Origin of the sequence: Microcoleus sp. K4-B3 (genome assembly GCF_036704615.1) — a bacterium.
GTDB lineage: Bacteria > Cyanobacteriota > Cyanobacteriia > Cyanobacteriales > Microcoleaceae > Microcoleus.
This window is the reverse complement of sequence record NZ_JAUBSF010000042.1, coordinates 1-50900: the sequence shown is the minus strand read 5'-3', so window position 1 is coordinate 50900 and position 50900 is coordinate 1. Positions and strand designations below refer to the sequence as shown.

At 44.5% G+C, this 50900-nt stretch carries 45 protein-coding genes and 2 pseudogenes; 32 read left to right on the top strand and 15 right to left on the bottom strand.

Annotated elements, in window-relative coordinates; translation table 11 throughout:
- Positions 1-205: transposase family protein (locus tag QUA78_RS18320; protein ID WP_333398953.1), on the bottom strand; the 205-nt coding region annotated here is incomplete at its 3' end.
- A gap of 1015 nt (positions 206-1220) precedes the next feature.
- On the opposite strand from QUA78_RS18320, the gene QUA78_RS18315 reads away from it, so the two are divergent.
- From QUA78_RS18315 to QUA78_RS18305, 3 genes are all read left to right on the top strand, one after another.
- Complete coding sequence (locus QUA78_RS18315; RefSeq protein WP_333398952.1) at positions 1221-6590, top strand: PAS domain S-box protein; 5370 nt, start codon at positions 1221-1223, stop codon at positions 6588-6590.
- Between the two features lie 126 nt (positions 6591-6716).
- Positions 6717-9812, top strand: a complete 3096-nt coding sequence (locus QUA78_RS18310) for a response regulator (protein ID WP_333304087.1) — start codon at positions 6717-6719, stop codon at positions 9810-9812.
- 10 nt (positions 9813-9822) lie between these two features.
- Entirely contained in the window at positions 9823-10785 is a 963-nt protein-coding gene (locus tag QUA78_RS18305) for a diguanylate cyclase (protein WP_333304086.1), read from the top strand.
- A 347-nt stretch (positions 10786-11132) separates the two neighbouring features.
- On the opposite strand, the gene crcB is transcribed toward QUA78_RS18305, so the two are convergent.
- Positions 11133-11531 (bottom strand): fluoride efflux transporter CrcB, encoded by a 399-nt coding sequence (crcB, locus tag QUA78_RS18300; RefSeq protein ID WP_333304085.1) that lies wholly within the window; start codon positions 11529-11531, stop codon positions 11133-11135.
- 128 nt (positions 11532-11659) lie between these two features.
- Between crcB and QUA78_RS18295 the strand changes: the two genes are divergently transcribed.
- The 7 genes from QUA78_RS18295 to QUA78_RS18265 all read left to right on the top strand — a co-directional run bounded on the left by QUA78_RS18295 (position 11660) and on the right by QUA78_RS18265 (position 18143).
- On the top strand, positions 11660-12289 hold the full coding sequence (locus QUA78_RS18295) for a macro domain-containing protein (RefSeq protein ID WP_333304084.1): 630 nt from the start codon (positions 11660-11662) through the stop codon (positions 12287-12289).
- Positions 12290-12670: 381 nt separating this feature from the next.
- Positions 12671-13276, top strand: coding sequence for a hypothetical protein (locus QUA78_RS18290; RefSeq protein WP_333304083.1), 606 nt, complete (start codon positions 12671-12673; stop codon positions 13274-13276).
- A 163-nt stretch (positions 13277-13439) separates the two neighbouring features.
- Positions 13440-15227 (top strand): aspartate--tRNA ligase, encoded by a 1788-nt coding sequence (gene aspS / locus QUA78_RS18285; protein ID WP_333304082.1) that lies wholly within the window; start codon positions 13440-13442, stop codon positions 15225-15227.
- Positions 15228-15347: 120 nt separating this feature from the next.
- The gene (locus QUA78_RS18280; protein WP_333304081.1) at positions 15348-15638 is read left to right on the top strand and encodes a hypothetical protein; all 291 of its coding nucleotides are present in this window, start codon (positions 15348-15350) and stop codon (positions 15636-15638) included.
- Positions 15628-16038 carry a putative toxin-antitoxin system toxin component, PIN family gene (locus QUA78_RS18275; protein WP_333304080.1) on the top strand — a complete coding sequence of 137 codons (411 nt, stop codon included), beginning with the start codon at positions 15628-15630 and terminating at the stop codon, positions 16036-16038. The genes QUA78_RS18280 and QUA78_RS18275 overlap by 11 nt, the downstream gene beginning before the upstream one ends.
- Before the next feature lie 189 nt (positions 16039-16227).
- Positions 16228-17340, top strand: a complete 1113-nt coding sequence (locus QUA78_RS18270) for an AAA family ATPase (RefSeq protein WP_333304079.1) — start codon at positions 16228-16230, stop codon at positions 17338-17340.
- Positions 17337-18143 carry a DUF3226 domain-containing protein gene (locus tag QUA78_RS18265; protein ID WP_333304078.1) on the top strand — a complete coding sequence of 269 codons (807 nt, stop codon included), beginning with the start codon at positions 17337-17339 and terminating at the stop codon, positions 18141-18143. Before QUA78_RS18270 ends, QUA78_RS18265 begins: the two co-directional genes overlap by 4 nt.
- A gap of 43 nt (positions 18144-18186) precedes the next feature.
- On the opposite strand, the gene QUA78_RS18260 is transcribed toward QUA78_RS18265, so the two are convergent.
- Complete coding sequence (locus QUA78_RS18260; protein WP_333304077.1) at positions 18187-18420, bottom strand: hypothetical protein; 234 nt, start codon at positions 18418-18420, stop codon at positions 18187-18189.
- A 167-nt stretch (positions 18421-18587) separates the two neighbouring features.
- Between QUA78_RS18260 and QUA78_RS18255 the strand changes: the two genes are divergently transcribed.
- Positions 18588-18794 carry a ribbon-helix-helix domain-containing protein gene (locus QUA78_RS18255; RefSeq protein WP_333304076.1) on the top strand — a complete coding sequence of 69 codons (207 nt, stop codon included), beginning with the start codon at positions 18588-18590 and terminating at the stop codon, positions 18792-18794.
- 118 nt (positions 18795-18912) lie between these two features.
- Entirely contained in the window at positions 18913-19122 is a 210-nt protein-coding gene (locus QUA78_RS18250; RefSeq protein WP_333398951.1) for a ribbon-helix-helix domain-containing protein, read from the top strand.
- A 57-nt stretch (positions 19123-19179) separates the two neighbouring features.
- Here the strand turns inward: QUA78_RS18250 and QUA78_RS18245 are convergent, their stop codons facing one another.
- Positions 19180-19413, bottom strand: a complete 234-nt coding sequence (locus QUA78_RS18245) for a hypothetical protein (protein WP_190663608.1) — start codon at positions 19411-19413, stop codon at positions 19180-19182.
- A gap of 5 nt (positions 19414-19418) precedes the next feature.
- On the opposite strand from QUA78_RS18245, the gene QUA78_RS18240 reads away from it, so the two are divergent.
- The 5 genes from QUA78_RS18240 to QUA78_RS18220 all read left to right on the top strand — a co-directional run bounded on the left by QUA78_RS18240 (position 19419) and on the right by QUA78_RS18220 (position 25446).
- Positions 19419-19619, top strand: a complete 201-nt coding sequence (locus QUA78_RS18240) for a hypothetical protein (protein ID WP_333304074.1) — start codon at positions 19419-19421, stop codon at positions 19617-19619.
- A 16-nt stretch (positions 19620-19635) separates the two neighbouring features.
- Complete coding sequence (locus QUA78_RS18235; protein WP_333304073.1) at positions 19636-19854, top strand: helix-turn-helix transcriptional regulator; 219 nt, start codon at positions 19636-19638, stop codon at positions 19852-19854.
- A 117-nt stretch (positions 19855-19971) separates the two neighbouring features.
- Complete coding sequence (locus QUA78_RS18230; protein WP_333398950.1) at positions 19972-21162, top strand: M20 family metallopeptidase; 1191 nt, start codon at positions 19972-19974, stop codon at positions 21160-21162.
- 131 nt (positions 21163-21293) lie between these two features.
- A complete protein-coding gene (locus tag QUA78_RS18225) occupies positions 21294-22673 on the top strand; it encodes a P-loop NTPase fold protein (RefSeq protein ID WP_333303004.1) in 1380 nt (459 codons plus the stop codon).
- 4 nt (positions 22674-22677) lie between these two features.
- The gene (locus QUA78_RS18220) at positions 22678-25446 is read left to right on the top strand and encodes an nSTAND1 domain-containing NTPase (RefSeq protein WP_333303006.1); all 2769 of its coding nucleotides are present in this window, start codon (positions 22678-22680) and stop codon (positions 25444-25446) included.
- Positions 25447-25587: 141 nt separating this feature from the next.
- On the opposite strand, the gene QUA78_RS18215 is transcribed toward QUA78_RS18220, so the two are convergent.
- A complete protein-coding gene (locus tag QUA78_RS18215; protein WP_333303007.1) occupies positions 25588-26823 on the bottom strand; it encodes an RNA-guided endonuclease TnpB family protein in 1236 nt (411 codons plus the stop codon).
- 735 nt (positions 26824-27558) lie between these two features.
- On the opposite strand from QUA78_RS18215, the gene QUA78_RS18210 reads away from it, so the two are divergent.
- Entirely contained in the window at positions 27559-29214 is a 1656-nt protein-coding gene (locus QUA78_RS18210) for a SpoIID/LytB domain-containing protein (protein WP_333303009.1), read from the top strand.
- A 262-nt stretch (positions 29215-29476) separates the two neighbouring features.
- On the opposite strand, the gene QUA78_RS18205 is transcribed toward QUA78_RS18210, so the two are convergent.
- From QUA78_RS18205 to QUA78_RS18190, 4 genes and pseudogenes are all read right to left on the bottom strand, one after another.
- A complete protein-coding gene (locus tag QUA78_RS18205) occupies positions 29477-29776 on the bottom strand; it encodes a ferredoxin (RefSeq protein ID WP_333303010.1) in 300 nt (99 codons plus the stop codon).
- Between the two features lie 534 nt (positions 29777-30310).
- Entirely contained in the window at positions 30311-30613 is a 303-nt protein-coding gene (locus tag QUA78_RS18200; protein ID WP_333303012.1) for a ferredoxin, read from the bottom strand.
- 403 nt (positions 30614-31016) lie between these two features.
- Positions 31017-31667, bottom strand: a pseudogene (locus QUA78_RS18195) (IS1 family transposase).
- Between the two features lie 492 nt (positions 31668-32159).
- Positions 32160-32459, bottom strand: a complete 300-nt coding sequence (locus QUA78_RS18190) for a ferredoxin (protein ID WP_333303013.1) — start codon at positions 32457-32459, stop codon at positions 32160-32162.
- Positions 32460-32988: 529 nt separating this feature from the next.
- Here QUA78_RS18190 and QUA78_RS18185 point away from each other — a divergent pair.
- Positions 32989-34002, top strand: coding sequence for a Gfo/Idh/MocA family oxidoreductase (locus QUA78_RS18185; protein ID WP_333303016.1), 1014 nt, complete (start codon positions 32989-32991; stop codon positions 34000-34002).
- Between the two features lie 330 nt (positions 34003-34332).
- On the opposite strand, the gene QUA78_RS18180 is transcribed toward QUA78_RS18185, so the two are convergent.
- Entirely contained in the window at positions 34333-35073 is a 741-nt protein-coding gene (locus QUA78_RS18180; protein WP_333303018.1) for a DUF1963 domain-containing protein, read from the bottom strand.
- A gap of 121 nt (positions 35074-35194) precedes the next feature.
- Between QUA78_RS18180 and QUA78_RS18175 the strand changes: the two genes are divergently transcribed.
- The 12 genes from QUA78_RS18175 (at position 35195) to QUA78_RS18120 (ending at position 46930) form a co-directional block, all read left to right on the top strand.
- Positions 35195-36103: a DMT family transporter gene (locus QUA78_RS18175; RefSeq protein WP_333303020.1), complete on the top strand. Its 909-nt coding sequence runs from the start codon at positions 35195-35197 to the stop codon at positions 36101-36103.
- Between the two features lie 134 nt (positions 36104-36237).
- Positions 36238-36693 (top strand): pyridoxamine 5'-phosphate oxidase family protein, encoded by a 456-nt coding sequence (locus tag QUA78_RS18170; RefSeq protein WP_333303021.1) that lies wholly within the window; start codon positions 36238-36240, stop codon positions 36691-36693.
- 56 nt (positions 36694-36749) lie between these two features.
- Positions 36750-39608 (top strand): cation-transporting P-type ATPase, encoded by a 2859-nt coding sequence (locus QUA78_RS18165; RefSeq protein ID WP_333303023.1) that lies wholly within the window; start codon positions 36750-36752, stop codon positions 39606-39608.
- Between the two features lie 373 nt (positions 39609-39981).
- Positions 39982-40335: a DUF5335 family protein gene (locus tag QUA78_RS18160; protein WP_333303024.1), complete on the top strand. Its 354-nt coding sequence runs from the start codon at positions 39982-39984 to the stop codon at positions 40333-40335.
- A 108-nt stretch (positions 40336-40443) separates the two neighbouring features.
- Positions 40444-40590, top strand: a complete 147-nt coding sequence (locus tag QUA78_RS18155; RefSeq protein WP_333398954.1) for an SDR family NAD(P)-dependent oxidoreductase — start codon at positions 40444-40446, stop codon at positions 40588-40590.
- Positions 40578-40790, top strand: a complete 213-nt coding sequence (locus QUA78_RS18150) for a hypothetical protein (RefSeq protein ID WP_333303026.1) — start codon at positions 40578-40580, stop codon at positions 40788-40790. Before QUA78_RS18155 ends, QUA78_RS18150 begins: the two co-directional genes overlap by 13 nt.
- Positions 40791-40807: 17 nt before the next feature.
- On the top strand, positions 40808-41791 hold the full coding sequence (locus tag QUA78_RS18145; protein WP_333303028.1) for an aldo/keto reductase: 984 nt from the start codon (positions 40808-40810) through the stop codon (positions 41789-41791).
- A 331-nt stretch (positions 41792-42122) separates the two neighbouring features.
- The gene (locus QUA78_RS18140; protein ID WP_333303029.1) at positions 42123-43127 is read left to right on the top strand and encodes an NADP-dependent oxidoreductase; all 1005 of its coding nucleotides are present in this window, start codon (positions 42123-42125) and stop codon (positions 43125-43127) included.
- Between the two features lie 87 nt (positions 43128-43214).
- Positions 43215-44009, top strand: a complete 795-nt coding sequence (locus QUA78_RS18135) for an SDR family oxidoreductase (protein WP_333303031.1) — start codon at positions 43215-43217, stop codon at positions 44007-44009.
- Positions 44010-44822: 813 nt separating this feature from the next.
- Positions 44823-45095, top strand: coding sequence for a hypothetical protein (locus QUA78_RS18130; RefSeq protein ID WP_333303032.1), 273 nt, complete (start codon positions 44823-44825; stop codon positions 45093-45095).
- A gap of 353 nt (positions 45096-45448) precedes the next feature.
- Complete coding sequence (locus tag QUA78_RS18125; protein ID WP_333303034.1) at positions 45449-46546, top strand: HAMP domain-containing sensor histidine kinase; 1098 nt, start codon at positions 45449-45451, stop codon at positions 46544-46546.
- 84 nt (positions 46547-46630) lie between these two features.
- Positions 46631-46930 carry a cation-transporting P-type ATPase gene (locus QUA78_RS18120; protein ID WP_333303036.1) on the top strand — a complete coding sequence of 100 codons (300 nt, stop codon included), beginning with the start codon at positions 46631-46633 and terminating at the stop codon, positions 46928-46930.
- Between the two features lie 138 nt (positions 46931-47068).
- On the opposite strand, the gene QUA78_RS18115 is transcribed toward QUA78_RS18120, so the two are convergent.
- The 3 genes from QUA78_RS18115 to QUA78_RS18105 all read right to left on the bottom strand — a co-directional run bounded on the left by QUA78_RS18115 (position 47069) and on the right by QUA78_RS18105 (position 48915).
- Positions 47069-47272: a hypothetical protein gene (locus QUA78_RS18115; protein ID WP_333303038.1), complete on the bottom strand. Its 204-nt coding sequence runs from the start codon at positions 47270-47272 to the stop codon at positions 47069-47071.
- Positions 47269-47868 (bottom strand): glutathione S-transferase family protein, encoded by a 600-nt coding sequence (locus QUA78_RS18110; protein ID WP_333303039.1) that lies wholly within the window; start codon positions 47866-47868, stop codon positions 47269-47271. The genes QUA78_RS18115 and QUA78_RS18110 overlap by 4 nt, the downstream gene beginning before the upstream one ends.
- Positions 47869-47952: 84 nt before the next feature.
- The gene (locus QUA78_RS18105) at positions 47953-48915 is read right to left on the bottom strand and encodes a glycosyltransferase family 2 protein (RefSeq protein ID WP_333303041.1); all 963 of its coding nucleotides are present in this window, start codon (positions 48913-48915) and stop codon (positions 47953-47955) included.
- 285 nt (positions 48916-49200) lie between these two features.
- Between QUA78_RS18105 and QUA78_RS18100 the strand changes: the two genes are divergently transcribed.
- Complete coding sequence (locus QUA78_RS18100) at positions 49201-49824, top strand: TenA family protein (RefSeq protein ID WP_333303043.1); 624 nt, start codon at positions 49201-49203, stop codon at positions 49822-49824.
- A 359-nt stretch (positions 49825-50183) separates the two neighbouring features.
- On the opposite strand, the gene QUA78_RS18095 is transcribed toward QUA78_RS18100, so the two are convergent.
- Both QUA78_RS18095 and QUA78_RS18090 read right to left on the bottom strand, forming a co-directional pair.
- Positions 50184-50366 (bottom strand): hypothetical protein, encoded by a 183-nt coding sequence (locus QUA78_RS18095; protein WP_333303044.1) that lies wholly within the window; start codon positions 50364-50366, stop codon positions 50184-50186.
- A gap of 30 nt (positions 50367-50396) precedes the next feature.
- Positions 50397-50828, bottom strand: a pseudogene (locus QUA78_RS18090) (IS4 family transposase); the annotation flags it as partial.
- Positions 50829-50900 lie beyond the last annotated feature (72 nt).

Below are 50900 nucleotides of genomic sequence, written 5' to 3'. Positions count from 1 at the left end.
CGCCAATGACGGCTAAAATAGAGATTACTAAAATATCTTTTAATAAGTGTTTTTGGGTTCTTTGAACTCTGGGGTCGCGGAGCTCTGCTACATAATTCAATAAATTGGCTTGGATTTCGCTCAGAGGTGTTAATTGTCGTTTTTCGGCTGTTTTGGCTTGAGATTTTACAGCGAGTTTCAATATAGGTGCAAAACCCTTTGTCATTGTCTTTGACTCCGTTTCAACTTGATTGACTTTGTTAAGATTCAAACTTGATTATAGGTTTGAGTTCAGTGCATAGATATAGACCCTATTCGCGGCTTTTTGTCAAGTACAATTTATACTAAATTAGATGAGCTTACACTGTAGCTTACCCAGCGAGATGGGGTGATTTACAGCAAAGCTGCTTCCAACAATATCACCTGCCAGCAGTGAGAGCAAATCCCCTCGATATCGCTATGCTTTCTGTTCAAACTGCAAAGGTGTTGGGCTGGGATTTAGACTCTCAGCTCAAATCACGGAACAGGAAAACCCTTTTATGTAGGAATGGCCTTCAAAAGTTGCATCTCAATAGTGTACAATTCTCAAACAACAGATGTGACATTACAACGTGGCTAACAAGGTGCGGATTGTGGGATAAAAATTCTCTGCGCTCTTAATATTATTACAGAATGTTTAAACTTGTATCTTTTCCTTAAGCATTTTGTATTCTTTACCAAATCTTTATTTGTTTTCTCTAGGGTTTTGTTATTAGTGCTTCTACCCTGTTTACAGCACTTTGCAACAAGAGTTAAATACCCCTTAGTTAAAAAATAGATCTTTATGACACACTGCCCCTGCTGCTCGAATCAAATGCTCCGTCACGTTCACCAACATCAAATCTACTGGTTTTGTCGCCAATGTTGGCAAACAATGCCTATTTACAATCTGAACAGATGTAGCTCATCGCTCTTTCTGAATTTAGTGAGAGAGCTAGGGATTAAGGAACAACATTCTTGATAGGTAGAATTTAAAAGTTCTATTTATGGCTGATAAAGTTTGTTTAGAGATTGTCCGATCACGAACGGGTTTTAACGCTTAAAAGTTTACTCATTTGCATTATGTAATTACACAATTTTCGCCAAAAATTTGAATACAAATCTATTAATAAATCGCTTAATTTATGGCTATAACTAGACTCAACCTGATTATAACCTTATGCCAAACACGATTTAAAAGATGGCTACCTCTTCTGCTTGGGGTGCTGGCTTCTCTTGCTGTTTTACTTACGTGGCAACAGCTAACCATCAACAGACAAATTCACATTGAGCAGTTAATTCAGCAGGAAGCCAATGCGATTCAGTCACAACTGAACGAAGGATTATCAATTCGAGTGCTGACACTTCGGCAAATGGCCAATCGCTGGCAAGCCAATGGCGGTACGCCAAAGGCTCTTTGGGAAGCCGATGCTGATGCTTATGTAAAGGATTTCTACGGTTATCAAGCGATCGAATTAGTCGATCCATCATTTAAAGTGCGATCGGTTGTGCCACTGGCTGGAAATGAGGCAGCGCAAAACCTAGATTTTAATCGGGAACTGCGTCGCAAAATCACTTTGCAAGTGGCTCGTGATTTGCGTGAACCTACGTTAAGTAGCAATATTTCACTCGTTCAAGGGGGTCAAGGATTTCTAGCAAGTCTTCCTTTATTTGTAGGGGAGCGGTTTGATGGGTTTATTGTCGGATTTTTTCAGTTTCAAACTCTATTTGACAGTCTTGTAAAAGTGCCACCCGGGTACAAAGTGGCTATCTATGCTGGCACAAATTTGATCTACGGTCAAGAGCCTTCATATCACTATTCACAGCCAAAAACAGTTGTAGTGAAAGCCTATAGTGTAGACTGGCGAATAGATGTTTATCCAACTTTAGCCTTAGTAGAAAATGTCAAAATCTTGGGGTCTAGAGTTGTGTTAACTGGTGGCTTAGTTTTAGTTTGGCTGCTTATGTTAGTCGTGTATCTCGCACAAGTTAGTTATCGCGAAGTCCATCAATTCAAAAAAGCAAATCGCCAGTTGGAATGGGAAATTCACCAGCGACAACAGGCAGAAATTGCGATCGCCCGACTAGCTGCGATCGTTGAGTCTTCGGAAGATGCCATTATCAGCAAAGATTTAGAGGGTGTAATTACAAGTTGGAATGTAGGAGCAGAAACAATTTTTGGCTATACAGCCGGCGAAATAGTAGGGCAATCAGGGACAAAACTGATTCCCGCAGACTATCGAGATGAGGAAAACGAAATTCTCACCAAAATCCAGCGAGGAGAACGCATCGAACACTACGATACAAAGAGGCTAAGGAAAGATGGAACATTAATCGATGTCTCGATGAGTGTCTCCCCCATTAAAGACGAAACAGGGAATATAATTGGAGCCTCAAAGATTTCCCGGAATATTGCTGACCGCAAACAAGCAGAAGCAGCACTACGTCAAAGTGAAGAACGCTGGGAACTTTCTGTACGCGGGAGTAGTGACGGCATTTGGGATTGGAATGTTCAAACCAACGAGATATTCTTGTCTAGTCGCTCGAAGGAAATCCTGGGCTATGAAGACCACGAAATCCAAAACCTTGTAGACGAATGGGCTAATCTGATACATCCCGATGATTTGGGATGGGTGATGCAAGCCATTCAAGACCATTTTGCCAAGAAAACTCCTTTCTATATCACAGAACATCGCATTCGCTGCAAAGATGGTTCCTACAAATGGATGTTCGATCGCGGTCAGGCACTTTGGGATGATGCAGGTAATGTAATTCGGATGGCTGGCTCTCACACCGACATTACGGAGCGCAAGCAAGCTGAAGTTGCTTTACAGGTAAGCGAAACCAGATATCGGCAATTGATCGATAACTTAAATGCGGGTTTTGTGATTCATGCGACAGATACCAGCATTCAATTATGTAATGAAAAAGCCGGTGAATTACTAGGGCTTTCAATGGATCAAATGCTGGGAAAAACCGCGATCTCTCCGGCCTGGCATTTTGTGCGGGAAGATGGCAGCGTTATGCCCCTAGAGGAATATCCGGTAAATCAGGTTTTATCCACTGGAAGTTCCCTCAAGAATTATGTTTTAGGAATTAAAAAAGAAATTGATAGTTGTGTTTGGGTATTAGTTAATGCCTACCCGGAGTTAGATAAAAACGGTCAAATTACACAAGTTGTAGTTACGTTTATTGATATTAGCAAGCGCAAAAAAGTTGAGCTGGAAATCCAAAAAACTCGCAACTTCTTACAAGCACTGCTGGATCATCTACCGATTGCAATTTTTGTTAAGGACGCAGATCCTAAACGATTGGGCGTATTTCAGTTTTGGAATAAAACCAGCGAACGGTTATTTGGCATCTCAGCCGAACAAGCGATCGGCAAATGTGGCTATGATTTTTTCCCAATAGAACAGGCTATCTTTTTTGACCAAAAGGATAGAGAAGTTTTTGAAAAAGGTAAGATTGAGGATATTGCTGAAGAACTCATTGATAGTCGTAGTCTGGGCAAACGTTGGCTACATACTGTGAAGATTCCCATTTACGACCAGCAGCATCAGTCCCAGTACCTACTTTGTTTTTCAGAAGATATCACCGATCGCAAACACGCAGAAGCAGAGCTTAGAGAAATGAGTGAGGTGATGAAAAATGCGGTGTCCGGCATTTCCAAACTGGATGTACAAGGGCGTTACCTATATGTCAATAAAGCTTATGCTGACATGACAGGCTATCAGCCAGAAGAAATGATGGGGATGTTCTGGGAAAAGACCGTCGCTCCCGATGAGTTGGAAAAATTGGTTGCAGCTTATTGGCTGATGGTGCAAGAGGGCAGAGTTGAAGTTGAAACGAAAGGGGTTCGTAAAGATGGTTCGGTTTTTTACAAACAAGTGGTGATGATTTCAACTTACGACGAACAGCATCAATTTTTGGGGCATTACTGCTTCATGAAAGATATTAGCGATCGCAAAAAAGCCGAACTTGCACTAGAACAGGAACTCCTGCGGAGTAAAACCTTCTTTAACACTTCAATGGACGGTGTTGTTGTCATGGATTGGGTCGGAAAAGTTGTCCAAGCTAGCCCCAGTTTTGCTAAAATGCTGGGCTACACCCTAGAAGAAACCCTGAATCTGAGTGTGTTTGATTGGGATGCTGAATGGACGAGGGAAGAACTACAAGTTATGCTCCAGAGAGAGGAGGTTATTCCGCTGTTTGAGACGCGACATCGGCGTAAGGATGGTTCGGAGTATGACGTGGAAATTAGCTGGAACCGGGTGGAATTAGAAGGTGAGATGATGAACTTCTGTATCTGCCGGGATATTAGCGAACGCAAACAAGCTGAAATTGACTTACAAATCTCTCAAGCGCGATTTGCTGGGATTTTAGAGATTGCCAGCGATGCCATCATTTCTATCCATACCAATCAGCAAATTACTCTGTTTAACAAAGGAGCAGAACGAATTTTTGGTTACGCGGCTGAGGAAGTTTTAGGGAAACCCCTGGCGATGTTGATGGCCTCGCGCCTTGCCGATGCTCACCATCATCAGATCAGTGAGTATACCCACAATGCAGGCTATCCAAAGCCCATGTCAGAGCGAGGAGCCATTTTAGGACGGCGCAAAGATGGTACAGAGTTTCCGGCAGAGGCTTCAATTTCCAAGATCGAGATCAACGGTGAAATTATATTTACTACCTTTCTGCGAGATATCACGGCTCGACAACAGGCAGAGGAAGCTCTGCGCTATCAAAAAGAGATGTTTCAAACAATCGTCGATCATATTCCAGTAATGATTGCTTTATTTAACGCCGAAGGTCAAATGGAATTGCTCAACCCGGAATTTGAAAACATTTTAGGTTGGTCGCTAGAAGATTGGCAGCAAAGAAATATCTTAGCTGAGTGTTATCCTGACCCGGTTTATTGCCAAAAGGTCTTAGAACATATGCTATCAGCAACCGGCAAGTGGCAAGATATGAAAACACTGACCGCCACCGGACAGCAATTAGAGACATCTTGGGCAAACGTGCGGCTTTCTAGCGGGCATTTTTTGGGCATTGGGCAAGATATTAGCGATCGCAAACAAAAAGAACTCGCATTGCAGCACGCAATGGAAGCCGCAGAAGCAGCGAACTTGGCAAAAAGTACCTTTCTCGCCAATATGAGCCATGAATTACGCACTCCCCTCAACGTGATTCTAGGATTTGCCCAGGTGATGGCCCATGACCCCTCCCTAACTCCCAACCAAAAAGAAGACCTGCAAACAATTCGTCGCAGTGGCGATCACCTCTTGAGTTTGATTAACGATGTGTTGGATCTCTCGAAAATTGAATCGGGACACTGCACAGTTGAAGACAGCGGGTTTGACTTAATTGCGCTGCTGCATTCCCTCCGAAATATGTTGGCGGAACGAGCAAGTTCTAAAGGACTTGACCTTTGTTTCGAGATTGCGCCAGAAGTTCCTCAATTTATGCTTGCCGATGCTCAAAAACTGCGCCAGGTTTTGCTCAATCTGCTGAGTAATGCCATCAAATTTACCGATCGGGGAAGCATTACTTTGCACCTCAGCATTAAGGCTTGCGGTACAGGGGCATTAACCACAACTCGGCCGATTCTCCAGTTTGTAGTGGCTGACACAGGTTTAGGGATTGCATCGGTCGAACTCGATACCATCTTCGATGCGTTTGTGCAAGCCCAAGCAGGGAAGCGATCGACCGGCGGTACTGGGCTAGGTCTAACCATTAGCCGCAAATTGTTGGAACTCATGGGCGGAGAAATTTCTGTCAGCAGCACTCTGAGACAGGGGAGTACCTTCACCTTCACCCTTCCCGTCAGCCCAATCAGTGGAGTTAATGTTACACCCGAAGAGAATAATCGCCTCGTGATTGGGCTGGCTCCCGGTCAACGGCATCATCGCATTTTGGTGGTTGACGATCAAGAACAAAATCGCTTGCTAATGGTCAGATTACTGACACAATTAGGATTAGAGGTAAAAGAAGCTACCAACGGACAGCAAGCGGTGCAGATTTGGCAAGAATGGCAACCCGACCTAAGCTGGATGGACATTCGGATGCCGGTGTTAGATGGATACGAAGCTACCAAGCAAATTCGGGCAATGGAAGGCGAGCAGAACAGTATCATTATTGCACTTACGGCCCAGGCTTCCCAGAGCGATCGCGCCCTCGCCTTCGCTGCTGGCTGCAACGACTATATCAGCAAACCCTTCCGGGAACAGACCATATTTTTTAAGATGGCAGAATACCTAGGTTTAGAGTATGTATATGAGGAAGAGGAAACAGAAAAGGGGGAACGGGGAACAGATTGTTTTCCTTCTTACCTCTGTTCTGTTGCCCCTGGGGTTCCAGATTCCCTCGATCCAACGCTTCTGGCGACATTACCAAAAGAATGGGTGGTTGAGTTGGAAGATGCTGCTTTATGTGGGGATGATGTTGCGATCGTTGAACTGGTAGCTCAACTTTCCTCAGAACTCGCTCAATTCGGTACTCATCTGACGGAACTCGCCAACCAGTATCAATTTGAGAAAATCATTAATGTAATTCAAGGTAATTTCCCAAGTGGAATTCCTCCATTGGATTTATAAGCTGTTGTGCAGTTAAACGTTTGATTGGGACTAGGGAATTAGGAACAGCTAACAAGAATACAATCTAGTTATTGGTAATTCTTGAACAAAATCTCCTGAACTTTTATTGAAAATAATTGCTCTAAAATGACTCATAAAATTAGAAAGTTATCCCAAATCACTTCTTTCAATTTAACAAGTTTAGAGGAATGCAGTGAAGAATCCGTGTATGCTCCCGGTCATATTCAGCCCCACGGAATCGTTTTATTGATGCAACGAAACAGCCTCAATATTTTACAAGCTAGCGAAAATGTAGAACAGTTTTTTGGCATTTATGCCGAAGAATTGCTAGGTCAGCCATTGCCAGGCTTATTGGGTCACGATCAAGTACAAGAAATTGTCAGGTATCTAAATCAAGAACAACTCAACATTCATAAGAGTTTTGATCTAAAAATACCTCTAAAAGACGGCAAAAATCAAACAGTTAGAAGCACACTGCATCAGCTACCAGATGAGTTTATTCTGGAGATCGAACCCCAATTGACTATTGAAAATAATCATTCAATCAATTTTTATCAGCGTCTGCAAACAGTTATCCTCAACTTTCGCAGTGCGATCGGTATTTCTGATTTAGCTCAAACCATTGCTAGAGAAGTAAAAGCCATCACCGGGTTCGATCGCGTGATGGTCTATCGCTTTGAAGCCGATGACCATGGGGTGGTGATTGCTGAAGAGAAAGAAAGCTATCTCGAAAGCTACCTGGGATTGCATTACCCGGCGATCGATATTCCCGTACCCGCCCGCAAATTGTTTTACAGCAATTGGGTGCGCCAAATTCCCAATATCAATTACACCCCGGCCCGCCTAATTCCCACCAACCATCCCCTAACCAATACACCCCAGGATCTCAGTGCTTGTGTGTTAAGGGGAGTATCTCCCTACCACATTGAATATTTGCAGAATATGGGAGTTGCTGGGACACTGACGATTTCGTTAATTGACGATCGCCGCCTCTGGGGATTAATTTCCTGTCACCATTACAGCCCGCGATTGGTAGATTACGAAACTCGCAAAACCTGTGAATTTTTAGGACAATTTGCCTCGATCGAACTGGTGCATCAGCAAGATAGAGAATTGAACGTTTACCGATCGCAGGCGAAAACTATTCAGGATCAACTTCAGCAGGCATTCCGGCGAGATTCTAATTTTATCCAACAGGTATTGACAGAAAATGCTTCTCAATTGCTAGATTTAGTTCATGCTCAGGGATCTGCAATTCTGCTCGATGGTCGTCTGACATTGGTGGGTAAAACACCATCTGAAGCTGAGGTTGACGAACTCGTGCAGTGGTTGCTGCAACAGAACAAAGAACGAGTGTTTGCAACAGCTTCTTTGTCTCAGTTGTATCCCCAAGCGAAGCAATTCAAAGATCGAGCTAGCGGTGTTTTAGCAATCTCAATCTTGCTATGCTACGCCACACAAAAGTCATACCACATCCTTTGGTTCCGACCCGAACAAATTCAAACCATAAACTGGGCAGGTAATCCACAGGATGCTGTGTCGATCGACGAAATTGGAAAAATGCACCTGTGTCCCCGCAAGTCCTTTGAACTGTGGCAAGAGACAGTGCGGGAGATGTCTTATCCGTGGCAGATTGCAGAGTTAGAAGCTGCCGCCGAAATGAGACATATCCTCATGCTGGCGGTGTTAGAATTTTCGCAAGCTGCCCTAGAACACGCTGCAGAAAGGGCAGCAATAGCCAACCGTGCCAAAACCCAGTTCCTTGCCAACATGAGCCACGAGCTCAGAACGCCACTCAACGCCATTCTGGGATTTACCCAGCTTATGAACCGCAGCCCCTATATCCCAGACGAATTTCAAGAGCATTTAGGGATCATTACCCGTAGTGGAGAACACCTGCTGACATTGATCGACGATGTTTTGCAAATGTCTAGGATTGAAGCAGGGCAATTGGTACTGAGTACAAGCTGTTTTAATCTGCATCGACTGCTGGGTTCTATTAACGAGATGTTCACCCTCAAAGCGTCTGAGAAAGGGTTACATTTGAGCAGCGAGTGGGATGCTACTGTCCCGCGTTATGTCTGTGGCGATCAAGCAAAACTTCGCCAAATTTTGATTAATCTGCTTGGGAATGCGATCAAATTTACAACAACAGGAAGCATAGTCCTGCGCGGACGAGCTTTTTCATCAGATGATATGCCATCCGCTACAAATCGCGATCGCCCCACTAATCCACCCGATGTTAAACCAACTATTACCCTGTGTCTCGAAGTTGAGGATACCGGATCTGGCATTTCTCCCTCAGATTTAGAATCAATTTTTGACGCCTTCAGGCAAAGCAATCGCGATCGTCACGATCGAGGAACAGGTTTAGGACTGTCTATCAGTCGTGAGTTTGCGCGTCTGATGGGAGGCGATATCACCGTGCGAAGCACCCTGAATCGAGGCTCGACTTTTAGCTGCCAAGTCGTTTTGGAACTACCAGAGTCCGTTGATTTAGAGGAACCTGAAACGAGCGATCGGATGATCGGGCTCGCACCTGGGCAACCTATCTACCGAATTCTAGTAGTAGAAGACGTTCCAGAAAATCGGCAACTGCTGATGACACTGCTGGAGTCATTTGGGTTTGATGTGTGTGCGGTGGAAAATGGGGTAGAGGCGATCGATCGTTGGCAAACATGGCACCCTGACCTGATTTTGATGGACATTCAAATGCCTGTCATGGATGGTTATGAAGCGACGAGACAGATTCGATCGCAACAGTCATTAGTTATGAGTGATGGATCGTCAGCAGACAACTCACAGCAAATGTCACATGACAACAGACAAATGACACGCATCATTGCCCTAACTGCCTATGCTTTTGAAGACGATCGCACCGCCAGCCTGGAAGCCGGTTGCGATGACTACATTGCCAAGCCGTTTACTGAAGCCACACTTTTCGACAAAATAGCTCATCATTTGGGTGTCCGCTACTGCTACGCCGAAAAAGTTCCGCCAGAGTCATCAGCTTCGCCACCAAAGATATTTACTCCAGACTTGAAAACGATGCCAACCAAGTGGATTGCAGAAGTTCATGAAGCAGCACTCGATCTTAGTGATAATAAGCTTTATGAACTTATCGCTCAAATTCCCAAGGAGAAACAAGATTTCATCGAGGCGATGACATCTCTGGTCGATAACTTTCAGCTTGAAGCGATCGCAACTCTGACCCAGATTTAGGAACAAGACCATGACAACTCTCTTGAAACTTGCGGCCCAAACGAATATTCTCATCGTGGATGATACGCCCGACAATCTGCGCTTGTTAGCCAAAATTCTAGAGTCACAGGGCTATATTGTGCGTAAAGCCCTCAACGGCAGAATGGCACTCCAAGGTGTTCATCGCGACCCACCGACTCTGATTTTACTTGACATCAATATGCCGGAGATGAATGGGTACGAAGTCTGCCAAAAGTTAAAAGCATCGGAAGCGAGTGCTCAGATACCGATTATTTTTATCAGTGCGCTCGAACAACTGGAAAACAAGGTACGAGCCTTTGAACTGGGTGGGGTAGACTATATTACCAAACCCTTTCAAGAGCAGGAAGTGCTGATGCGAGTAAAAACTCAATTACTCATCCAACAGCAACGCCAACAACTGATCGAACAAAATCAACGTTTAGAACACGAAATTCAGGAACGTCTGAGGGCAGAAGCAGAAATAAGGCAGCTATCCGTGACCGATGAATTAACTGGATTATATAACCGACGGGGCTTCTTTTTACTAGCTGAGCAACAACTAAAAATTGCTCGACGCACGCAAACATCCTATTTTATTCTGTTCGCTGACTTAGATGGTTTGAAAAAGATTAACGACACTTTCGGACACGAAATGGGAGACAGAGTAATCGTTGATGCAGCTCAAATATTGAAGCAAACCTTTCGTGATGCGGATATTGTGGCTCGACTGGGAGGAGATGAATTTGCTTTATTTATTTCTACTTTTTCTGGTAATTCATCTAATAATTTTTATATGCGACTGCAAGAAACTATAGATCGCTTTAATCAACAGTCCGAGCGAGCTTATATATCAATAAGTCTTGGCGTGCAGTCAGGGGATTTAAATAATGAATTTTTATTAGAACAATTGGTAGCAAAGGCTGACAAACTCATGTACGAGCATAAACGCACCAAACGCTGTTTAAATCGTTAACAGTTCTTTTGAAAGCAGCGATATCGGATCCCAAGAAGCATTATTTGTTAAAGGTGAGATTAACTGATAAAGAGTAAACTGAAAACAAGATAGGGAAACAGCTTGAAGACTTTAGCCCCTCCGCCGGAAAACACCATGCAGTAAATATCATTACACTTAAACCTGACAGGGTGGCAACCCATTTAAAAGCCCTACTTGTATTAGGTTCAGGGTGCGATCAAAAGATCTTGTCGCTATTGTCCACAACCTCGATATACAATCGACAGACTGATGCTGTAGGGATGGGGAGTTTGCCTACAATTGCATTCTTTTTTTTAACTGGTATTATTTGCACAAAGCGATGTTATCTATTTACCAATTCGTGCTAAAATGATGCCTAACTGAACTGCAATTACTCCTAGTATGGCACTGCCAGCCCAGTAAGAAGCGGCGATGCTGTAAGATCGATCGCGCCACAAGACATTCGTCTCTAAACCGTAAGTTGAAAAAGTAGTATAAGCACCCAAAAAGCCCGTTGCTACCATTAACCGCACTTCCGACGGAATAGTCGGCACTCGTTCAAAAGCGAGGGTAATAAAAAATCCCATAGCCAAGCAACCAGTGATGTTAATAAAAAAAGTTCCGTAGGGAAAAGCCGTACCGAAACGATTGGCAAACCACAAGGTGATATAATAGCGGCTCAAAGCGCCGGCAACGGCACCTAAACTAATTGCGATCGGATGGCGCAGATTCGGGTCTTGCAGCATACAGCTATTAAATATTTACTACTTGATATTGAGATGAATTTTAGATTCAGCGGACTTATGTAAAGTATTGTAGGATTAAATTGGCGATCGCTCTAGCTGTTCGCAATTAAAATTAAGAGAGAGTATTTATGCAAATTGTGCTGGCTACCTTAGACGATGGTTTAGTTAGAGCGTGGGAAAGCACTTGCGGCAGTATGGAAAATGTAAAGATACATCAAAGTTCAATATTTGATGTGAAATGCGATGCTATTGTTAGTCCGGGGAATAGTTTTGGTTTCATGGACGACGGCTTAGATTTAGAAATTTCGGAATATTTTGGAGGTCAGGTTCAAGAACGCCTGCAAAAACTAATTCAAAGTCGCCATCACGGCGAACTCTTAGTAGGAATGGCAGAAATTGTAGACACCGATCATGCTGAAATTCCCTACTTAATAGCTGCCCCTATCATGCGAGTTCCCACAGTTTTAAGAGAAACAGTAAATGTTTATCTAGCAACCCGCGCTATTTTGACTCTCGTAAAATTTGGCACAGTCCCAGATGGAACGCCAGTCAAACATATCATTGAAACTATCGCTATTCCCGGCATGGGTACGGGCACGGGCAAAGTGCCTCCACATATCTGCGCCAATCAAATGAAAGTTGCGTTAGAAGATATCCTCTTATCTCAGTACGAATTTCCTCAATCTTTACTGCACGCTCAAAGATGTCATCACTTGTTATATACGGACGAGAGCGAAGATTTGCAGTTAAAAAATTGAAAGTATTAAATTTGCCCGTTTTGTGGTGTTGAGAAACCAAGTTTATTAGTGTGTGTTTTTTTAGGTATAGAGACTTATCACAAATTTAAGTGCGCTAAACCGTACCTGCAAGTTGGCGGTATCCTACACACGAGAGCAACTTTGGTAGATATAATGTAATAGAACTGAGGTCATTCCAACTAGGTAAGCGCAGATACAAAAGTTGATAAAGCTGGAACAAGAATTGCCTAGTTCTTATTAAATGCCAGAATTCCTTCTGGCGCTACACGTACAAAGTCTGTATAAAAGACCACAATTCCTTCTGGCGCTACACCTACAAAGTCTGCATCCAGGGACTGTGAGATTTTTTCAAAATGTTTACTACCACAGGAGAAGATTGATATGACAGATCCAAAAGTAACCGAGGAACCAATTTTAGAGGCAACTCTCGAAACGACGGAGATCGTCAAAAAAGAGATGCCCGACGCGACTGATGAGGCGATCGCAGAAACTGCGGCGCTGTTTGAAGCAATTAAAAAACGCGCCACCGCCGAAGTGCAAGCAGCGGGCGAACTCACCCGCGAAGCTTATTTAAAAGCTGTGAATAAGGCCTCCGGGGCGATCGAACAAAATAAGGATCTCGCCCACGAGAGAGTCACAGAAGCAGTCAGGCTAATTAAAAAAGAATCTGAGAAAAATTGGCTGGTGGTGGATGCGATTAAAACGCGGGCGCAAGCGCAGGTGCAAGATGCCGGGGAAGTCAGTCGCGAAGCTTATTTGAAAGCAGTGCGACAAGCGCGAGAAGCAGTGGAACAAAATAAATTGATCGAACGCGATCGCATCGAACAAGCTGTTGACCACATTCACACGGAAGCTGAAAAGAATTGGCACGTTATTGTGAGGGAAATTGAGTCGATCGGCACTCGCTTGACGGATGCAGCTAAGTCTGCATGGAACGCGCTGACGGCGTTTTTTGACAAGTCTCACAGCGATCGCGGGGATTCCTAGAAGGACCAGCCGGGGGTTGGGAACTCCCAGCGGGTTGTTAGGGTAGTTAGCTTTGGAATTAATTCCAAAGCTAATGGCGATCGTGGCTGCATTTGCATTCAGCAGAAGTTTCAGGCATACTGCATAATTAAAAAGCTTTATTTTTAGTCCACAACCCCCAATTATGAGAAGTTACTACTGCGGCGAACTGCGAAGCAAACACATCGGAGAGACTGTCACCCTTTACGGCTGGGTGGATCGCCGCCGCGATCATGGCGGGGTGATTTTTCTGGATGTGCGCGATCGATCGGGTATTGTGCAAGTTGTCAGCGATCCTGAACGCACCCCCGATTCCTATCACGGGGCTGAGGCTTTACGCAGCGAATACGTGGTTAAAATTACTGGGCGAGTCACCAACCGCCCCGAAGATTCCCTCAACCCGAAATTGCCTACGGGTGAAGTAGAAATTTACGCTGACGAAATTGAGTTGTTAAATGCGGTTCGCAAACAGTTACCGTTTCAGGTGGCGACTGCGGAGACTGAAAGCGTGCGGGAAGATTTGCGGCTGAAATATCGCTATTTGGACTTGCGGCGCGATCGTATGAGTCGCAATTTGCAGCTTCGCCACCAAGTTGTCAAAGCTATGCGCCGCCACCTGGAAGATGTGGGAGGTTTTATTGAAGTTGAAACACCGATTTTAACGCGATCGACTCCTGAAGGTGCGAGAGATTATTTAGTGCCCAGCCGCGTCAATTTGGGCGAATGGTACGCTTTGCCGCAGTCGCCGCAGTTGTTCAAACAATTGTTAATGGTTTCGGGTTTGGACAGATATTATCAAATTGCCCGCTGTTTTCGCGATGAAGATTTGCGCGCCGACAGACAGCCGGAATTCACACAATTAGACATGGAAATGAGTTTCATGTCTTTAGAAGAAGTTCTCGAATTAAACGAAGGTTTAGTCTCCCAGATTTTCCAAAGTGTCAAAGGCGTAGAATTGCCTCGTCCTTTTCCGCGCTTGACTTACGCTGAAGCAATGGATCGCTACGGTAGCGACAAACCAGACACTCGCTTCGGTATGGAATTAGTCGATGTTTCCGATTTGATGAAAGATTCGGGATTTAAAGTATTTTCCGGGGCTGTTGCTGCGGGCGGAATTGTGAAAGTTTTGCCGATTCCGGGCGGGAATGATGCGATTTCTAACGTGCGGATTAAACCGGGCGGCGATTTGTTTAAGGAAGCCAGCGAAGCCGGGGCTAAGGGATTGGCTTACATCCGCGTGCGGGATAACGGCGAAATTGATACGATCGGCGCTATTAAGGATAATTTGACGGAAGCACAAAAACAGGAATTGCTCGATCGCACTGGCGCGCAACCAGGTCATTTGTTGTTATTTGCAGCAGCCGACGCCACAACTGTCAATAAGACTTTAGATAGATTGCGTTTGTTTGTCGGTAACGAATTGGGATTGATTGACAAAGACAAGATGAATCTGCTGTGGGTGACAGATTTCCCGATGTTTGAATGGAACGCTGACGAGAAGCGTTTGGAAGCATTGCATCACCCGTTTACTGCGCCGCATCCCGACGATATTAACGATTTGAAAACTGCGAGAGCTCAAGCTTACGACTTGGTGTTAAACGGCACAGAAGTGGGCGGTGGTTCTCTGCGGATTTATCAGCGGGAAGTTCAGGAAAAGGTGTTTGAGGCGATCGGCTTATCGACTGAGGAAGCTTACAACAAATTCGGCTTTTTGTTGGATGCGTTTGAGTATGGAACTCCGCCCCACGGAGGCATTGCTTACGGTTTGGATCGGTTGGTGATGCTGTTGGCTGGTGAGGAATCGATTCGCGATGTGATTGCGTTTCCGAAGACGCAGCAGGCGGGTTGTTTGCTGACGAATGCGCCGGCTGGGGTGGATGAGAAGCAGTTGAAGGAGTTGCAAGTGCGATCGACTTATACGCCTAAGTCATAAGTATGTAAAATATCTTGACCATTCTCAATCATCCTTTCAGGGCGGGCTAGAAGCCCACCCCACAATAAAATTCATCTGTTGTGGAACAGGCATCTTGCCTGTTCTTGAGAATGGTGCAAGATGTGTGATAAAATAGAGTTAGAAAAAAAAAACGTTTTCGTATTAACACTTTTTTTAACGGCTATGGCAATAATTACGATTCAAGTTGATGAAACTATTAAGACAGCTTTTGAAGAAGCTAGTCCTAAGACTCAGCAAGAGTTAAGTTCGATTATTCAATTGTTTTTTAGACAAAATTTACACAATAAAACATTAACGCAGGTGATGGCAGAAATTTCCGATCGGGCTATGCAGCGAGGCTTAACGCCTGAAATTTTACAAGACCTTTTAGCAGATAATAATGACGAATAGATTTGTCATTGATACGAATGTTTTAATCAGTGCTTTACTGTTTAAAACCTCAGTCCCATTTCGGGCGATTGAGTTGGCAGAAACACAAGGAATAATTTTATATTCTGAAACGACTTTAAATGAATTAGAGCAAGTTTTGAATCGTAAAAAGTTTAACAAGTATCTTTCTTTGGAAGATCGGCAGTTATTCTTACTAAAATTTATCAGTTCATCTCAATTAGTTTCTATTACAGAAAAAATCACTGTTTGTCGAGATGAAAAAAATAATAAGTTTTTAGAGTTAGCTGTTAGTGGTAATGCCAATGTAATTGTTACGGGTGATTTGGATTTATTGGTATTAACTCCTTTTCAAGGAGTCGAAATTGTTACTCCCGATATGTTTATTGAGAGATTTAGTTAATGCCATAATTACATGGCACTTCTTTAGACTAAAAACACTATAATTATCATAGATGTCCTTGCATTTCCCAAGACGCAGCAAGCGTGCTGTTTATTGGCGAATGCGCCGTCTGATGTGGATGAGAAGCAGATGAAGGAGTTGCAAGTGCGATCGACTTATACGCCCAAGTCATAAGCCCAAATCATAATTATGAAACACCTTGACAATTTAACCATTCATCGGTTCCGAGGCCTGCGAGATTTAACCTTGCAGGACTTGGGTCAAATCAACATATTGGTTGGTGGGAATAACTCAGGTAAAACCAGCGTTTTAGAGGCGATATCAACCTATTGTCGCCCCTTAGATCCGCTGGAATGGCTGAACACATCGTGGCGGCGAGAGATTAAATCTTCCCGTAAGCCCCAGCTAGATGCTCTTAGATGGCTGTTTCCTCAAAACAGTGAAGTCTCTCATATCCATGTCTACGAAGGAGAAACTTATGTTTCAAGTACGGGCGATTTTCCTGTAACAGAATTGAGAGCAATTTACCGAGAGTTTGAAGGAGTTTCGGAGTTAGGCGAGGCAGAAAATAGCTCAGAATCTCAACTAGAAATTGAGGAAATAGAATTTAACAATATTCTCCGAGGTGCTGAGTTAGAACTCAAAGTAACAACAACTTTTAGCCCAAATGAATTATCACTAAGTTTTGAAATTTGGGAAAATCAGCGTTTTGTTAATAGAAAAAATCGCTCGACGGCGGTACTACCAATTGATACAGTAACACCGTTTTCTCACCGAATAGAACAGTTACAAATTAGCTTGCTGTCAGAAGTTATTTTGTTGGGTATTAAGCCCGAAGTAATAAAATTACTTCAACAGATGGATTCAGAAATTACTGATTTAGTAATTTTGTCGCAAACTGGCAAACGTCCCAGCCTCTACATCGATCACAAACGTGTAGGTATTTCGCCGCTTAGTGCTTTTGGTGATGGAGTGCGACGTTTGCTGTTCATTGCTTTAACACTGGTAAAAGTGGAGGGTGGCGTTTTATTAATTGACGAGATAGAAACAGCAATTCATACGGTCGCACTTGGCAGTTCCTTTGCTTGGATTGTGGATTGGTGTCAGCGATTAGACGTGCAGTTATTTGCAACCACCCACAGTTTAGAAGCAATTGATGCGATGTTGGAGGCTAGCAATTCCGAGACAGATTTAGTTCTTTATCGTTTGGAAAAAAAGGAGTCACAAACTACAGCCATCAGACTTGAACGGGGAAGACTGCACAGATTGCGGGAGGATTTAGGTCTGGAGGTTCGCGTGTGAGATATGCCATTATTGGAGTAGAAGGCCCGCACGATCAGGCTTTTGTCGGCAAGGTTCTCAAGCTTTTGGGTTTTAAAGATTTTCGGGAAGAGTGGGATAAATTGGATAAGTTGACAAGATTGGATATGTCAAAAGAATTGGAGAGTAAATTCGATAAATTCTGGCACAAATTTATTCCTAAGTATCCCAAACAAGGAAGCTTGTACAAACGTCTTAATATGCCTTCTATTCTCTTCACAGAGAGCCTATCGGTAGCAATTTATGAAGGCGAAGGAAGCAATATTGTGACTAATTTAGATGACATTTTGTCTGCTAATTCTGAGTATCAAACAAACTTGGCAGCATTCGGGATAGTTGCCGATTGTGACAAATCAACTCCCGATCGCATTGTCGCAACATATTCTAACAAGTTCCGCAGTTATTTTCCTAATTTTCCAGTTAACCCTGGTGTTGTAAATACTAATAGCCCGCGTACAGGAATATATGTTTTGCCAGACAATCAGCAGCAAGGTGTTTTAGATACTTTACTGTGCGAGTGCGGACAGATAGCTTATCCCGCGTACATGGAGAAAGCTAGTTCATATCTAAATGAGTTCTCACAATCAGATATAAAAGCTTTAAAATGGAAAAATTTCGATCAACAAAAAGTTTTAGTTGCTACTGTTGTCAGCGTTCTCAAACCCGGCAAAACTAATACAGCAAGTATTGCTGATAATAATTGGGTCAGCGAACAGACGCAACAGCAGGTTCCTGCTTTGGCAAATTTTATTGAGTTTTTGAGGCAACTTTTGGAAGTGAGTTAATGGACGATCGCACTTTTTCAATTCATGCGATCGCCCTCAAAGATTACTCTTTCGAGTAACGGGTTAAAATCCGAATTACCTCACCCGCTAGAGGCGATGGTAGAGGCGGGCTCCATTCCCCAACTTCTGCAAAACCTAAAACGTGCAACAGATGCACGATGCTGTCTACCGCTTTGGGAACGCCACACAACAGCAAACGAATTGGTTGTTTACCTTGAGGTACGTCAGGAATTTCTTCCCGGAGTAGTTCGGGAACTGACTTTGGCGGTGATATCATAGAGTTTCCTCCTAAATATGGGAGTTCAAGCCCCCACCGAACGATCGTGAGTCTGAGCGGTGGGGGTTTGGTTTTTGGGTGTTTAGATTACTATAGCATAAACTAGATTGTGGTGTGCTACCTTGGCTTAAAACTTTTCTAAAAAATTTGCAGTCAGCTAAAATGACATGGTGAACACGCTACCCCCAAACAATGTGAGTCCTGCAAAATCTCCTAGAGTTGCCTTTTACCCGCCACCCGAAATCAAGGAGAAGTTAGAAAAACTGGCGAGTATTGAGCGTCGTTCGATTTCCCAAATGGCATTACTTTTGGTGGAAGAAGGACTCGAAAGAGCGCAGAAGGAAGGCAAGTTTAATGAATCGAAAGACCATTAAACTATCAACTACCACTGCGCGCGATTGCTCTCAACTGCCTGCGTGTCCTGCCGTGTACTTTGTTTTGGACGGTGACGCAGTAAGGTACAATAGGGCAGTAAAAGCACAAATAACAGCCTTGCCAGCAAAACTCCCCAGAATAGTTGTATATCTTCCAGAAGAACTTAAAGCAGACCTAGAGCGGTTAGCAAAATCGCATTATCGGCCGGTCTCGAATATGGTGTTGACATTAATTCAAGAAGCAGTAGATGAGGCTAAATCTGAGGGGAGAATTCAAAGCGAAGATCGATCGCAGCAACAGAAAAGCGACAGCAACGAACAAGACTGATTTTGGATGAAAAAAGGACGATCGCACTTTTTCAATTCATGCGATCGCCCTCAAACATTACTCTTTCCAGTAACGGGTTAAAATCCGAATTACCTCACCCGCTATCGGCGATGGTAGAGGCGGGCTCCATTCCCCAACTTCTGCAAAACCTAAAACGTGCAACAGATTAACGATACTGTCTACCGCTTTGGGAACGCCACACAACAGCAAACGAATCGGTTGCTTACCTTGAGGTACATCAGGAATTTCTTCCCGGAGTAGTTCGGGAACTGATTTTGGCTGTGATATCATAGACTTTGAATTACACGAATAGTGGAATTGCGATCGCCCTCAAGTTTTCCAGGCCAGGGGCGATCGCTTTTCCGTTTGTACATCCTCAGTCTAGTTCAATCGCTGCCGTTTGTCAATCGTTGCGACAAAATAAATGGTCGCAGCGACAACTTAAGGGAGAGTCAAGGTTGCAGAATGGTAACATCAGCTTGCAAAGTTATGGCTAGCAGTTGAGCATCAGCAGTGATCCGTTGGAAATTGGCAGTTGTGATGGCCGATCGCAATATCAGCAATAAAGAATTGGCTGCTTTAATTGGGATGCACCCCACTTCTGTGTCTAAAATCAAAACCCGCCGCCGACTCACCAGAATTGACGAAGCAACTCTCAGCGCTTTGTGCAAAGCACTGAACTGTCAACCGGGGGATTTAATGGTTTATGAAGAGGACAATCCAGATCTCTAAAAAAAATATTCTTGTGGAACAGGCATCCTGCCTGTTCTTGAGAATGGTGCTTGATGCGGGTTCAACCCCAAGCATCTGCGTTACCCTAGTTAATTAACGCACTCCCCAACTAAATTCATGCTTCCCCGCATCAAAGAATTAGCCGCCACCCTAGCACCCCGCTTAATCGAAATTCGCCGCCACATCCACTCCCACCCCGAACTCAGCGGCCAAGAATATCAAACCGCCGCCTACGTAGCCGGAGTTCTCGCTTCCAGCGGAGTCCGGGCGATCGAAGGAATCGGCAAAACAGGAGTGCTCGGCGAACTCAAAGGCAACAGCAGCGAGTCCCGCTGGCTGGCAATTCGCACCGATATGGACGCTTTGCCGATTCAAGAACGCACTAACTTAGAATTTGCCTCCCGCAACGAGGGAGTCATGCACGCCTGCGGCCACGACATCCACACCACCGTCGGTTTGGGCGCAGCCATGATATTGTCTCAGCTAGGGGAAAAATTGCCCGGTCACGTCCGCTTCTTGTTTCAGCCGGCGGAAGAGATTGCCCAAGGTGCTCAATGGATGATTAAAGACGGGGCGATGCAAGATGTTGACGGCATCCTCGGAGTGCACGTTTTTCCGACGATTCCCGGCGGTTGCGTCGGTATCCGCCACGGGGCACTGACGGCGGCGGCAGATGACATAGAATTGATTGTGATGGGCGAATCCGGCCACGGTGCGCGTCCCCACGAGGCGATCGACGCAATTTGGATTGCTTCTCAGATAATTACCACTTTGCAGCAGGCAATTAGCCGCACGCAAAATCCTTTGAGGCCACTGGTTTTGACGATCGGGCAAATTAACGGCGGACGAGCGCCGAACGTGATTGCCGATCGAGTAAAATTACTGGGAACCGTGCGATCGCTCCATCCAGAAACCCACGAAAAACTGCCGGCTTGGATCGAACAAATTGTTTCTAGCGTCTGCGCGACTTACGGCGCTAAGTACGAACTCACCTACAAGCGCGGAGTACCCGGAGTCCAAAACGACCCAAAACTCACGCAATTAGTCGAAACTGCGGCTTTAGAAGCTTTAGGTCGATCGCGCGTCCAAATTTTACCAGAACCATCCCTCGGCGCGGAAGATTTTTCCATGTACTTAGAACACGCACCGGGAACCATGTTTCGCTTAGGAGTGGGACTGACTGACAAACCGAACTATCCCCTCCATCACCCGCAATTTGAGGTCGATGAAGCCTCCATTGTGACCGGCGCTGTCACCTTAGCCTATGCGGCCTACCAATATTGGAAACAGCATCCAGGTTCACACTAATAGTCTTCGACGTATGGGTGGTCAGCTAACTAACCGTAGGGTACTTAGCGGCAAAAATTTTTAGTCTCTGGTAAAAACATTTAGCCCTGACCCACCCTACAATAACTACAAAAACTAATTTAGAAAATTTTATGAACCTAGATTTCGATCGATTCTGCGACGCCTGCAACCCTAGTCACTCCCTGGTGTTGGGCAATGCCGAAGATCAGCGCTACTACATTGATTTTGCGGAGGTGCGCGGCGGAAAAGTTATTAACATACTCAAACGGACAATTACCCGTCTGGCACGAGATAAACCGACTTGCCAATTGTTTACCGGACATATTGGTTGTGGCAAGTCTACTGAATTGTCGCGACTGGAAAAAGAGTTGACAGATGAGGGATTTCATGTAGTTTACTTCGAGTCAACACAAGACCTCGATGAAATGGATCTCGATTTGACAGATATCATGTTAGCGATCGCACGGCGAGTCACCCAAAGCTTGGAAGAGGGAAAAATTTCCTTGCAGCCCCAGGGTTTTAAAGAATTCTTAAAAAATAGTTGGAATTTTTTACAAACCCCTGTGACCTTAGAAGCTGAAGGAGAACTTTTTGGCAGCAAATATAAGGGCAATACAGACGGAAATCTGGAAGTCTCTCTGCCTTTAGGCATCGCCAAAATTACTGCCAAAACCAAAAGTGATCCCGACTTGCGATCTAAATTGAGACAGTACATGGAACCGCAAGCTAATAAAATGTTAGAACTGATTAATAAAGAAATTATTGATGTAGCAATTAATCTGCTAAAGCAGCGGGGTAAAAAAGGATTGGTGGTGATAGTTGACAACTTAGACAGGATAGTTTCTCGACCCAATGCAGCGGGGCGACTGTTGCCAGAATATATTTTTATTGACCGGGGCGATCAGTTGCGACAACTGAATTGCCATTTAGTTTATACCCTGCCGCTGGGATTGATTTTTGGCAATGAAAGCGAGATTTTGAAAAATCGCTTGGGGGGCGGAGTTGACCCGAAAGTTTTGCCGATGGTACCAGTAAAGAATAGAGACGGCAGCGAATTTGTTGAGGGGATGAATTTGCTGCGGCGCATGGTGATGTCGCGGGCTTTTCCCGATGTGCCAACCGAGGAACATATCAGATTAATTGCCGAAGTTTTTGACAGTCCTGAAACTTTAGATGAATTGTGCCGAGTCAGCGGAGGTCATCTGCGAAACTTGATGGGGATGCTGTTTGGTTGCTTGCAGCAAGATGACCCTCCCATTTCGCAAAATGTGTTGAAATCAGTGATTCGCAGTTCCCGCGACACTCTGAGGAATGGCATTGATAATGATGAGTGGGAATTACTGTTTAAGGTGGTGAAAGAACAAAGCATAAATGGAGATAAAGAATACCAAGATTTGCTGCGAAACCTGTGGGTTTTTGAATATGTAGACCCTCAAGGAAATTGGTTTGCGTTGAATCCGCTGTTGATGGAAACTGACAAATTTAAGCTGTGGCAGCAGCAAAATTATTGAAATTATGGTAAACTCAAATCCCGCCGAAGATATTGTAGCCGAAAATGAGCGATCGCTCTCTACTTTAGTAAGGACGATCGCCCGCTTTCAAGGAAAGTTTTCTTTAACCATAGTGCGCTGCAATTATGCTAGCTTGCGTTCTGCAATGCTACAAAAGCTGCGCGATCGCTCGACTGTTGAATATCAAGAATTAGTCCTCGAACCTGCGACTAAAACACTTTATCAAACCATTCTCAATGCCGTCCAAGAGCAACCGCCGAAAGCTTTGATAGTTGTTGGTATAGAATCGGTGGTTGCTATTGATGACCTGCTAGCTGGGGCTAATAGAGCGCGAGACCAATTCAAGCAAGATTTTGCTTTTCCGTTGATATTATGGGTGATGGATGCTGTACTGGATAAATTTAGTCGATCGGCTAACGATCTGAAGTCTTGGGCTCCTCCTCCAATTCAGTTTACCATGCCGCCCGATGATTTGATGAATTTGTTGCAACAACAAGCAAGTCAAGCTTTTGCTGATGTTGATAATTTCAAATTAGATGACTGTGAAATTGAGTCGCTGGAAAATGATCTGCTAAATGCAGCATTAAACGAGGAATTGCAAGCTAGTTGGCAATTTATTCGGGGTTTAGTTGAAGTTAAGAAAAATCAAATAGATTCAGCACTCGAACATTATCAGCAAAGTTTGACATTTTGGCAGCAAAATTGCCACTTAGAAAGACAAGGAATTGTCTGCCATAAAGTTGCTCAAGCTTACAACCGCAAAGCTGAATTGCACCGGGCAGGAAATCAAGGTTATTGGCAAGAAGCTAGAAAGTATTTACAGCAATCTCTGGATAGTTTTGAGCAAGCACAGCGACATGATTTTGCTGCGAAATGTATTAGCGAACTTGGGGAAGTGCTGCGACTTTTACAAGCTTGGGAAGAGTTGGAAATTATAGCTGAAAAAGCCTTAGAAATTCACAAAATTTACGGCACTTCGAGTCAAGTAGCTGAAGATTACGGCTTTTTGGCTGAGGTGGCGCTGCAACAATCTCAGTGGGAAAAAGCTTGCCAATCGACTAAGTTAGCATTGTCGGTTTTGCAACAAGCAGGAATCAATAAAAAAGAGACGGGTTTGTATCTGCTACTTTTGGCAAAAGCGCAGCGAAATCTCACTCAACAGTCGCAGGCAGTTAACAACTTAGAAGTAGCTAAAGAAATTACACAGCCTCAAGATGACGTGCAGCTTTATCTGAGGATTTTAGAAGAGTTGAGAACTCTCTATTTTGAGCAAGGCGAATATTTAAAAGCCTTTTACATTAAACTCGAACAACAAGCAGTTAAAAGCAAATATGGGTTGCAAGCTTTTATCGGTGCCAGCCGCTTGCAGTCGCCGCAACGAATAATTGACATCGGTTTAGAATCCGGTAAGTCAAAAGCTGAAATTGTTGAGGAAATTGAAGCAGCTTCCGGGCGATCGCGCGATATTAAAGAGATAAGTAAACGGATAGGTACACCTGCTTGCAAGCTGACGATCGTTCACGGACAATCTGGGGTAGGAAAAAGTTCGATAATTCAGGCATGGTTAGTTCCTGCACTGCAACTGACAACTTTTGAAGCGCGGGACATATTGCCTATTTTATTGCAATCATATCATGATTGGGTGAGGGATTGCGGTGAGTCTTTGAAAGCAGGAATTGAACAATTAAAAGCTGTGAAGTTGCCAGGGGCGATCGACACCCCAACAGCTATTTTAAAACAGTTGCAACTGAATCAAGACCGTAATTTATTAACTGTATTAATCTTTGACCAGTTTGAGGAATTTTTCTTTGCTTATCGAGATCCAATTGGTAGGCGAGAGTTATATGATTTTCTGGCTGAATGTTTAAATCAGATTAGCGACCTCAAAATTATCCTGTCGCTGCGGGAAGATTATCTTTTCTACTTGTTAGAGTTCAATCGCGCCACCAATTTATCAATTATTGATAACGACATTCTCACGAAAAAAATCTGCTATTACTTGGGAAATTTCTCAATTTCAGATGCCAAAGCTATTGTTCAAACATTAACAAAAGGATCTCAATTTTACTTGGACGATGATTTGGCAAACGCACTGGTAGCAGATTTAGCAGGTGAAGTGGGAGAAGTACGGCCGATCGAACTGCAAATCGTGGGAATGCAACTGGAAAAAAGGCAGATTACTCGACTGAGTGAATATCAACAACTTGGCAGTCAGGCTAAGGTCAAACTGGTTAAGGAGTTTTTAGATGAAGTTATCGCAGATTGTGGTAAGGAGAATAAAGATATTGCCAAAGTTGTCTTATATTTACTGACGGATGAAAAGGAAACTCGTCCTCAGAAAAATTTTGCTGAATTAGCAGCAAATTCACGAATAGAGTTAGTAGAATTAGATTTAGTTTTAGAGATGATCGTTAAATCGGGATTGGTATTAGAAGTGCCGGGAACTCCGAAACGCTACCAACTTGTTCACGATTATTTAGTGCCTTTTGTCCGCCAATGGGACAAGGCTAAATTACCAGAAATAAGGGAAAAATTTGAGGAGGTTAAAGCTTTATATCAGAGCGCAAAAGAAATCCAAAAAAATTGCGAGCAACAACAAGAGCAATTAGAAGAGCAATTAGAAGAGTCGTCAGCAAGAATAAATAGAAGTTTCAAAATACAAGAGGAATCAGAAGAGTTGTTAGCAAGAATAAATAGAAATTACAAAATTCTGGTTATTTTTATTATTATTAATATAATTATGTTAGCATTAGAGTGGTCGATATCATTATAAGGGGAGTAGCGTAACAACAACTAAACCAAGCATAGAAATTGATAAAATTAGAGCGATCGGCAAGTGATGCTTTGAGACTGTTTGAGTTGGGAAATAATCAAATAGAGCGATCTAACACGCAAGCTGATACAAGAATGTGAACTACCCGCCACTAACCGCAAGCGGCTTGATGGGGGCTTCTGTACTCACAGGCGAATGCCTCAAAACAGACTGACGCCCGCTATGAGGTCTTACTTCCCCTCCTACAGCAGAAACGGCTGTTCCATCCGTCTGTAGCATTCTGATTCCTTCTGTTCTAATATTTGCAGCAGCGTTTCCATCTCGATCGTGATGAGTGCCACAATGGGGACAAGTCCAGTCCCTTACATCGAGCGGCATTTCATCTATTTGATAGAAACAATTAGAACAGAGTTTGGAACTAGGGAACCATCTATTTATCTCTACTAACTTTCCACCCTTACGTTCTAATTTATAGGCTAGAAAATTAGTGAATATTCCCCATCCACAATCAGATATTGCTTTAGCTAAGTTATGATTTCGCACCATGCCTTTGACATTAAGATTCTCTACTACGACAACTTGGTTTTCGTTGACTAGCTTATGCGAAAGCTTGTGTAGAAAATCTTGACGTGCGTTTGATACTCGCTCGTATACCCTAGCGGCTATTTTTTTTGCTTTGAACCTTGAGTTACTACCATCTTCTTTTCTGGCTAATTTTTGCTGTTTCCTCTTGAGATTTTTTTCATGCACAGCTAAATGTTTGGGATTGCTATATTTAGATACTTTCTCTCCATCGTGAGTTACGGCAAAGTCCTTAACGCCTAAGTCAATACCTATTACATTGCCCTCAGTTGAACTCCGTGGCTTTTCTCCCTCTGTCTCAACTACTATCGAGGCAAAATATTTTCCAGCAGGTGTTTTGCTCACGGTAACGGTTTTCACTTTTCCATCAATCTGTCGATGAATCTTAGCTCTCACTTCCCCGACTTCACCAGGAATCTTAATAGTGTTATTGGCTAATATTTTGACGTTTTGGGGGTATTGAATAGATTGCTTACTTTTCTTGGACTTGAATCTTGGAAATCGGCTTCGACCCTGAAAGAAATTTTTATAAGCTGTAACTAATTTGAGAGTAGTAGCCTGCAATACCTGACTGTAGCAATCAGCCAACCAAGATGTTTCTTCTTGTTTCTTGAGTTTGGGCAATAGGGCATTTAGCGCTACTTGTCCTATTCCTTTACCTGTTTCTTTGTAAGTCTCGATCGACTTATTTAGGGCAAAATTCCACCACCAACGCGAACAACCAAACGCTTGAGCCAATTTTTGTTCTTGGCTTTGCGTTGGATAGATTCTAACTTTGATAGCTTGGTGTTGCACGAGATATTTTGACGACTTCTCTATGTTGAATATAAAATTACTGTGTAGCCTTGTCAAGCACAAGGTTGTTTTTCGTTTTTTGGTCGCTCCATACCTTCGTAACTTTGGGGATATCGGGGAATTAATTCCCTGGCGGTTGTCTGGTTAGAGGTTATTTCTCGACAGGATTCCCTGACAAAATTTTCATGACTTTTCATAGATATATCGCCTTCAATACTCTCTTTAAAGTAGTCGTAGGGTGCATCGCGACAGAAAATCCCCAACTTGCATATCGACTTTTCTAGTAGGGACGCACCTGTGCCTAAAGTTTGGATAGTTTCAGGGCTTACTGATACGGGGCTAGAAACCGGGTTTCTACGAAATTTGGCGGACAGGAACGAGAAATCTACGAAGAAACCCGGTTTCTGAGAGCACAATCCTGTTTGCAGTGGTTGCTATAAACCTTAGCGTGTAACAGAATGTAAAGTGATCGCAAAAATTGCGATTCCTACATTTCACCCGCAATGACAGATTTACCGCATAGAGCCCAGAAACCGGGTTCTTTACGAAAATAGTTCGTTGCAGCCCGCAGATTCGGTAAAAAACCCGGTTTCTTTGGTCTGGCGTAAGTCCTGACTTAACTGAATTCTGCCAATTAAACCAGCTTATCTTCCGCAATTCCCCTATACCAGCGGCCAAATGTGCTAACGTACAATCAAAAATCCCCCAATTTCAACTATCGCGAGACAGATAACCGTGTTCGCTCAAGCACCTCCCACTCCCAATTACAAATGGTTTAGCTGCATTTCTAGCACTGTTTTCACCGCATTGTGCCTGTTGCCCATTTTCAGCGCTGCGGGATACGCCCAAACTCCCCAAAATAGACCGATCAAAATTGGCGTAGTGCAGCGGTTTGGTACCAAAGCAACCGACAAACTGACGCTGAAAGCATTACCGGGCGACAGCTTAACATTGAGTTACAAAACTCCTCAAGGCATAGAAACCAAAACGGCTGCTAGCGTCAAGTTAGAAATAGCCCCGAAACCGCTGGAAGCGCCATTAGTAGAAGAACGAGTTGTTCTGAGCTCCCACCGCAGTTTCGAGAGTGCGGAAGACAGCGCCAATCAGTGGCGCGCCCAGGGAATAGAAGTAGAAATTGCTCAACCTTTGCGCTGGCAAGTTTGGGCAAAAAGAGATGTTTATAACTCTCCTTTGGTGCGGCGCTGGCTGTTGCAAAGTTTGCAAGCTCAAGGCAATAAAACCGCTTTTTTGGATTCCAAAGTTTTTAAACAAATACCCCAGGCATTTTGGGTTTTAAATGGCTTTCGTTTCAACCGCAATGAGTTGGATGTGACGGCCGGAAAAAATGTGATTGAGGTATTGGAACAAACTACCCATGAGGCGACAGCTACTGAACCTGAAAAAGCTATTCAACAAACTCGCCGTTATGGTGGCAATTTGCGCCTGCAAAAAAATTCTTACGGTACTTATACTTTAGTCAATGAAGTGCTGACGGAAACTTATTTGCGGGGTGTTGTTCCTCACGAAATAGGGGCTTTTTCGCCTTACGCTGCGATTGTCGCTCAAACTATTTTAGCTAGAACCTACGCCCTGAGAAATTTGCGCCGATTTGCTGTGGATAATTATGAGTTGTGCGCTGATGTTAACTGCCAAGTTTATCAAGGTTTGACCGAGGTTTACCCGCAAAGTGATAAGGCGATCGCCCAAACGAGCGGTTTGGTGCTAACTTACGAAAATCAGCTAGTAGACGCGCTCTATTCCGCGTCTAGCGGTGGCGTGACAGCGACTTTTGGCGATGTGTGGCATGGCCCGGAACGTCCTTATTTGCGATCGATCGTCGATTCCCCTAATAATGTCTGGGATTTGTCCAAGCAGAGTTTGTCTGACGAAAACAATTTCCGCCGCTTTATCAGTTTGGAAAAAGGGTTTAATGAGGAAAAAGAAGACACGTTTCGGTGGCGCGAACCAGCTTCTTTGACGGCGATTGGTGGATTTCTCAAACAGTATCTTCAGAAGAAACAGCACCCGCTGGCTAATTTTAAAACTGTCACTCAGGTGGAAGTGGTCGAAAGGTCGCCTGCAGGTCGAGTTTTGAAAATGAAGGTTCAAACTGACTTGGGCCCCATCGATATCGACAAAGACGAAATTCGCAATGCTTTTTACCCGCCGATCAGCACGCTTTTTTACCTAGAACCAATTTACAATCCAGACAAAACTCTCAACGGTTATGCTTTTGTCGGAGGCGGTTTCGGGCACGGAGTGGGAATGAGTCAGACTGGTTCTTACAATTTGGCTAATTTGGGCTGGAACGGATCTCAAATTCTGGGCTTTTATTTTCCCGGCGCTCAAGTTGTGCCGCTCAGCGATGCCATTACATTTTGGGGCCAATAAAATTAAACTCCCAAAATTGAGTGAGGACTTGCGTAAAAACTATCGAATGCAAGCAGGAGCAATGCAATCTCAATGGCGGATTTTTCCGAATCTTTAGCGCAAGTCCTAAAATTTTGAGATTTGAGATTTGAGATTCTCGGCTGAATTTTACGAGTTAACTAAAATCTGCTATCTAAAATCTCAAATTATTCGGTCAGCTATCGCCTCAAACTGCTATTAATCAATAGCTTGGAGTTAGATCGGATTGCTGACGGCCCCCTTTTTAATAGAGCTCTTCTTCTTTGTGAGTTTCTATGGTGCAGTCAGACTGCGGATAGGCGACGCAGGTGAGGATCATTCCGGCCTCGATTTGGTCGTCGTCCAAGAAAGATTGGTCGGATTGGTCAATTGTGCCTGATATGAGTTTGCCGGCGCAGGTGGAGCAAGCACCAGCGCGACAAGAGTAGGGGAGGTCGAGTCCTTGTTCTTCCGCAGCATCGAGAATGTAAGTATCTTCCTCAACCTCAATGGTTTGATTAAGTCCTTCGGCTTCGTTGACGAGGGTAACTTTGTAAGTTGCCATGCACTAAATCCTCTCAAAAATTTAACAAAATTGATAATTTTTCCTAATGCAACCTTCAAGGCTCTATTAGCTTTGAGGTTAGCTCTTAGGTTCGTTCCCTCTATGATAGTAGGGGAAAGAAGCAAAGTTGCAACAGTTATTTACAAAAAATTTGAATGGGATTAGTTATAATTTTTTCTAATTTCATCTTGATTACTTATACCTACTAAAATCGGCGATTTAAATCATCGCCACTACACAAACAAAGTCCGCCTTCGCGGACTAAATATCAGTCGTAAAACTTTTAGATTTTAGACTTTGGATTCTAGACTGGTTTCACCGTTAATCTAAAATCGGCCATTTAAAATCTAAAATTATTTGGTCAGCTATCTGCTCAAACAGTTAGGAATTCATAGCTGAGAGTGACAGACTGCTGGCGGCTTTGTTTCAGTCTTAGACGCAGAAACCCGGTTTCTTAACATAATTGCCGTATTTCAGCTTAATTCTGGAAACGAGAAACCGGGTTTCTTAAGGTATCGCGCGGAGCGTCCTTTTTTAGTACAGCTCTTCTTCTTTGTGAGTTTCTATCGTACAGTCAGACTGGGGATAGGCGACGCAGGTGAGGACAAATCCGGCCTCGAGTTGGTCGTCATCTAAGAAAGATTGGTCGGATTGGTCAACTTTGCCTGCTGTGATTTTGCCGGCGCAGGTGGAGCAAGCACCAGCGCGACAAGAGTAGGGGAGATCTAGTCCTGCTTCTTCGGCAGCATCAAGAATGTAAGTATCGTCATCAACGTCAATGGTCTGGTTAAGTCCTTCGGCTTCGCTGATGAGGGTAACTTTGTAAGTTGTTGCCATGCACTAATCCTCTCAAAAATTCAACAAGATCTATAAGTTTTCCTAATGCAACCTTCAAGGCTTTATTAGCTTTGAGGTTAGCTCTTAGGTTTGTTCCCTCTATGATAGTAGGGGAAAGAAGCAAGGTTGCAACAGTTATTTACAAAAAATTTGAATGGGATTAGTTATAACTTTTTCTAATTTCATCTTGATTACTTATACCTATGTTGGGTTCAGCCGTGTGATACTGTTGCCGCAAGACTTGCGCTAAACAACCCGGTTTCAGGGAAAAATCCTGTTTTGATCCCTACAGCACAAAAACCGGGTTGTTGGTATGGGGTGTGTCGATCGAGTTTCCGCAAGACTTGCTGCAAGGCAAGTCCCAGCCGACGGTGAAATGGGCGTTGCACAATTGAGGGATGATTCAACAAGACAGAGGCACAGTCTTGTGTTTTAGATCGCCAATAACCAGCCGAAGGGAAATTTCTAACATGAATAATGATTTTGAATAACATAAAGTTTTAACGGTGTAGGCGAGATCGATCATACCTCAAACGAGTATTTTCTTCCACCCTCGCCCTATAGATTTTGCTGAATATGTGGTCACAATCGTCAATGAATTAGGGATAAACTACATAACCATCGGTGACCTAAAAAAACACTGCCAGCCCGAATAATTGTCCATAAAGATTTAAATGTTGGAGACGACCGGTCTCCAACAACTTGGGCTAAAATACCTGGAATGCTCTTATTTAGAACAGTCCAGACCCAGAGCTTGTTTGGTTTTTGCCTTTTGTTAAGTCTGTAACTCATCAATCTCAGCCACTTCGGGAATCTCTTCACAATCGGGTTCGGATCGCAGGCTATTCCCCACGGCTCTTACCCAGTTAATCACCGTGTTGTGATTCACTCTCGCGTCAGACGTTCTATCCGCCTAAATCCATTGCTTTCAACATAGAGATGTCAACAATGCCGTTTGACCCATAGCTGAATAACCTAGTTTCGCATATATTTCTCTAAATTGACGACCGCAATCGGAGCAAATATAGTGCAAGTTTTTCCCTTTTTTAGCCATTTTTATTGAGGTTTATGGACTAACATTGAGGACAAATTATATTCAAATTTGATAGACTTTCATCTTCAATCATACCGCATCTGTGCAACCCCGAATAAAGAGGTTAAAAAGCCTGGATTTGGTAATTAACCTGCAAAAATTTAGGACTTGCGCAAAAATGATTGATTTTGGCGATCGCCAGCAGCGACTCTACTATTTCAATCCCGGATTTTTCCGATTTCTGGCGTAAGTCCTAAAATTTTTAGATTTTAGACTTTGGATTCTAGATTGGTTTCACAGTTAATCTAAAATCTGCCATCTAAAATCTAAAATTATTTGGTCAGCTATCTGCTCAAACAGCTAGGAATTTATAGCTGGGAGTGACAGACCGCTGGCGGCTTTGTTGCAGTCTTGGACTCAGAAACCCGGTTTCTTAAAGTAATTGCGCTATTTCAGCTTAATTTGAGAAACCAGAAACCGAGTTTCTGAGGGTATCCTGCGGAGCGTCCTTTCTTAGTAGAGTTGTTCTTCTTGGTGAGTTTCGATCGTACAGTCAGACTTCGGATAAGCGACGCAGGTGAGGACAAATCCAGCCTTTATTTGGTCGTCATCTAAGAAAGATTGGTCGGATTGGTCAACTTCGCCTGCTGTGATTTTGCCGGCGCAGGTGGAGCAAGCACCAGCGCGACAAGAGTAGGGGAGGTCTAGTCCTGCTTCTTCTACAGCATCAAGAATGTACTCATCGTCATTAACGTCAAAGGTCTCGTTAATTCCTTCGGTTTGGTTGATGAGGGTAACTTTGTAAGTCGCCATGCACTAATCCTCTCAAAAATTCAACAAAATTTATAAGTTTTCCTAATGCAACCTTTAAGGCTTTATTAGCTCTGAGGTTAGCTATTAGGTTCGTTCCCTCTATGATAGTAGGGGAAAGAAGCAAGGTTGCAACACTCCTTTACCAAAAATTTGAATGGGATTAGTTATAACTTTTTCTAATTTCATCTTGATTGCTTATACCTATGTTGGGTTCAGCGGTGCGATACTTTTGCTGCCGGACTTGCGCTAAACAACCCGGTTTCAGGGAAAAATCCTGTTTTGAGTCGCTAAATACAGCCCAAAAACCCGCTTTTTGGTTTGCGGTACGTCGATCGAGTTTCAGCAAGACTGGCTCCAAGGCAAGTCCCTGCTGCCGGTGAAATGTATAGTTAGATCGAATCTAGACTTGGGTGTTGAAGGTTCGATCGAATAAATCGCACCACAACCACAGCTTAAAATCTGGGCGATGGAACCCTAAACCCCCGCACCGCAAGTCTGTCACTATCTAAAATGTCAAATCTAAAATTCTATGACTAATATTGATACTCGCTCTAGTTTTTCGGTTAATTCTCCAATTCGCGTGGGGATTGTGGGTACTGGTTTTGCGGCTAAGTTGAGGGCGGAGACTGTTCAAGCTGATGGGCGATCGAACTTGGTAGCAGTTGCGGGCCGCACCCCGGATAAAACCGCAGCATTTTGTCAGGGATTCGGGGCTGAAGCTGCGGTTTCTTGGCGCAAGCTGGTAGAAAGGGACGATTTGGATTTGGTAATCGTCTGTACGGTGAATCGGGATCACGGGGCGATCGTCCTGGCGGCCCTAGAAAATGGCAAGCACGTTGTGGTGGAATATCCTCTATCTTTAGACGTATCTGAAGCAGAAAGGGCGATCGAACTTGCCGCCCAACAACAAAAACTCCTCCACATCGAACACATCGAACTTTTAGGCGGTTTACACCAAGCAATCAAAGAATCTTTACCATTAGTCGGTAAAGTTTTTTACGCCCGCTACGTTACTATTGCTCCTCAACGTTCCGTACCGCAGCGGTGGACTTTTCAACACTCCCTATTTGGGTTTCCGTTAGTTGGTGCAATTTCGCGACTGCACCGATTTACTGATTTGTTCGGGGAAGTGGCAAGCATTAACTGTCAAACTCAATTTTGGGACACTCAGGCGGATTTCTACAAAGCTTGTTTGTGCAACGCACAGTTGCGCTTTGCCAATGGCCTTGTCGCTGAAGCTGTTTACGGAAAAGGAGAGACTTTTTGGCAGTCGGAAAACATTTTTACCATCTATGGAGAAGAAGGAACGCTGGTTTTTACTCCTGAATCCGGTCAATTAATTCAGGGAGAAAATCGGCACAACATCAAAGTAGGAACGCGGCGCGGTTTGTTTGCCAAAGACACCGAGATGGTGTTGGAATATTTGTTAAACGGTACGCCTTTGTACGTGAATAATGCCAGTAGTTTGTACGCTTTGAAGGTGGCAGATGCTGCGAGGCGATCGAGTGAGATTGGGCAAAATGTGGCGCTAAGGAGTGCGTAAGCAACGGAGGACACCGCACTCCCGCCGTTTCCCTACCCCAAAATAATCATGAGCACTCCATGAGAGATGTAACCATCGCGCGATTAATTTTCGGCAAACGGCACTGCGCCCTGTCCTGACTGTGGGTAATATCAATTCCCATGAAGCGCAGAAGTGATCTCATGTACCAAAAGCAAGAAGTCGGAATAAAAGGTTCGTGGCTGTACTATTAACAAAATAACCACTTTGTACCAATTCCCAGAGGGCGATTATTCGTAAAGTTTCAACATGAGTATTTTTTTATATACCGCAGAGAACGCAGAGAACACAGAGAATACAGATTACTGGCTATTAACCAGCGTCCGATCTTAGATTTGAAAAGTCGTGTTTTTTGAGTCGTTCAATCTCGATGAAGATCGTGAGCTTATCACCATCGTGCCAATCCCAGGCTAATTCGTCATCCGAATTAGCTGTAAATAGCGAAATCCACTCTGCTCCCGGAGTTGGATCGTATGCAAGGGTACAATGCGATGGATATCCGAGAAGATAGTCATCACTCTGGTGTAAAGCATTCCGAAGATCTCCATAAGATGCACATAGCTCATCTGTCTGAAATGGCCACTCGTCAACTTGGTATTCGTCAAAGGGAAGATCGAAGGTCTGTCTAAATGTGATTGTGGAGCTAGAGCCTCTTGCAACCGAATCAGGCGGTACATTAGGAACAAGTCTTGTGATGTCAGTAAATAATTCTGCATGAATATAGCCCGGCTCTCCCCAAAAAAGATCGCTTTCACCATCAGGGTCATCAGCGACGAAAAGACTCAATAGTCCGCGCTCAGGCAAATTAGCATTAACTTGTGGAATTTCTGCAAAGTTAAACTGACCAAGGAAGCGGTAAAGTCCTAGGTGGTGAGTTGGCCACTCGAACCCTTCTGGCAAATCAGGCGCTCCACCATAACGACTTCCAGCTAAGTTAATACCAGAGTCAGACCGTATAATATCTATCGCGGGGCGGAGAACACTACATAAATAGTCTTGGTGTAATGCGAGCGGTGTTTGCTCAAACATCTGCAAAAAGTGTGCTATTTCCATTTTTAGTGAATCATTTCTGCAATTGTCCCGATCGTAGCTAAGGTCAGCCACAAATATCTTAAATATTATAATCAGCTTCGTGACCAGATTTACTTTTACACAATACTTTATGGGAAACTCAATGAAATTATACTGGAAAAAACTTCAGTTAAATTCGGAAACTATCGGATTAATCTACGGTTTTTTGGGTGTAGTTGGATTCAGCTTGACATTACCGGCAACACGAGCCGCTGTGATAGATTTAGACCCGCTTTTTGTAGGTTTGGGACGCGGATTAGTAGCAGCTATACTAGCAGCATTTACTCTGCGGGTAACGCATCAACCCAATCCCTCAAAACAGCAATTTCGGAGTTTATTAGTTGTCGGATTGGGAGCTGTTTTGGGATTTCCGGTACTATCGGCTTGGGCAATGCAACAAGTACCTGCCGCCCACGGTGCTGTGGTGTTGGGATTGCTGCCTTTAGCAACAGCGATAGCGGGAGTTTTGCGAGCTGGCGATCGCCCTGATGTCACTTTTTGGATGGCTAGCATTGTCGGTAGTACAACTGTTGTCGGTTTTGGTATTATTAGTGGTGCTGGACACCTTCAGCTCGCCGATTTAGCTTTGTTTGGATCTGTAATTGCTGCTGCTTTTGCCTATGCTGAAGGTGGGCAATTAGCTAAGATTTTAGGTGGATGGCAAGTTATTAGTTGGGCCTTGGTAATTATCGCTCCTTTCGAGGTCTTACCAACAATATTTGTGGTCTTAAAACAAGGGTTGACAGCTTCACCTATAGCCTGGTTCGGTTTTGCGTATGTGAGTATTTTCAGTCAATTTATCGCATTTTTTGCCTGGTATCACGGTATGGCAATTGGTGGAGTTGCCCGGGTAGGCCAAATTCAGTTATTGCAACCTTTTTTGACGCTCCTGGCTTCGGCAATTCTGCTTAATGAGACTTTGGAGCCGATCGCCCTAGCCACGGCCTGTTTGGTTGTTGCTAGCGTAGCTGCGGGTAAAAAAGCATCAATTAAGCGGGCAGAAGATTTGTGAGGCGATCGCTTTCTCAACAGGCTATGGACTCCGATCGTTGACTTTCAGATATCGACTCCATCTAACGACAGATGTAAAGCCGGGATTATTTCTGTTCAATACTACCAATCAACTGACTTTTTAAGAGAATAGTAATGTTAGATATTGATGAAATGGGGCAAAAAGAAATACACGAACTCCTACACAAAGTAGGATACGGTCATCTGGGCTGCATACACGAAGGCAAGCCCTACGTGATACCAATGAACTATTATCTCGAAGAAGAGGACATTTACCTGTTTACAACGATCGGCATGAAGACTCACGATCTTGATGCAAATCCAGAAATTTGTTTGCAGGTTGAAGAAATACGCGAGCCGCTTCATTGGCGCAGCGCGATCGTCAATGGTCGAGCCTCGCGCCTGACTGAGCAGGAAGATATCGATCGGTTAATGCACCTGATCAAAGACCGCAATCCCACGCTGTCACCTGCGATCAATCGAACCTGGACTGATGCTCAGGGACGTTCAGAAGCGATCGCAATCTACCGCATCCACGAGACTGAAATGAGCGGACGCACGACTGATGGAGTCAGCAGTAAGAACCCATAGGAGCGCTCTCGTCAACCGTGCAACTGCAAACTTATGAGGCAACTTGTTGATTCTCTATGGCATCTCATGCACCTGTTTGGACACTATCGACCCAGCAAGTCTACGAAACTTTGTCAACTTCAGAAAAGGGACTTTCAGAGGCAGAAACAGCAATCAGAATCAAGCATTACGGGTTTAATGAACTGCCCGAACCAGCCAGAAGATCGCTATTACTCCGCTTCACCGATCAGTTGACGCATTTCATGGCACTCTTGCTCTGGGTTGCAGGTGCGCTGGCTTTTGTGTCCGGTACACCAGAACTCGGCTGGGCAGTCTGGGCTGTAATCTGGATTAATGCCGGTTTCAGTTTTTGGCAAGAATTCCAGGCAGAACAAGCGTTAACAGCACTCAATAAAATGTTGCCCGCCCGCGCTAAAGTCTATCGAGATGGGAAGCTAGGTGAGATTCCCGTCAGGGAGATGGTTCCGGGAGATGTCATGCAATTGGAAGAGGGCGATCGCATCTCTGCCGATGCCAGACTGGTTTCGGCTCAGTCTTGTTATGTCGATGTCTCGGTGCTGACTGGAGAATCGCTGCCGGTTGCCCGATCGGCGGAACCTGTAGCCACTGAAAAGATGCGTGCCTCGGAATCAAGCAATCTGGTTTTTGCGGGTTCTACCGTTTCGGCAGGGCGTGGATTAGCTGTCGTGTACGCTACAGGAACTCAGACCGAGTTTGGTCAGGTTGCCCATCTCACTACAACTGTGAAGCGAGAACCTAGCACCCTGGAAGTTCAAATCAACAGCGTGGTGCACGTCATCACCACGATCGCCCTCGGGCTGGGTGTTGTGGTGTTTCTGCTGACTAACCTGTTGGTGGGCATGGAACTCAAGGAAAGCTTCATTTTTGCGATCGGGATTATTGTGGCATTTATCCCAGAAGGACTGCTGCCAACGGTGACTCTGGCTCTGGCTATGGGTGTCAAGCGCATGGCAAAGCGTAATGCTCTGGTGCGTCGGCTCTCGGCAGTGGAGACATTGAGTGCCACAACGGTCATCTGTACAGACAAAACAGGGACGCTGACCAAGAATGAGATGACGGTTTGCCGACTCTGGATTCCGACATCTGAGATTACAGTAACTGGAATAGGGTACGACCCGACGGGAGGAGAGGTACAAGTTCCTGCTGGGCGAATGGAATCACAGGTAAAGCTGCTGTTGGCGGGTTCGGCGCTCTGTTCCAATGCCCGCTTGAACCATCCAGCAGGTTCCAGTCAGTGGCAGGAGATTGGCGATCCCACTGAAGCGGCTCTGCTGGTGGCTGCCCTAAAAAAGGGACTGAACTTTGAAGAACTACAGCGTCAGCTTAAGAGAACGCAGGAAGTTCCCTTTGATTCGCGCAGACGGATGATGAGTGTCGTGCTGCAAAGAAGTTCGGATAATTCAGGTTTAGGGTTTGAGTTAGAAGGGCAATCGGACAATCTCAAACCGCTAACGGCTCCCTATCTGATTTTTACAAAGGGATCGCCATTGGACGTGCTGCAACACTGTAAACAGATTTTGAAAGATGGACGCATAGAAGAATTATCAGCAGCAGAACGGGCAGAGGTGACTGCTGTTAATGATGGATTTGCAAGTCGAGGTTATCGAGTTCTGGGAGTTGCCACGCGGCAGAAAGAGGAGCAACCGCAAGACGCTCAGGAATTGGAGCAAAATCTGATCTTCGTTGGGTTGGTGGCAATGATTGACCCGCCGAGAGCAGAAGTTGCCGACGCGATCGCAAAATGCCATCAAGCAGGTATCCAAGTAACAATGGTGACAGGGGATTATGGACTAACAGCAGAAGCGATCGCCCAGCAAATTGGCTTAGTAGATGGTAAAGTTAGGGTCGTTACGGGCGAAGAAATGGGACATCTTTCGGATGCCCAGTTGTGTCAAATATTGCAGCAAAAATCCGGGTTAATCTTTGCTCGCGTACAGCCGGAACAGAAGTTAAGGCTGGTTCAGGCTTACATCAGGATGGGTCATACCGTAGCGGTGACGGGTGATGGGGTGAATGATGCTCCAGCCTTGAGAGCCGCCAATATCGGCATTGCGATGGGGCTCAGCGGCACGGATGTGGCGCGGGAAGCGGCTGATATTGTGCTGATTGATGATAACTTCGCGACTATTATTATTGCGATCGAGGAAGGACGAGCTGTATATCAGAATATTCGCAAGTTCATCACCTATATCCTGTCCTCGAACATACCAGAATTGCTCCCTTTTCTGGCGATGGTCTTTTTTAAGATTCCGCCCGCTTTAGTCATTCTGCAAATTCTGGCGATCGATCTAGGCACAGATATGGTTCCCGCCCTAGCGTTGGGCGCAGAAGAACCGGAGGCAGGCATCTTGCTTCAACCGCCACGCAAAAAGTCGAAACCATTACTGGATAAGTCTTTAATGCTGCGTGCCTTTTTGTTTCTAGGGTTGCTCGAAGGTGTAGTAGGAATGATAGGTTTCCTGCTGGTTTGGCGGTCAAATGGTTACGGGATTACCGAGTTGCAGGGGATGACTTCGGCGATTCTTGCCCGATCGGGGACTGCTACTGAGATGGCAATTTATCATCAAGCAACAACTGTGACGCTGGCGGCGATCGTGGCTTGTCAGGTTGGAAACGTTTTCGCCTGCCGCAGTGAGCGCACCTCAATTTTTAGCTTGGGCTTTTTTAGCAACCGTTTGATCTGGTTAGGAATTGCGGTTGAGTGGGCACTGATTCTATCTATTATCTATTTCCCATCTTTACAAAAAGTCTTTGCGACCGCACCCCTATCTCCCTGGCAGTGGTCGCTGCTAATCTTCTGTCCACCATTGATACTAATGGCTGATGAAATACGAAAGAAAATTGTTTACAGTTCAGGCAAAAAGATTGAGGTTCTTGTGAAGAAGCCAGTTTGAAAGTAGGCGTGTGCGGTGTCTAACCATCAGGAGACGGCACCCTGCCCATAGGTGTCCACAACCAGCCTGCAACCCCTGAAAACTCTCGCTTTTACGCCAAGTCTCGATCCCCATCGCATCCTCCTTAAGAAGGGGGACTTTGAGCAAGTTCTTGTCCCCCCTTCTTAAGCAGGCCTGTTTCATTCTCTTGTAGGGGCCGCCACGGGGGGCGGGCCCAATCCCTGAAACACCTACACAATCGTGGAGGAGGAGGGTAGACACGGGGGCACTACCCTACAAAATCATCGTTTTCTTGAGAATGAAACAGCCCTGCATGGATCGGCTTTTTTTTACTACTTTTTCACACACAATCATCATGGTGAATAAAATGGAAATGACCAATAAAATTGAAATCAACAAATCAGTGCCCCGCGAGCGATGGGGTGAATTTTTCGATCAGTTTTCAGATGGTAATCGCGGGCGGCTTATTTCCATCGAAGTCATCAATTCAGAACTCGGTCATGCAGAACTGATTAAGGACGCACCATTGATGGCGATGGTTTACGATCGCCCTGGAAAGGGAGATGATTTGGTGATTGAAGTGGGTAAAGATGTGGTGACTTACGCTCACACGATCGATTCACCAACTGAAGTTTTAACGGGACAGGACTCAAACGGCGTGATGATGGCGCTTCGGATTAGTGACGCTGCTGGGACACAAACATTGATCCAGCTACAAGCTAGTTGAGCTGGTTGAATAATGCTGAGTTTAGTTTATTTCAGTACCCAATGTTTCAAGCCCCACACTCAATAACCCACAGAAGTGAATATGTCTGAGATTTAAAACAAAGTAGCAATCATCACCGGAGCTAGCAGTGGATTAGGTGAGGCGAGTGCGAGGCGACTCGCTGCTAGTGGAGCCAAACTAATGTTAGCTGCCCGCCGCGAAGATCGGCTCAAAGAACTGGTTGCCCCGATCGCCAAATCAGGGTGCTGCAGCTAGAGTCAAACGGCGAAATCCGTTCGACTAATATCTCACCAAGAGCCGTTGCCACTGAGTTGACTACCGCGATTAGCGATAAAGATACAGCAGCGGGAATGAATGCTCTTTATGCGATCGCCATTGATGCAGAGGCCATTGAGCAGCCCGGTGATTTTGATGTGAATGAAATCATCATCCGTCCGACACGTCAAGAACTTTAGACTAATAGGAAAACATCATGAAACAGCGAAAACTGGGCAATCAAGGATTAGTAGTCTCAGAGTTAGGACTGGGCTGTATGGGTATGTCCGAGTTCTACGGCATAGCCGATGAGTCAGAAGCGATCGCCACCATTCATCACGCCTTAGAGCTAGGCGTGACTTTGCTCGACACGGCTGATATGTATGGTGTCGGCCACAATGAAGAGTTGGTCGGCAAAGCCATTAAAGACTGTCGAGATCGAGTCATTATTGCCACGAAGTTTGGCAATGTACGCGGTAGCGACGGCAGCTTTCTAGGCGTGAATGGCAAACCCGAATATGTCCGCTCTTGCTGTGATGCCAGTCTCAAGCGTCTGGGCGTAGATACGATCGATCTTTACTACCAGCACCGAGTCGATCCAAACACTCCCATCGAAGAAACCGCAGGCGCAATGGCGCAGCTCGTCCAAGCCGGAAAAGTTCGCTACCTCGGTCTTTCCGAAGCCGCGAGCGCCACGATCCGCCGTGCCCATGCAGTACATCCTATTTCCGCACTCCAGACTGAATATTCGCTGTGGAGCCGGGAGCCAGAATCCGAGATTTTGCCCACCTGCCGAGAGCTAGGCATTGGATTTGTGCCTTATAGCCCTCTGGGGCGCGGGTTTCTCACAGGCAAAATCAAGAGCCTCGACACGTTATCTGAGGGAGACTATCGGGCAGAACGATATCCTCGCTTTCAAGGCGAAAATCTCCAGCAAAATCTGGAGCTAGTCGAGCAAATAGAGCAGATTGCCGCCGCTAAGGGCATCAAAGCTGGACAGTTGGCGCTGGCTTGGGTCTTAGCCCAGGGCGAAGACATTGTGCCAATTCCAGGCACTAAACGCCGCACCTATTTAGAAGAAAACATTGCAGCAGCCGATGTGACGCTGACTCAAGCAGAACTAGACCAGCTCGGGAAAGCGCTGCCATTAGGAATTGCGGCGGGCGATCGCTACCCCGATATGAGCACCGTCAATCGTTAGGATTTGGTCAACTCGCCAAGTGGATGGAGAGGGTCGGCACGGGGGCACGACAAGAGTCAAAATCCTGGTTTTGCTGACAATGAAACAGCCCTCTTTGTAGGGGCGGTGTCCCCGTGCCCGCCCTCGATGTTAGGGGGTTCTCCGGGTTGAAAACACGCCCTGGCCGCAGCAATATCCAATCTTTTTCTTTGTCTTTTTTATTAAGTAAACCAGAGGAATAGAACTTAAATAAATCTAATCTTTGGCATCCATGCCTTTAGAAAATGTTAAAAACAACAGATAAAACTCAAATCGAGCGAGTTGTGAAAACCTAATCAATAAGGAGAAAATTATGACAAATACCATCAGCCGCGAAATTCAGCTAGTTTCCCGCCCCAAGGGGATGCCCACCGCCGATAATTTTACGATCGCGCAAACAGAACTAAAGCCACTTCAAGAGGGGCAGGTGCTCGTTCGCAATCTCTACATTTCGGTAGATCCATATATGCGCGGTCGCATGAATGAGGGGAAATCCTATGTTCCCCCGTTCAAGTTAGGTAAAGCGCTAGAAGGCGGTGCAGTCGGCGAAGTCATCGAGTCGCGCGCCCAGGAATTAAAGCCGGGTGATGTTGTCACTTCCCAGTATGGCTGGCGGGAATACTTTATAGCTGCACCAAAAAATTTGCATCAGGTCAACCGCGAGATTCAACCGCTCTCAGTGTACCTCGGTGCCCTCGGCATGACGGGCATGACTGCTTGGGTTGGGTTGAATTTGGTAGAGGTCAAAGCCGGCGATGTTATTTTTGTTTCGGGAGCTGCAGGTGCGGTGGGAAATGTCGCCGGACAACTAGCGAAATTGCGCGGATGCCATGTCATCGGGTCAGCCGGTTCAGGGTCGAAGGTCAATTTTCTGCTGGAAGAATGCGGATTCGATCGCGCTTTCGATTACAAGGTCGGCCCTGTTCTCGAACAACTAAACCAAGCGGCACCGGACGGAATTGATGTCTATTTCGATAATGTAGGAGGCGAAACCCTCGAAGCGGCGCTCTCGGCGTTGCGGGTGCACGGCCGAATTATCGCTTGTGGCGGCATCTCCGGTTACAACGAGGAAAAGCCCCAGCCCGGCCCTTCCAATCTATTTAATATGATTACCAAACGGTTGACGATGAAAGGGCTAATCGTTAGCGATTGGCTCGATCGCCAGAGTGATTTTGAACAGGAAGTGGGCGGCTATTTCCAAGCTGGCAAACTGAAGAACAAGGAAACAGTGGTGGCAGGAATCGAGGGAGCGGTGGGTGCATTCATCGGTCTTTTTGAAGGCACAAATGTGGGTAAAATGGTGGTTAAATTGGATTAGGTGGCGACTAATTGAGCCGGCACTTGCTTCATGATTTGAGCAAGTTGAAACCCTAGATCGCTTATACATTATTTGGTTTAAGAAAGTATGGATCTCCAACTATCAGATAAGGTTGCACTCGTCAGCGGTTCAACCGCCGGAATTGGACTAGCGATCGCCACGACACTTGCCCAGGAAGGAGCAACTGTCATTGTCAATGGCAGAACGCAAGAGCGCGTCAACCATGCTCTCGATCGCCTGAAGCAAAGTGTCCCGAATGCCAAGCTTCAGGGAATTGCTGCCGATTTGGGAACGCAAGCAGGAGTTGAATTGTTGCTTCAACAAGTGCCAGAAGTCAACATTTTAGTCAACAACTTGGGAATTTATGGCTCTCAAGCATTTGAAGATATCTCCGATGAGGAATGGATGAACATTCTGGAAGTAAACGTTATGAGCGGTGTTCGGCTCTCGCGTCATTACTTACCGCTGATGCTCAAAAAAGATTGGGGACGAATTATTTTCATCTCTAGTGAATCTGCCTTGAATATTCCCGCCGAAATGATTCACTATGGCGTTACCAAGACTGCACAAGTGGCGTTGAGTCGCGGTTTAGCTGAAACAACCGCAGGCAGTCAGGTCACGGTTAATACAGTATTGCCAGGGCCAACTCGTTCCGAAGGAGTGGAAACTTTCATTGAGGGACTTGCTAAAGATCAAACTATTTCACCCGAACAAGTTGAGAAAGAATTTTTTACCAAGACTCGTCCATCTTCACTGATTCAGCGATTTGCTACAACCTCTGAAGTTGCTGCATTAGTTGCATTTGTTGCTAGTCCTCTAGCTTCTGCAATTAATGGGGCCGCCTTGCGAGTCGAGGGTGGATTGGTGCGATCGATTGTTTAATAATAGGACTTACGCAACTGGCACATATAAGCTGTTCTGCATTTAAACGATGCTATTCCAGGGACCTCTCCGGCTTGCAATGCCAAGGTTTCACGATTTCGCAATAGCTAATTTAGATACAGAACAGCTTAGTAGGGTGCGTCAGAAGAGAAAACCCTCGATATTCGCTGTACAACTTCGTCTGACGCACCCTACAAGTCAAATCGGGCTAAGTCGAGGAGTTTCTTCGGGGGAGTTGAGGTCATAGCCAGTGAGCTAATCTGTATAACATCCCGATCAGGGGTATTGTACAGAAGGTTTCCGTCTAATATTCCTGTGTAAAAAATTATTCGGAACAATTCTTAAAAAAATCCTTATTTGGAATGTAATATAGAAACTTTCTGTATAGTTCACAGTTAGACATCCTTCTAATTTTTAATACTTGTTAAATGTCACACTTAACAAGTATTAAAAAAGTATATTTAGAGAAATTTCTCGAAAGGGAAAGCGGTTATGTGCTTAAAAAAAATCATATGGCTGTTCATAATTCACTTATCTCTGTCCAATTATAGATTTGCTTTTAATCAAAACTCTTCCAATCGATAGAGGATATTTAAAATTTTTAATCCTACTATATAAAGCATCTAAAACTTAATGATAACTCAGAAAAGCGATGTGATAAAAACAGCTAGATAGATTCTAATCTCATGTGGTGGCTAATCGATATCTTTTCTTGGAAATGGTCTAATTATGGCTCGTATTCGTTATCAAGAAATAGTTGTGTAAGCCATTGAATTCAATTCATACCTTTTATTACATTTACAGGATAAAGTCATGGAAAATACATTGTTCGATCGCACATTCCGGGACAGCGAAGGCAATATTGTTATAGCTCAGCCGCCAAATCTACCACTGATTGTCGGGCTTGTAGCTAGTTTGTTAAAGCTCATTGTTCCAACAGGCGAAATTAATTTAGCGTTGGAGCTAGTAGCCTTTGGCTCTTTGTTTACTTGGGCTTGGGAAGAATTATTTCAAGGCGTTAATTACTTTCGGAGAGCATTAGGTCTGATTGCGCTTGTTGGTCTAATTGCGTGGAAACTTCAATAAGTAGGTAAACATCAATAAATCCTATCGACCGTGACCTTACTTGAAAAATTTACGCAAACTCTTCTTTTGTTAGGGGCACGACCAGTCAAGTTTCAGATGTACAGATTACTTCGTGCTGAGGCGATGAGCTTGACTCCCTAGCATTCTCTCCTTTTTCTTGAATACCGCAATTGTCGCGATGAGTATTAATATCATTGCGGGTTTAATTCAGTAATTACAGCAGATTTCACCTTTATAAAGTACCCCCCAGAAGCCGAGTTTCTTGCTGAAACCCGGCTTGTTTCTACCTCGCTTACCTCAAAAGTGCTGTATAATGATCTCTCTACAGCGACTCATGCAGAAAATCAGAATCGATGTCCAACCAAGCGTCTGACCGTCTTCAGCAAAATACGGAAAAAATTATGCGGATCTGGGAGAAGCGGGCGCGTGATGAAGTCAGTGCATCAACGCATCAAGATTCTCTTGTCTTGCAAGATTCCCTACCTCTTTACTTAAACCAACTGGTAGATGAACTCTCAAACAGAATTGTCAGAACCTCTGCCCGAATCACAGCCGACGAGGTAGAAAGCACCCGGATTGGCAAGCTGCATGGGCATGAACGGGCGGGGTATGCTGACTACTCCATGACTCACGTAATTTTCGAGTATCACCTCCTCCGTCAAGTAATATTTCAAGTTTTAGAAGAAGAAGCACCTTTAGGAGTGCAGGATCGAGACATTATTATCGGCTCCATTGAGCAAGCCGTTAATGACGCGGCAACTCAATTCTCCGAAACGCTGCGAGATATTCAAGAACTATTTATGGTGACGCTAACTCACGACCTCAGAAATCCGATCAATGTCGTAAAAATGGGAACTCAACTGATTCTGCGGCGGCTGGAACGAGGAGATACCCACATGGATGTGGCGGCGAGGATGCTCGGTGCGATCAATCGGCTGGATTCGATGATTCAAAATCTGCTGGATGCGAGTCGGCTGCGGGCAGGGCAGAGCTTAAAGATTGAATTTGAAGAATGCGATTTTCAGATGCTAGTCCAAGAGGTGGTAGAAGATTTGAGCTTCGCCTATGGAGAGCGGTTTGTTGTAATCTCTGATTCTGATATCAGGGTTTTTTGCAGCCGTAAAGAAATACGGCGGGTGATTGAAAATTTAGCAATTAACGCTGTGAAATACGGTGCGCCTAGTACGCCGATTACACTCACACTCCAGCAAACCCAAACGCAGATCGGCCTTACTATCCATAATGAAGGCGATCCGATCGCCCTAGAGGCTCAATCCATCCTATTTCAACAATTTCGTCGAACCATTTCTGCTGAAGAGCAAACCGGCTGGGGATTAGGATTATTTTTAGCAAAGAGTATTACTGAGGCGCATCAAGGGACACTTGCGGTTGAAAGTGGAGAGGGCAAAGGGACAAGCTTTATTATCAGCTTACCAAAGCTTATTCTTTAGTTTGGGGCATTAAGACTAAGAGTAAAAATAAGGTATAAAATAATGAATCCACAGTCAAAATTTCGGAGCTAACCCAAAGATCAGGTGCTTCAGCAGACGGACTCTACAACCGCAGGATTAAGCCGTCAAGATGCGAAACACAGCCTGAGCGAGTACGACGCAAACAGCCTCAAACAAAAACACAAATCGACCGCATTGATACAGTTGCTCAATCAGTTCAAGAGTCCGATTATCTTGATTCTAATTTTTGCTGCGGTGCGATCGATTTTTCTTCAAGAGGCGGCATCTGCCAGGCTCATTCTGACGAGCGTCATTATCAGTGAGTTATTAGGGTTTTGGCAAGAGCGCGGAGCCTGGAACGCCGTCGAAAATTATTGGCTTTAGTGCAAGTTAAAGCAACTGTTTTGAGCAATGGTAAATTGAGTCAGGTTATGTAAATCCGATCGATTTGATGGCAACGCTGGCGAACATTGGAGTGAGAATAATCCTTCCCTGGACACCTTTGGCAACCCGGCTCGGATTTCAACCGTTGCCGTTGAGTTTTGTGTTGTAGGGGCGATAGTGCTGTTCTACATTACTGTCGCCGAGAATGTGAAACGAGTGTTTTACAGCCGCGTACAGTTTTAGTCGTCCAGGCGAAGCAGTTATGACTTTGGACAACTGAGAAATGTAACGGTAATGTTCTAGGCGTATAGTATTTTTAGCTTCATTTAAATTAAATTTCATTGTGTTATGCTAATATATCGAGGCTGATTCTTGACGCGATCGATCCAACTTTGAATTGCTGGAAATCTTGTTAAATCAAATCCGCCCTCACCAGCAACGTGAGTGTAAGCAAATAAACCGATGTCAGCAATTGTATAGCGATCGCCCGCAAAAAACTCATTTTCTGCTAAATGCTGTTCCATCACCCCCAAAGCAGCATAACCCGGTGCTTGTTTTTGTTGGAGTGCTTCCTGATATTCTTGTGCTTTCCCTATCAAATACCAAAAACGAGAAGTAGCAATAAAAGGTTCGTGACTGTACTGTTCAAAAAACAACCACTGCATGACTTGAGCCCGTTCAAATTTATCCGTGGGGAAAAACTCAGTTTCTTCGCTCAAGTAAAACATAATTGCATTCGATTCAAACAGAAATTTACCCGGTTCGATTTCTAACACCGGAATGCGGCCATTGGGATTTTTGACCAAAAATTCAGGCGTGCGGCTTTTTCCTTGGAGAATATTAATTTCTGTGCGATCGAACGCAATATTGAGCTGAGTTAACAGCAAGCGAACTTTATAGCAATTGCCCGAGGGGGAATACTCGTAAAGTTTAAACATGAGTCTTGAGAAGATTTTACGATATTAAATTATCTCATAAATTAGATAATTTAGGCACGATGAGTTAACTGTTGTTTGCTAAAATTATTTTGGCGATCGGTGTCGATCGCCAAAACCAGCCACTTCTGCCAAAGTATAAAGCGGCCGACCCTTCACCTCCTCGTAAATACGCCCTATATACTGGCCCAAAATCCCAATACTAACCAACTGCACCGCACCCAAAAAGAAAACTGCCATAATCACAATTGTCAAACCAGTTAATGCCGAACCCGCAGAAAAAAGACGCCAATACAAAACCAAAAAAGCCATCAAAACAGACACGAAAGCCGAAAACAAACCCAAATAAATCGACAGTTGCAGAGGAACTTTTGAAAAAGACACTAAACCGTTCATCGCCAAAGCAAAAGATTTACTGAACGTATACTTAACATCGCCAGCAAAACGCGGATCGCGTTCAAACTTAACCGCCGTTTGTTTAAAACCAATCCAAGCGCGCAATCCCCGAATGTAGCGGTTGCGTTCAGGCATCGCATTGAGTACGTCCACCACGCACCTATCCATCAAACAAAAATCTCCCGTATCTATGGGAATATCAACATCAGCAAGATTCCGCAAAATGCGATAATACATATAAGCTGGCAAGCGCTTAAACCAACCTTCTTGACGGCGTTGAGTGCGCTGAGCGTAAACAACTTGATAGCCCTGCCGCCACTGTTCTACCATATCTATAATTAGCTCTGGCGGGTCTTGCAAATCGCCGTCCATGATGATTACAACTTGACCAGTAGAAAAGTTTAAACCAGCAGTTACAGCTATTTGGTGGCCGAAATTGCGGGCAAAACTGAGATAACTAATTCGCGAGTCTTGTTCGTGCAATTTTCGCAAAAGTTCTAGAGAGCGATCGCGGCTACCATCATTGATTAAAATTAATTCTACTGGGCCGTCCATTCGCTCCATCACGGCACTAATTCGCCGATACAATTCAGCGAGATTTTCTTCTTCGTTATAGATAGGAATTACCAAAGAATACTTAGGTGTATCGTTCATTGCAGTTTCTGTTTAAAAATCGGCTTTTCAACCGTTAAATCAAAAGTTTCTTTTTCCCCAAATACGCTGGCTGCTTCACGAGAGAGGTTCGGCACCTAATTTCGCTCTTTGATCCCGACAACAGCAGCCCACAAAATTGCAGCATACCAAAACTTATCTATTTTCTTAAATACGAAAAATAAAAAACACCATAAGACTGACGCACGCCAAGCGAAAATATCTGTTATCATAGATGTTTAGTTAGACTATAAAAATTACAATCATAACCCCTCGCTTCAAAATTGCATGACAAATTCCAATTATCTCTGGCAAGCAAATCAAGACTTAAGCAAAGCTTGTCTGCAACATCCCTTTGTCAGAGGCATTGCTGACGGCAGCCTCCCCCAAAATAGTTTTGCATATTACGTTGCACAAGACGCATTTTTTCTGGGAGCATTCGCTCGCGCTTACAGTATCGCTGGGGCAAAAGCACCCGACTGGGAGGGGTTTGAAATTCTCCACAATCTCGGCAGCGGTGTTTTAGAAGAACTTCGGTTGCATCAAGGATATGCAGGCAAATGGGGGGTAAACTTGCAAGAGGCAAAACCGGGAATCGCTACCCGCCGCTACACAGATTTTTTATTAGCGACAGCCTGGGGAAGCGGTGTCGGTTTGACAGCAGCCGCCATGACTCCTTGCTTGCGGTTGTATGCTTTTTTGGGACAGCAGCTAGCTAAACCTAATATACCGGAACACGCCTTTAGCGACTGGATTTCCACCTATAGCAGCCCTGATTTTGAGCTTTTAGCAAAACGGCTGGAAAGTTTGGTCGATCGCTACGCAGAAGCTACGCCCGAAGTAGAAGCAACCTATCGCTACGCGATGCTGTGCGAAAGAGACTTTTTTCAGGCAGCTTGGGAAATAGAGTAAATTAAGTTTGTGCAAAAGATATGGAGAACTATCTTAAGCTACCTACACGCAGCAAATTTAACAGCCATGTACAGCAGGAATGTAGCAAATAATGTCATAACAGCATCTCCCCAACGAGGCTGACTACTCAACACTAAACCGAGTGCGATCGAGAGCGACACAATGCCGTAAGCGTATCGGTGAAACGATTACAGAGCAACGGAGTTGATCGGTAGCGCTAAAGAGTAAAAACCCAAATAGCTGACTGTAATTCCTAAGCATTTTTCGCAAGTCCAACAAATAGCCACCGCCCTAAATCATCGCAACTTTACTAACAGCTTGCAACCACAAATAATCCCCTCAAAATGCCCAACTATTAATTAGTATCCTGCTAATTCTACTTGCATTATAATAGTCTTCAACCCGCGCATCAGCAAAGGAAACAGCGGATAAAAAGCCACAGAATTCTGCTGCCCGTCATCTGCATACCTGTAGCCTAGAGTAGCGATTTCGACGTACCATTTACCGTCCCAGTGCGAAAACTGTTCCCAGCCGCTTTTCATTGGTGACAAGTTAAGACTGTAAGTCTTTTGTCAAGAGGCTTCTAGAGAATTGTTGAAAAAAAACTGGTCAGACCCTCGCTGAAGATCCGGAAAAGGAGCCACAATTAACTTTATGTTGGGTTTTCGTTTCTGTTTGACAATACCTAAATCTCGATTTTTTGGGTCGGCAAAATACTTAACTGGATCTGTTGCCTTACCTTTTTGATGAGCCATAGTAAAATGATAAAGACCACGATAAATCATTTCTAAGGAAATCTCATCAAAGGGCAGAGAAAGTTCATCCGCTACGGCATCACCTAAATCTACTAACACAGCATAAAACAACCACGTTGACCAAATTTGCAATTTAATTCCATTGATTGAACCAGTCCATAAATAACTTAAACCCAAGAGTCTTTTTACTGTATTAAAAGCCTCTTCTATTCGCCAACGACGCCGATATAAATCGGCAACTACATAGGGCTTGCTGAATATATTGATCGCATATTACGTGGGCTAGGTTAAGAGAGCGTGCGATCGAGAGTCAGAGGCAAG

Excerpts from the sequence above, each read along its gene's own strand:
- QUA78_RS18310 (WP_333304087.1), top strand. The coding sequence starts at position 6,717 with ATGACTCATAAAATTAGAAAGTTATCCCAAATCACTTCTTTCAATTTA.
- QUA78_RS18305 (WP_333304086.1), top strand. The coding sequence starts at position 9,823 with ATGACAACTCTCTTGAAACTTGCGGCCCAAACGAATATTCTCATCGTG.
- crcB (WP_333304085.1), bottom strand. The coding sequence starts at position 11,531 with ATGCTGCAAGACCCGAATCTGCGCCATCCGATCGCAATTAGTTTAGGT.
- QUA78_RS18295 (WP_333304084.1), top strand. The coding sequence starts at position 11,660 with ATGCAAATTGTGCTGGCTACCTTAGACGATGGTTTAGTTAGAGCGTGG.
- QUA78_RS18290 (WP_333304083.1), top strand. The coding sequence starts at position 12,671 with ATGACAGATCCAAAAGTAACCGAGGAACCAATTTTAGAGGCAACTCTC.
- aspS (WP_333304082.1), top strand. The coding sequence starts at position 13,440 with ATGAGAAGTTACTACTGCGGCGAACTGCGAAGCAAACACATCGGAGAG.
- QUA78_RS18280 (WP_333304081.1), top strand. The coding sequence starts at position 15,348 with ATGTGTGATAAAATAGAGTTAGAAAAAAAAAACGTTTTCGTATTAACA.
- QUA78_RS18275 (WP_333304080.1), top strand. The coding sequence starts at position 15,628 with ATGACGAATAGATTTGTCATTGATACGAATGTTTTAATCAGTGCTTTA.
- QUA78_RS18270 (WP_333304079.1), top strand. The coding sequence starts at position 16,228 with ATGAAACACCTTGACAATTTAACCATTCATCGGTTCCGAGGCCTGCGA.
- QUA78_RS18260 (WP_333304077.1), bottom strand. The coding sequence starts at position 18,420 with ATGATATCACCGCCAAAGTCAGTTCCCGAACTACTCCGGGAAGAAATT.
- QUA78_RS18255 (WP_333304076.1), top strand. The coding sequence starts at position 18,588 with ATGGTGAACACGCTACCCCCAAACAATGTGAGTCCTGCAAAATCTCCT.
- QUA78_RS18245 (WP_190663608.1), bottom strand. The coding sequence starts at position 19,413 with ATGATATCACAGCCAAAATCAGTTCCCGAACTACTCCGGGAAGAAATT.
- QUA78_RS18230 (WP_333398950.1), top strand. The coding sequence starts at position 19,972 with ATGCTTCCCCGCATCAAAGAATTAGCCGCCACCCTAGCACCCCGCTTA.
- QUA78_RS18225 (WP_333303004.1), top strand. The coding sequence starts at position 21,294 with ATGAACCTAGATTTCGATCGATTCTGCGACGCCTGCAACCCTAGTCAC.
- QUA78_RS18220 (WP_333303006.1), top strand. The coding sequence starts at position 22,678 with ATGGTAAACTCAAATCCCGCCGAAGATATTGTAGCCGAAAATGAGCGA.
- QUA78_RS18205 (WP_333303010.1), bottom strand. The coding sequence starts at position 29,776 with ATGGCAACTTACAAAGTTACCCTCGTCAACGAAGCCGAAGGACTTAAT.
- QUA78_RS18200 (WP_333303012.1), bottom strand. The coding sequence starts at position 30,613 with ATGGCAACAACTTACAAAGTTACCCTCATCAGCGAAGCCGAAGGACTT.
- QUA78_RS18190 (WP_333303013.1), bottom strand. The coding sequence starts at position 32,459 with ATGGCGACTTACAAAGTTACCCTCATCAACCAAACCGAAGGAATTAAC.
- QUA78_RS18185 (WP_333303016.1), top strand. The coding sequence starts at position 32,989 with ATGACTAATATTGATACTCGCTCTAGTTTTTCGGTTAATTCTCCAATT.
- QUA78_RS18180 (WP_333303018.1), bottom strand. The coding sequence starts at position 35,073 with ATGGAAATAGCACACTTTTTGCAGATGTTTGAGCAAACACCGCTCGCA.
- QUA78_RS18175 (WP_333303020.1), top strand. The coding sequence starts at position 35,195 with ATGAAATTATACTGGAAAAAACTTCAGTTAAATTCGGAAACTATCGGA.
- QUA78_RS18170 (WP_333303021.1), top strand. The coding sequence starts at position 36,238 with ATGTTAGATATTGATGAAATGGGGCAAAAAGAAATACACGAACTCCTA.
- QUA78_RS18165 (WP_333303023.1), top strand. The coding sequence starts at position 36,750 with ATGGCATCTCATGCACCTGTTTGGACACTATCGACCCAGCAAGTCTAC.
- QUA78_RS18160 (WP_333303024.1), top strand. The coding sequence starts at position 39,982 with ATGACCAATAAAATTGAAATCAACAAATCAGTGCCCCGCGAGCGATGG.
- QUA78_RS18145 (WP_333303028.1), top strand. The coding sequence starts at position 40,808 with ATGAAACAGCGAAAACTGGGCAATCAAGGATTAGTAGTCTCAGAGTTA.
- QUA78_RS18140 (WP_333303029.1), top strand. The coding sequence starts at position 42,123 with ATGACAAATACCATCAGCCGCGAAATTCAGCTAGTTTCCCGCCCCAAG.
- QUA78_RS18135 (WP_333303031.1), top strand. The coding sequence starts at position 43,215 with ATGGATCTCCAACTATCAGATAAGGTTGCACTCGTCAGCGGTTCAACC.
- QUA78_RS18130 (WP_333303032.1), top strand. The coding sequence starts at position 44,823 with ATGGAAAATACATTGTTCGATCGCACATTCCGGGACAGCGAAGGCAAT.
- QUA78_RS18125 (WP_333303034.1), top strand. The coding sequence starts at position 45,449 with ATGTCCAACCAAGCGTCTGACCGTCTTCAGCAAAATACGGAAAAAATT.
- QUA78_RS18115 (WP_333303038.1), bottom strand. The coding sequence starts at position 47,272 with ATGAAATTTAATTTAAATGAAGCTAAAAATACTATACGCCTAGAACAT.
- QUA78_RS18110 (WP_333303039.1), bottom strand. The coding sequence starts at position 47,868 with ATGTTTAAACTTTACGAGTATTCCCCCTCGGGCAATTGCTATAAAGTT.
- QUA78_RS18105 (WP_333303041.1), bottom strand. The coding sequence starts at position 48,915 with ATGAACGATACACCTAAGTATTCTTTGGTAATTCCTATCTATAACGAA.
- QUA78_RS18100 (WP_333303043.1), top strand. The coding sequence starts at position 49,201 with ATGACAAATTCCAATTATCTCTGGCAAGCAAATCAAGACTTAAGCAAA.
- QUA78_RS18095 (WP_333303044.1), bottom strand. The coding sequence starts at position 50,366 with ATGAAAAGCGGCTGGGAACAGTTTTCGCACTGGGACGGTAAATGGTAC.